This is a genomic window from Xanthobacter autotrophicus (assembly GCF_030015065.1).
Lineage (GTDB): Bacteria > Pseudomonadota > Alphaproteobacteria > Rhizobiales > Xanthobacteraceae > Xanthobacter > Xanthobacter autotrophicus_D.
Genome location: NZ_JAIVFN010000026.1, coordinates 1 through 43,380 on the forward strand (window position 1 = coordinate 1; position 43,380 = coordinate 43,380).

Sequence of the window (43,380 nt, forward strand, 5' to 3'; positions counted from 1 at the left end):
CCCCCACCCTCCCCGCAAGCGGAAGAAGGGGAGCCTTGCGAAGGGAAGGGGACAATCGCGCCCCGTTTCAAACGGCCCCACGCCCGCGACGCTTCCCTTTATGGCGCCCGCCCGGATCATCCGATAAGGTCCCGGCCCGAAACAACAGCGTGCGGCCAGATCCCCATGACGGACCCGAATACGGACCCGACGACGGACCCGAATCGCGAGCCCGGCGCCGGCGAGGCCCGGACCGAGACCCATTTCGGCTTCCGCACGGTTCCGCTCACCGAGAAGCAGTCGCTGGTGGACGACGTGTTCCACAAGGTGGCGCGCCGCTACGACATCATGAACGATTTCATGTCCGGCGGTCTCCACCGGGTGTGGAAGGACGCGCTGGTCTCCAAGGTGCGCCCGCCCCAGGGGGCGCGGCCGTTCGAGCTGCTGGATCTGGCCGGCGGCACCGGCGACGTGTCGTTCCGTGTGGTGAAGGCGGGCGGCGAGGGCACCCGTGCCACCGTGGCCGACATCAACGCCGAGATGCTGGCGGTGGGCCGCGAGCGGGCGGACAAGCGCGGCCTCGGCGACAAGGTCACCTTCACCGAAGCCAATGCCGAGGCGTTGCCCTTCCCCGACCGCTCGTTCGATGCGGTCACCATCGCCTTTGGCATCCGCAATGTGCCGCGCATCCCGCTCGCGCTCACCGAGATGCGGCGGGTGCTGAAGCCCGGCGGCCGCGCCTTCGTGCTGGAATTCTCCAAGGTGGACGTGCCGTTCCTGGACAAGATCTACGAGACCTATTCCTTCAAGGTCATCCCCGAGCTCGGCAAGCGGGTCGCCGGGGATGCGGAACCCTACCAATATCTGGTGGAATCCATCCGCCGCTTCCCCAACGCCGACGTGTTCGCCCGCATGATGCGCGATGCCGGCTTCTCCCGCGTGGACTTCACGCGCATGACCGGTGGCGTGGTGGCCCTGCACTGGGGCTGGCGCATCTGATGGCGCGCGGCATTTGACCATGATCTTCTTCCTCGCCGCCGACGCGACGCGGCTCGCCCGCGCCGGCTACGTGCTCGCCCGCGAGGGCGTGCTCTCCCTCATCTCCCCGGCCGCGGCGCCGCCTCTGGCGCGCCCGCTGCTGCGCATCGCCCGGCTGATCGCCCGCAAGGATGCCGGCAGCCGCCCGGCGCGCTTCTCGGCGGCCCTGTCCCGGCTCGGCCCGTCCTATGTGAAGCTCGGCCAGTTCCTTGCCACCCGGCCCGACGTGGTGGGCGCCTCCGTCGCCCGCGACCTGGAGGTGCTGCAGGACCGCATGCCCATCATCGGGCAGGAGGTGGCGGAGGCCACCGTCGCCGATGCCTTCGAGCGACCGGTGGGCGAGGTCTATGCGGCGTTCGGCCCGGCGGTGGCCGCCGCCTCTATCGCTGAGGTGCACAAGGGGGAGGTGGCGGACAAGGACGGCGCGCGCCATCAGGTGGCGGTGAAGATCCTGCGGCCCGGCGTGGAGCGGCGCTTCTCCTCCGACATGGGCTCGTTCCGCCGCATCGCCCGCTTCGCCGAGCAGAACGTGGCCGAGGCCCGGCGGCTGCGGCTGGAGACGGTGGTGGATACGCTGGCCCGCTCGGTGTCCATGGAGATGGACCTGCGCCTCGAGGCCGCCGCCTATGCGGAGCTGGCGGAGAACACAAGCCAGGACAAGGAGATCCATGTCCCCCGCGTGGACTGGGACCGCTCCGGGCGCGAGGTGCTCACCACCGAATGGATCGACGGCATCAAGCTCTCCGACAAGGAGGCGCTCATCGCGGCCGGGCACGACCTGAAGGAGATCGCCCGCGTCGTCATGCAGTCGTTCCTGAAGCAGGCCATGCGCGACGGCTTCTTCCACGCCGACATGCATCCGGGCAACCTGTTCGTGGACGCGCAGGGCCGCCTCGTCATCGTGGATTGCGGCATCATGGGCCGGCTCGGCCTGAAGGAGCGGCGCTTCCTCGCCGAGATCCTGTACGGCTTCATCACCCGCAACTGGCGGCGCACGGCGGAAGTGCATTTCGAGGCCGGCTACGTGCCGCTGCATCATTCCGTGGACGATTTCGCCCTCGCCATCCGCGCCATCGGCGAGCCCATCCACTCGCGCACCGCCGACCAGATCTCCATGGCGCGCCTGCTCGCCCTGCTGCTGGAGGTGACCGCTTTGTTCGACATGCAGACGCGGCCCGAGCTGCTGCTCTTGCAGAAGACCATGGTGGTGGTGGAGGGCGTAGCCCGCTCCCTCGATCCGCAGCTCGACATGTGGAAGACGGCGCGGCCCGTGGTGGAGGACTGGATCGCCGGCAATCTCGGCCCGGTGGGCCAGCTCCAACGTGCCGGCGGCGGGCTTTCCGAGATGGCCCATTTCGCCACCACCGTGCCGGGGCTCCTCACCCGCACCGCGCGGGTGATGGAGCAGCTCGACGTGGCGACGCGGGACGGGCTGAGCCTGTCGCCCGCGTCCCTGGAGGGCATCGGCCGGGCCGAGGCCAAGCGCGCCTTCTGGGGCAATCTCGCGCTGTGGGTCATCGCCGCCGCATTGCTGGGCATCTGGCTGGGGTAGGGGGCTCGTGCCCGGGCCGACTGACGCGTGAGCGGAAGGAGAGCCGGGCTCCAGCGAGGAGTCCGCCGCAGGCGCTTGTGTCCCATAGGCTCGTCATGCCCCGGCGGTGTGCCCGAAGTCGGCTGTTGCCGACTTCGGTTCCCGGAAGCCGGGACTCGGGAACAGCAGGCTTCCGGGACAAGTCCGGGCAGTCCGGGAGCGTCCCGGAGGGCGCGGCGGCGCTCGGCCGGGAGACCCCGGCCCCGTTCTTGCTATGGCCGCTTCAAACCCTCGTTCGATGCCAGGGGTTGTCACAGCCCGACTGTTTTTGTCGGAACCCGGACATCGTTCGTCACCGTGAGGCGGTCATGAAGCTCATCGTCGAACGTCTGGTCGTCGAATCCCTCGTCGAAGCCTTTCCCGATCAGGCGCACCTTCTGGCCCAGCCGCGCCTTTCGAGCCGCATGGAACTGGGGCTCGACACGCTCAAGCCCGACGAGCTGGCGCATCTGCATGATTTGGTGCTGAAGAATGGCGGCACCGCCGTGCGCGGGCAGGAGGAGCAGCTCGCCAACCTCGTCGGCGTGTTCAAGGACGAGGGCCGGCGCTTCGCGCCGGAGGAGCTGGAAGACCTCGCGGGCGAGCTCGCCCTCTATTTCGTGAATGCCTCCATCCGCGGCTGGCTGTTCCGCATGAATCCCGGCGGCAAGCCGGAGCCCTACCTCATCACCCGGCTCGACTACACGCCCCCCGGCGAGGAAGAGGCCGGCCGCGTCATCATCGAGCTGAAGGCCAACAATCGCGGCAAGATCCATGTGGAGAATTTGCTGATCCGCTCCAAGGACCTGCGCGGCCTCACCATTCCCGGTACGCTGGCGGCCAAGGGCTGGCTGATGGAGGACGAGGGGCTGCTCGCCTCCTTCGACGACCAGATGGTGCGCTATTTCGAGTGGCGCGCGCGCTACGGCCACCAGTTTTCCGCTACCGGCACCGGCATCTTCGCCGAGGACCCCACCGCCAACCGCCGCGACACCGACTGGGCCCGCAAGTCCGTCATCGTCCTGTCCTCCTCGGGCTCCGAGGCGCGCCTCGTGAACGACGAGGAACTGCTGGGCGAGCGCACCCTGGGCAACGAGACCTCGGGCTTCTTTCTCGACAAGATCGTGAAGAAGGCGGACAAGCAGAACCTCTTCCACATGGCGGTGGACGAGGCGCTGAAGGCGGCGCAGGCGAACGTCCGCAAGGGCTCGTTCACCGACATGCCGGTGCATCCCCTGATCCTCATGTTCCACCTGGAGTTGCACCACCACGTCTGGGTGCACGTGGACGACATCCGTCCCTACGAATACCACCCCGAGCTGAAACAGAAGCTGGTGCTGCCCCCCGAGCAGACCGACCTGATCGACATCCTCACCGCCGAGATGAACACGCTCATGGACGACGTGGTGGCGGGCAAGTCCGGCGGCACCACGGTCTTGTGCGCCGGCCCGCCCGGCGTCGGCAAGACGCTGACCGCCGAGGTCTATTCGGAGATCATCCAGCGCCCGCTCTACCGCGTGCATTCCGGCCAGCTCGGCCTCGACGTGGCGCACATGGAGCAGGCGCTGAAGGATGCCCTCACCCGCGCCCAGCGCTGGGGCGCGGTGATGCTCATCGACGAGGCGGACGTCTACATCAAGCGCCGGCAGGACAACCTCACCATGAACGCGGTGGTGGGCGTGTTCCTGCGCGTGCTCGAATACTTCAATGGCCTGCTCTTCCTCACCACCAACCGGGTGGACGACATCGACGAGGCCATCATCTCGCGCTGCATCGCGCTCATCAAATACCATTCGCCTGGCCCGGACGACCGGCGCAAGATCTGGCGGGTGATGGCGGACCAGTTCGGCCTCGCCCTCACCGACGAGCTGATCGGCAAGCTGGTGGTGATGTTCCCGGAGACCTCCGGGCGCGACATCAAGGGCCTCGCCAAGCTGGTGGCGAAATATTGCTCCCAGAAGAACGAGCCGCCCACCATTGACGCGTTCCGTCGCTGCGCCATCTTCCGCGCCCTCGACGTTCCGCCGCTGGAAGCCGCTTGAGCTTTCGGGGGCTCATCCGGCCGGCATCATCCGGCCGGCAATGGAACGCTGGCGCGGATCGGGGCTTCCTGTCCGGGAAGGCTCGTGCGCGTCGCAGGTCCAAGCACGCATGGCAGACGCCCGTCACCCCTCGTCGCAAGGCCGGGCATGACGACGCGCAGGGGAGCGCGGGGCGAATTATCGGCCGCGCTTTTTAGAGCGCGATCAGATCAGATCGCGTGCTCTTGCCGTTGAGCGACAGGCTCGCCGATCAGGCTGACCCAGCCTGATCGGCTCCGGCCCTGGGAAAGGGCGTGCCTGCGCTCAGTTGCGGCGGGCGCCGGTGTGGACGATGGTGCCCACATGCTCGCCGCGCAGGGCAGAGGTGAGCCGGCCCGGTACCAGGCCGTTCACCACCTGCACCCGCTCGATGTGGCGCGCGGTGGCCATCACATCGAGAAGCGCGCGGTCGAAAGGCAGCGTGCCTTCGCCGGTGGCGAGGTCGGCGGCGCTGACCTCGGGCAGGAACTTCGCTGCCGCGCCCTCGGGGCCGTTCGGATCGGCGGAATAGACGCCGTCCACGTCCTCCACGATGGTCAGGCCCGCCGCGCCCATCGCATCGGCCAGCAGGAAGGCGCCGGTATCGGCCCGGTGGACCGGGATGCGCGAGCCCGGGAATTCGTGGTGGTGGTAGGGCGGAAAGGCGCTGCCCACCACGGCGCGGGCGGCGGACAGGTGGATGGCGAGCTGGCTCGCGATGGTCGGGTGCTCCACGTAGGAGACGCCTTCCGGCGCCAGAAGCGAGGCCAGGATATGGCCGTTCTGGCCGGCCTCGCTGGCGGCGAGCGGGGCGAGCGAGCCCACCGGCAGGCCGAGGTCGAGGCCGACGCCATAGAGGTGGCGGGCGCGGATGCCGGCGCCGGTGAGGATGAGCAGGCGGTGCTCCGGCAGCAGCTTGCGGATCTCGTCCACGATGGGGAGGATCGCCTTCGGGCCGCGATCCATGATGGATCGGCCGCCGATCTTCACCACCTGCAGCCAGGGCAGGAGGCGGATCGGACGCACCCCGGCGACGGGGCGGGTGAGCTGGCCGTCGAGGAGGGTCTGGCGCGCGAGGGGCGAGGCGACGTGCTTGATGTCGTTGGTGGTATCAGACATGGCCGTTCTTTTTCAGCTCGCGGTGATGATGGTGCCGACATGCTCGCCGGCGAGCGCGCGGGTCAGATTGCCGGGGATGAGGCCGTTCACGACCTGCACCTCGCGCACATGGCGGGCCTTCTTGAGCAGGTCGAGCATCGGGAACTCGAGGATCGAGTCGGCGAGGCCCCGCGCCAGCATCTCGTCCACCGAGATTTTGGGGATGAAGGTGGCGTTCTTGTCCGTCTTCGGGTTGGCGGTGTAGAGGCCGTCCTCGTCCTTCACGAAGATCATCGCCTTGCAGCCGAACTGCTCGGCCAAAAGGAAGCAGCCGGCGTCGGTGCGGTAGGGCGGGATGACGCCCTCGGCGGCGGGGCGCGTCCACAGCGAGTAGGGTGGCATTCCGCCGAACACGACGGCGTTGACTTCCGCAAGGTAGAGCGGCACCGCCGAGAGCCCGGCGCCGTCCACCTTGGAGATGCCGTGCTTCGCCAGGAGCTGCCCCAGCATCTCGGCGTTCTGGTCGGCCACCGACGCGCCGAGCTGGGCGAGCACGCCCGCCGGCAGGTTCAGCTCCGCCGCGATGGAATAAAGGTGCCGGGCGCGGGTGCCGGCGCCGGTCCCGATCAGCAGCTTGTGGGTCTTGCGGGCGGCGACGATCTCGTCGATGAGCGGGTACACTGCGGCGCGGCCGCGGTCGATGACGCTCTGGCCGCCGATCTTGAGCACCGTCGCGCCCGGTAGGATGCGGAAGTCCGCCGCCGCGTCCGCCGCCGCCAGAAGCTGCGGGTCGGTCAGGGATCGCTGCGAGAGGAGCGTTTCGAGCTCCGCCGTCGTGTTGGCCATGGATCTGCCTTTCGTCGTTTCGGTTTGTTGCTTTTGCTTTGAGCGTCTCGATACGTCCCAGGGAATCGAGCCGCAATATGTGGAGATTGCGCGCCTTTTCCCGGACAGGGAAAAAACGACTGAAAATGCACAGGTAGTATTTCTGGTCGACGACGTTTCGGGGGTGTCGAAGATCAGTCATCGCGGAGTAAAACGGTGGGGATCGTGAGCGGAATGCTGCCGGCGGGCCCTGCCTGTCAGCAGCAATTGTAGCGCACCGTCCCGAAGCCCGAGATGTCGTAGCCACCGAGATCCGCGGCGCGGGCGGCGAAGGCCGGCGCGTGGCAGAAGGTCACGAGCTTCTGGAACGGCGGATCGAAATAGGATTTGCGCCAGACGAGGAGGTCGAACCGCTCCTCCAGCAGCGGCAGGAAGCGTAGATTGTGCAGGCGCGCGGCCGCCTCGATGCCCAGCCCCACGTCCGCCCGCCCGGTTGAGATGGCCAGCGCCAGATCGGTTTCCGTGCGTTCGATGGCCTTCACCGGGCGCAGGTCCGCGCGTTTCATCTTTTCCTCGGACAGGAGGCGGTCCAGCACCAGCTCGCTGCCCGCTTCCGGCTGCCGTGACTGGAAGCGCAGGCCCCGCACGTCCTTCAGGCATGACGGCGGCCTCGCAATGTCCGGCCGGTAGATGAGGCCGCGCACCCGTCGCGCCCACTCGATCAGCACCCATGGCTCGCGGCGGAAGCGGCCTTCCACCGCGCCCACGTTCCAGCCATCGGGCTCGGGCACGTGCAGGCCCACGGCGATGCATTCCCCCCGCTCGGCTCGCTGCAGCCCGTCGAGTGCGCCATCGAAGAAGGCGGCGATGCCGGAGCGTGACTCGCGCAGCGCCCATTCCAGCAGCGGGTCGTGTCCGCCGGCGAGGATCAGGGGCGGCTGCGAATGCTCGCTCGCCGCAGGCGCGTCCTCCGCTGCGCGCGCCTCGCCGGCGCCGCCGATCCAGCTTTCGATTTCCTTGCGCGGAAACAGGAGCTTGCCGGTCACCCGCCGTACCGGAAGGCTGCCCGCGGCAACGAGGTCGTAGACCTTGCGCTCCTTGACGCGAAGCAGCGCCGCCAGCTCGCGGGTGGTTAGGAAGTCCGACATGCTCCGGTGCACCGTCACGGCGAGATCCGTAGAAAAAAGCGTGTTTCACATATATTTGCACGTATACAGTTCTGCGGAAAGAGCAACTCGGTCGCGGCGTGCGCCCCCGACGGGCCGGGAGTGGATGCGGGCTTGCATTTGGGCGCGGGTCGCGCCAGCACAGGTCGATCCTTTTCCGCCGGAACGCACCCCATGGCACCTGCACGCATCGGCATCGTCACCATTTCGGACCGCGCCAGCTCCGGCGGCTATGCGGATCTTTCGGGCCCGGCCATCGAGGCGTGGCTGAGGCATGCCATCACCACCCCTTGGAGCGCCGACGCCCGTATCATCCCGGACGGCTTCGAGAGCGTCCGCGATACCCTGATCGACATGTGCGACACTGCGGGCCTCGATCTCATCTGCACCACCGGCGGCACTGGCCCCGCCCCCCGCGACCTCACCCCGGAGGCCATGGCGGCGGTGATCGAGAAGCCCTTGCCCGGCTTTGGCGAGCAGATGCGCCGCATCAGCCTCCAGGAGGTGCCCACCGCCATCCTGTCGCGGCAGGAGGCGGGCGTGCGCGGCAGGACCCTGATCGTGAACCTGCCGGGCAAGCCGGCATCCATCGCGGTGTGCCTCGCGGCCGTGTTCCCGGCCATCCCCTATTGCCTCGACCTCATCGGCGCCCGGCGCATCGAGACCGACCCGGCGGTGTGCGCCGCGTTCCGCCCCAAGGGGGCGTGATGCCCACGGCCGAGGTCCGGCCGGAAATCACAAAACATGCTCTAGGCGCGACGCGGATTGTTCGCCTACATTGACCATCTCTGCATTCCCTTCCGCAGTCGCTCCCTTGGCGCGGCTTTCCGGGCGGGTGGGAGGAAGAGCGGCGCGCCCCGGCATGAGTCCGGGGAAAGACCGAACGAGGGGGAGGGGGAATGTCCACGGGATCTTCGGCGCCGAAAGGCGTCTTCGGCTTTGCTTGCCTCGCCACGCTGCTGCTGCCGTGGACATCTGTCGCCGCCGATCTTCCGCTGAAGGCGCAGCCGGCCGAGCACGTGAAGGTCTGCGCCGCCTATGGTCCCGGTTTCTACTATATCCCGGGAACCGATACCTGCCTGAGGGTCGGCGGGTGGGCCCGGATGGACACCTACCTGAATGTCGCCGCGATCTTCTCGCAGGGCTCTGCCTTCAGTGGGCCGGGCTATTCGCCCTTCGCGTTTCCGTTTCGGGACAAGCACGACGCCGATTATTTCACCCAGGGGCGCGGCGTCGCGGAAATTGATGCGCGGACGCAGACCGATTACGGCACGCTGCGCTCCTATTTCCGGGGCGGCATGGAATGGGATTCCCAGACCGGTCCGGCGGCGGGTCCCGGCGCAGCTCTTTATGTGGAACGCGCCTTCATTCAGTTCGGGGGGCTCACGTTCGGCTATACCCAGTCGTTCTTCGACACGGGCATCGGCTATTCCATCGCGACATTGTTCGCGGGGTCGAACACCTGGAACACCACGGCGGCCTATACGGCCGAGTTCGGCAACGGGCTATCCGCCTCGCTCGCCCTCGAGGATGCCGCCAACCGCACGACGGGTGTCCAGGCCACGGGCGTGAGGATCACCGGCGTGAGCTCGCCGTCCGACTTCCCGTTCGTGACCGGCGGCACCGGCGCCCCCTTGCTCTATGCCAATTACCAGGGCGGACAGCAGGCGCCGGACGTGGTGGCCAACCTGCGCGCCGAAGGCGCGTGGGGGCTGGTGCAACTGGCTGGAGCCCTGCACGAGGTGATGGCGGTGACGCCCAGCTATCTCGGCGCGGCCATTCCCGGCATCGTGGATACCGGCCAGTGGGGATATGCTCTGGGCGCTTACGCCGAGATCCGGCTGCCCTTCATCGCGGCGGGCGACAGCCTCTATCTTCAGGCCAACTATTCCGACGGCGCCCTCAATTATGCGGGCCTTGCGGCCGGCAACCAGAATCGCCTGCAAGCCATCGGCTATATCCAGCTCAACGGCGCCGGACTGATGAACGGCGCCTATTACCCGCTCGCCGACGCGGTCATGGGATCGAGCGGATCCTATGAGATGGTGGGGGCGTGGGCGGTCCAGGCCCAGTTCCGGCATTTCTGGACGCCAGGGCTGCGTTCGGCCGTGTTCGGCGGCTATGTGAGCGTGGATGTGCCCGACAATATCGTCGGGGCGGAGAGCTTCGCCATGTGGCAGGCTGGCGTGAATACCTTCTGGTCGCCGGTGCGTAATCTCGATATCGGCGTGGAGGCGGTTTACACCGCCGTGGACGGACGCCAGCCCTTGGGGATCGTCAACGCGGTGGCGGCCAATGGCAGCGCCATTCCCACCCTGGTGGGCGGTTCCGCCGATGCCTTGTCCGGAGCGGTGCGTCTCCAGCGCAACTTCTGAGGTATTGAGCCCGCGCGGCGACGGGGCGGAGCCCTGCCGGCATCGGCCAAAGGCCCATCGTTGGTGTTGCAGGGCAATCGCCCTGCGCCCCTACAGGCGGCGCAGGCTCACCTCCGCCACCTCGTGCTCGCCGGTCTTGCGTAGGATGAGGTCGGCGCGCTGGCGGGTGGGCAGCACGTTGTCCATGAGGTTGGGCAGGTTGATGCGGCGCCAGATGGACAAGGCGGTGGCGCGCGCCTCGTCCTCGGTGAGCTGCGAGTAGCGGTGGAAGTAGGACAAAGGGTCCTTGAAGGCGGTGGCGCGCAGCCGCATGAAGCGCTCCACGTACCAGCGCTCGATCACGTCCTCGTCGCCGTCGATATAGACGGAGAAGTCGAAGAAGTCGGAGACGAAGGGGATGGCCTTGCCGTCCTTCGGCGGACGGGTGGTCTGAAGCACGTTGAGGCCTTCGACGATCAGGATGTCCGGCCGGTCGATCTCCACATACTGGTCGGGCATCACGTCGTAGAAGAAGTGGGAGTAGAGCGGCGCGCGCACCGGCCGCCGGCCCGCCTTGATGTCGGTGAGGAAGCGCAGCAGCAGCGGCAGGTCGTAGCTCTCGGGGAAGCCCTTCTTCTCCATCAGCCCCTCGCGCTCCAGGATGGCGTTGGGCAGGAGGAAGCCGTCGGTGGTGACGAGATCCACCTTCGGCGTGTTGGGCCAGCGCGCCAAAAGCGCCTGGAGCACGCGGGCGGTGGTGGACTTGCCCACCGCCACCGAGCCGGCGACGCCGATGATGTAGGGCATCTTGCCATCCCCGTTCGCCTCGCTGTCGCGTTGGTCGAGGAAGTGGCTCATGGCGCGGAAGAGCTTTTGGGTTGCCGCAACGTAAAGTGAAAGCAGGCGGGACAGCGGGAGGTAGATCTCCTCCACCTCCTGCATGGAGAGATGGACGCCGAGGCCCTCCAGCCGGGTGATCTCGTCCGGCCGCAGGGTCATGGGAGTGTCCCGCCTCAGCGCGGCCCATTCGGCGCGCGAGAAGGTGCGGTAGGGCGAGAGGCCTGGGTCGAGCCGGCGATCCATCTTGTGCCTCGTGCTCTGCTCAGCCGTGCTGCCGGGCGGCTTTTTCGGCGAGGCCGGACTGGCCGGTGCGTCGCGCCAGCTCCGCATGGACATCGGCCAGCGGCACCCCGCGCGCCTTCAGCAGCACGAGCAGATGGTAGAGCAGATCGCTGGTTTCCGCGACGAGGTCCTTCTCGTCGCCGGAAAGGGCGGCAATCACCGTCTCCACCGCCTCCTCGCCCAGCTTCTGGGCGCATTTCTCGATGCCCTTGTCGAGCAGCGAGCGGGTATAGGACGCCCCCGCATCCGCCGAGGCGCGCGCCGCGACGATGGCTTCGAGGTCGGCGAGGGTGAAGCTGTCGCTCATCAGGGGTAGCCCGGAAACGGAGGGCGGGGAGGAGGCGTTAAGGCGCGCGGCCTAGACGTCGAGGCGGACCGGCAGCCCCGCTTCCGCAAGGCGTTCCTTGGCCTCGCGGATGGTGAAGGTGCCGAAATGGAAGATGGAGGCCGCCAGCACCGCCGAGGCGCCGCCCTCGCGGATGCCGTCCACCAGATGGTCGAGGGTGCCGACGCCGCCGGAGGCGATCACCGGCACGTGCACCGCGTCCGCCACCGCGCGGGTGAGGGCGCAGTCGAAGCCCTGGCCGGTGCCGTCCCGGTCCATGGAGGTGAGCAGGATCTCGCCGGCGCCGAGATCCACAACTTCGCGGGCGAACTGGATGGCGTCGATGCCGGTGGGGGTACGCCCGCCATGGGTGAAGATCTCCCAGCGGTTCTCCTCGCCCTCTTGGCTCACCTTCTTGGCGTCGATGGCCACCACGATGCACTGCTCGCCGAACTTCTCCGCCGCCTCGCCCACGAAGGCGCGGCGGTTCACGGCGGCGGTGTTGATGGAGACCTTGTCCGCGCCGGCATGGAGCAGGGTGCGCACGTCGTCCACGGTGCGCACGCCGCCGCCGACGGTGAGCGGCATGAAGCACTGCTCGGCGGTGCGGCGCACCACGTCGAGGATGGTGCCCCGGTTCTCGTGGCTGGCGGTGATGTCGAGGAAGGTCAGCTCGTCCGCGCCGGCGAGGTCATAGGCCCGCGCGGCCTCCACCGGATCGCCGGCGTCGCGCAGGTCCACGAACTGGACGCCTTTCACCACGCGGCCGTCCTTCACGTCGAGGCAGGGGATGACGCGGACTTTCAGCATGGCACACCTATCGTCCCGCCACCAGCGCCAGCGCCTCGCGGGCATCGAGCCGGCCGTCATAGAGGGCGCGGCCGGTAATGGCGCCTTCCAGCTTCTGCGCGCGCGGGGTGAGCAGCGCCTCGATGTCGGCGAGCGAGGCGAGGCCCCCGGAGGCGATCACCGGCAGCGCCACCGCCTCGGCCAGCGCCACGGTGGCGTCGAGGTTCAGCCCCTTGAGCAGGCCGTCGCGGGCAATGTCGGTGTAGATGATGGCGGTGACCCCGGCATCCTCGAACCTCCTGGCGATGTCCACGGCGGCGATGTCCGAGGTCTCGGCCCAGCCCTCCACGGCCACGCGGCCGTCGCGGGCGTCGAGGCCCACCACGATGCGGCCGGGATGGGCCTTCGCGGCCGCCTTCACGAAGTCCGGGTCGCGCACCGCGGCGGTGCCGAGGATGACGCGGGTCACCCCCTTCTCCAGCCAGGCTTCGACGGTCCTGAGGTCGCGGATGCCGCCACCGAGCTGCACGGGGATGGAGACGGTCTCCAGGATCCGCTCCACCGCCGCCGCATTGACCGGCTTGCCGGCGAAGGCGCCGTCGAGGTCCACGAGATGGAGATAGCGGAAGCCGAGGGTCTCGAACTCCGCCGCCTGGGCGGCGGGATCGCGGTTGAACACGGTGGCCCGCGCCATGTCGCCCTGTTCGAGGCGCACGGCGAGGCCGTCCTTGAGGTCGATGGCCGGAAAAAGGATCACGGATGCCACTTCAGGAAATTCGCGAGGAGCGCGAGGCCCAGCCTCTGGCTCTTCTCGGGATGGAACTGGGTGCCGGCCACGTTGTCGCGCGCCACCATGGCGGTGATGGTGCTGCCATAGTCCGTGGTGGCGACGAGGTCGATGCCGTCCGCCGGCTTGAGGTGGTAGGAATGCACGAAATAGGCGTGCAGCCCGCTTTCGCCGGTGTGAATGCCGGCGAGCAGCGGGTGTTCGCGCGCGGTCTGGAGGGTGTTCCAGCCCATGTGCGGGATCTTGAGTTCGGGGTCGGCCGGGGCGATGCGCTCCACCTCGCCGCGGATCCAGCCGAGGCCGGCCGTCACGCCGTGCTCCAGCCCGCGCTCGGCCAGCAGCTGGAGGCCGACGCAGATGCCGAGGAAGGGGCGGCCCCGTTCCTTCACGGCCTCGGTCATGGCCTCCACCATGCCGGGGACGGCGTCGAGGCCGGCGCGGCAGTCGGCGAAGGCACCGACGCCCGGCAGCACCACCCGGTCGGCGGTGCGCACCACGTCGGGATCGCTGGTGACGACCACCCGCTCCGCGCCCACATCGAGCGCGGCGCGCTCCATGGCCTTGGCGGCGGAGTGCAGGTTGCCGGAATTATAGTCGATGATCGCGACGCTCATCGCTCAGGTTCCCGGAAAGGCGCCGATGACGCCGGACTGTCCGCCCGCGAAGGCGGGGGGCGCCATGGGGCGGATGGCCGGCAGGTCGGCGCGTGCCAGGGGCGCGGGGCGGGCCCCGGTCCATTCCGCGAAGAAGCGGTGCTCCGCCTCTTCCCGATCGTGGGCGATCACCACGGCGGCCTCCTCGAAGCCCTGCCGCGCGAGCTTGCGCTGGCGCAGGGCCGGCAGCTCGAAGGCGAGGAGGATGTGGAAGCCCGCCATCACCACGTCCCCCACCGGCCGGGCGAGCCCGCCGAAGCTCTCGGCCAGCTGGAGGAGCACCACCACCGCCACATAGGCGATGAGCGGCAGCCACAGGCGAAAGCGCGCCAGCACGAACGGCGCGAGGAACAGCGTCGCCCACGAGAATTTCTCCCGCACGAACACGGTGCGGGCGGCCGCCGCCTCCGCCGTTTCGCCGGGGACGTGCTTGGTCAGGACCGTCCAGATGCCCATCGTCCGGCTCCTCAGGTTCCCAGCGCGCCCTTGGTGGAGGGGATCTCCCCCACCGCCGCCGGGTCCACCGCCACCGCCGCCCGCAGCACCCGGGCAAGGCCCTTGAAGCAGCTTTCCGCGATGTGGTGGGCGTTCACGCCGTACAGCGTCTCCACATGCAGGGTCACCCCGGCGCTGGAGGCGAAGGCCTGGAAGAACTCGCGCACCAGCTCGGTGTCGAACTCGCCGATCTTGGGCACCGCGAATTCGGTGCGGAATACCAGGAACGGGCGGCCCGAAATGTCGAGGGCGACGCGGGTCAGCGTCTCGTCCATGGGCAGCAGCACGTCGGCGTAGCGGGTGATGCCGCGCATGTCGCCGAGCGCCTTCTTGACCGCCTGGCCGAGCACGATGCCCACATCCTCGGTGGTGTGGTGGAAATCCACGTGCAGGTCGCCCGCGGCTTTGATGTCGAGGTCGAAGCGGGCATGCCGGGCCAGAAGGTCCAGCATGTGGTCCAGGAAGCCGATCCCCGTGGAGATGGCAGAGCGGCCCGTTCCGTCGAGATCGACGGTGAGGGCGACGCGGGTCTCCTTGGTTTCGCGGACGATGTCGGCCTTGCGCATGGAACTCCTCCAAGGCCGCGGGTTCTATCAGCAACCTCGCTGCGACGCCATATGGCGAAGAGATGACGTTTTCCGGCGTCCGATCGTCCCCTCGCCGCGCCTGGGCGGATGTGGCATAGCACCGGCGCCAGCACATGGGGGCGCCGATGCCGACGACGCAGAATGACGGGCTCGAACTCGCCTATCAGGTGAGCGGGGAGGGGCCGCCGGTCCTCATCATTTCCGGCCTGTCCGCCGAGCGCTCCTTCTGGGCGCTGGCGCGGCCGCTGCTCGCGGGCTTCACCCTCATCGAGTTCGACAACCGCGACATCGGCAAGAGCGCGCGCGCCAAGGGGCCGTATGACGCCGCCGACATGGCGCGGGACGCCCTCGCCGTGCTCGACGCGGCGGGTATCCCGAAGGCGCACGTCATCGGCCATTCCATGGGCGGCATGATCGCCCAGGAGCTCGCCTTGATGGCGCCCGGGCGGGTGGACCGGCTGGTGCTCTCCAACACCATCGCCCGCAACGACCTCTACACCACGGAAATCCTGCGCCTGCTCAGGGAGCTGCGGCTCCAGCTCGACAATGAGCTGACCTTCGGCGCGGCGCTCACCAGCTTCGTGCTGGGCATGAAGACCCTGAAGAAGATCCCACTCTTTGCTTCAGTGCAGCAATCGCTGGATGCCGGGCTCTACCAGGAGAAGGACGCCTTCCTGCGCCAGCTCGACGTGTGCGCCAAGGTGGACACCATCGCGCGGCTCGGCCGCATCTCGGCCCCGACGCTGGCCATCTATTGCGACGACGACCGCCTGTTCTCGCCTCACATGGTGCGGGAGATCGCGGACGGCATCAACGGCGCGGCGCTGGATGAGATCCTCGACAGCGGCCACTGCCCCATGGTGGAGGCCCCCGCGAACTTCGCGACCACCGTCCGCGCCTTCCTGAAGGGAAGCTGACTGGCGAGAATGGTGCCGCTCGGTTGCGTCCGCGCCGGAACGCCCTAAGTAAGGGCCCGAGCGGAGCGTTTCATGCAGCATTCCCCGGATACCATTTACGGCACCACCATCGTCACTGTCCGCAAGGGCAACCGTGTCGCCATCGCGGGCGACGGACAGGTCACCCTGGGCCAGACCGTCCTCAAGTCCAACGCCCGCAAGGTGCGTCGGCTGGGCCGGGGGGACGTGATCGGCGGCTTCGCCGGCGCGACGGCGGATGCCTTCACCCTGTTCGAGCGCCTGGAAGCCAAGCTGGAGCAATATCCCGGGCAGCTCCAGCGCGCCGCCGTGGAACTCGCCAAGGACTGGCGCACCGACCGCTACCTGCGCCGGCTGGAAGCCATGATGATCGTGGCCGACGCCTCGGTGTCGCTGGTGCTCACCGGGACCGGCGACGTGCTGGAGCCGGAGGCGGGGGTGGCCGGCATCGGTTCGGGCGGCATGTTCGCGCTGGCCGCCGCGCGGGCGCTGCTCGACCGCGAGGAGGATCCGGAGGCCATCGTGCGCCGCTCGCTGGAGATCGCCGCCGACATCTGCGTCTACACCAATCGCAACATCGTGGTGGAAACCATCGGCGCCTGACGCGCCGGCCGCGCTTTCATTGGCGCGACCGACCGCGTCCCCAAGACACCAGCGCCCCCAAAGACACCAGACCCCATGAGCGACCTTTCATGAGCGACTTTTCCCCCCGCGAGATCGTCTCCGAGCTGGACCGCCACATCGTCGGCCAGGCCAAGGCGAAGAGGGCGGTGGCCATCGCCCTGCGCAACCGCTGGCGGCGCCAGCAGCTGGACGACAAGCTGCGCGAGGAGGTGCTGCCCAAGAACATCCTGATGATCGGCCCCACCGGCGTCGGCAAGACCGAGATTTCCCGCCGCCTCGCCCGGCTTGCCGGCGCGCCCTTCCTCAAGGTGGAAGCCACCAAGTTCACGGAAGTGGGCTATGTGGGCCGCGACGTGGAGCAGATCGTGCGCGACCTCGTGGAGGTGGGCATCGGCCTCGTGCGCGAGGCGCGGCGCAAGGACGTGCAGGCGAAGGCCCATCTCGCCGCCGAGGAGCGGGTGCTCGACGCCCTGGTGGGCGCCACCGCTTCGCCCTCTACCCGCGAATCGTTCCGCAAGCGCCTGCGCGCGGGCGAACTCGACGACAAGGAAGTGGAGATCGAGGTTCAGGGCGGCGGCGGACAGGGGATGCCCATGTTCGAGATCCCCGGCATGCCCGGCGCGCAGATGGGCGCCATATCCCTGGGCGACATGCTGGGCAAGGCCTTCGGCGGCCGCTCCAAGCCGCGCCGCGTCACCGTGAAGGAGGCCCATCCCCTCCTCCTCGCGGAGGAGGCGGACAAGCTCATCGACCAGGACGCCATCGTGCAGGATGCCATCCACCAGGTGGAGAACAACGGCATCGTCTTCCTCGACGAGATCGACAAGATCGCCGGCCGCGAGGGCCGCTCGGGCGCCGACGTCTCCCGCGAGGGCGTGCAGCGCGACCTGCTCCCCCTCATCGAGGGCACCACGGTCTCCACCAAGCACGGTTCGGTGAAGACCGACCACATCCTGTTCATCGCCTCCGGCGCCTTCCACGTCTCCAAGCCCTCCGACCTGCTGCCGGAGCTGCAGGGCCGCCTGCCCATCCGCGTGGAGCTGGAGGCGCTGACGCGGGCCGATTTCGTGCGCATCCTCACCGAGACCGAGGCGAGCCTCGTCAAGCAGTCGGTGGCGCTCATGGGCACCGAGGGCGTGACGCTCACCATCACCGCCGACGCGGTGGAGGCCATCGCCGACGCGGCGGTGGAGGTGAATTCCAATGTGGAGAATATCGGCGCCCGGCGGCTCCAGACGGTCATGGAGCGGGTGCTGGACGATCTGTCCTTCTCCGCCCCCGACCGCTCCGGGGAGACGGTGGTGGTGGATGCGGACTACGTGCGCTCGCGCGTCGCCGACCTTGCCCGCAACGCCGACCTGAGCCGCTTCATCCTCTGAGGGGGAGCGGCGCGCCGGTCTCCGGGATCACGAGAGCCGGCGCCGCTCCTGCCAGGCGAGCTTCTTGCGGTAGAGGGTCGAGGGGCTGAGGTCGAGGGCGGCCGCGGCGAGCGGGATGTTGCCGTCGAACGCCGCGATGGCCGCCTCGATCACCCGCCGCTCAATGATGGCGAAGGGCTCGACCTGGCCGATCATGCCCCCATGCCCCGAACCGGACAGCATGGCATGGGCGTGCAGGCTCGGTGCTTCGGCGTGGTGCGTCGGCTCGGGCTCCTCGAACAGTTCCGGTCCCAGCTCGCCGCCGTCGCCGAGAATCACCGCGCGCCGCATCAGGTTCTGAAGTTCCCGGACATTACCGCGGAACGGCCGGGCGCGCAGCACGTCGGCGGCGCCGGGGCCAAGCCGCGAAATGGGCCGCCCTTCCTCGCCGGCGAAGCGGGCGAGGAAGGCTTCCGCCAGCAGGATCACGTCGTCGTCGCGCTCGCGCAGCGGGGGCAGGGACAATGTGAGAACGTTCAGACGGTAGAAAAGGTCCTCGCGCAGGCGCCCGGACGCCACGTCGTCCTGCGGATCGCGGCTGGTGGCGCAGACGAGGCGCACGTCGCTGGTGCGCTCGTCGGTCTCGCCGGCCCGGCGGAAGCGACCTTTCTCCAGGAAGTTCAGCAGCTTGCTCTGGGTGACGGCGTTCAGCTCCGCCACCTCGTCGAGCAGCAGCGTGCCGCCGTGGGCGCGTTCGATGGCGCCGGGGCCGGTCAGGCCGAACACCGCCTGTTCCATATAGCTGGCGGGGATGGCGGAACAGTTGAGGGCATTGAAGGGGCCCTGCTGCCGCGTCGAGGCCATGTGCAGGGCGGCGGCCGCGAGCGCCTTTCCGGTTCCGCTTTCCCCGGTCACGAAGACCGGCGCCCGCGATGCGGCAAGACGCTCGATCTGCGCATAGACCGCCTGCATGGCGCGCGAGCGGCCGAGAAAGCCGCAGAAGTCGCCGTTGCGCGGCAGCTGCGGACGGTCGCGCCGCCGCCGCTCCGGCCGGCGGGCCGGCGTGGCGGCGAGAAGGCGGTCCACCACGTCCTCGGGACCGATGGGCTTGATTACGACGTCGTCGGCTCCGGCGCGCATGGCGGCCACGGCTTCCGTCACCGAGGAGCCTCGCGCCAGCGCCACCACCAGCGTGCCGGCAAAGCCGGACGCGCGCAGCCGGCGGGTCGCGTCCTCGGGATGTTCCGCGGCCAGCAGCGCCGCCGAACACCGCACGGCAAGGGGCATGGCTGCCGCAAGGTCCTCCGCCTCCAGCACGTGCAAAGCATCGCGCCGGGCGAACGCGGCACGCATCATGTTGCGCACGTCCGTTTCCGGATCACAGACCAGAACGCAGGTGCGCCGGTCGGTCTGGGGGGGTGAAGAGAGTCCTGTCATGGCATGCGTTCTAGGTAAAAAGCTAGGGATGGAACGCTCGGGCTTCAACCTAAACCAAGCCGGCGGCGGGGTCTCTAGGCCGTTTTAGGCAAGAGTGGTTACCGATACTGCACGGTCAAGGCAGGCAAACACAAGAATATGCGGTGCTGCCGGGGGGACGGTGCCTAACATTTGGGCGCGCAGGTATCAGGTGCCGCCGGTGGCGTTCCCGCGGGGATCACGGGCGTCGAGTCAAGGCCCGGCTAGCCGCGCGGCGGCTTGCCGGCCACCGCCTCGCGGGAGAGGCCGGCGGTCTCGAGCGCGGCAAGGGCCTTGTCGGCCACCGTCTGCGCCGGCAGCAGGCGATGGACGAGGCGGCGCACGCCTTCCGCGCCGTCGGGCATGCGATGGATCAGGGCGCCCACCACCTCCCGTTCATCGCTGACACGGCCGAGGGTGTTGAGGCAGAGCGCCAGGGCCAGCTTGTTCTCGATGTTGGAATGCAGCGTGAGCTGTGGCAGCAGGGCCTGGGCCGCGAACGCATCCCCCCGCATGAAGGCGGCAAAGCCCAGGAAAGCATCCTGGAGATGTGTGCGGACCGCGCCCTCGCGCCGGGCGCGCAGGAGCAGGGCCTCGCCGTCCTCGACGCGGCCGGCGCCGATGAACACGGTGGCCACCGCCGCCGCCACGTCGAAATCGAGAGGATTGAGCTTCAGCGCCTTCTCCGCGGTGGCGATGGCATCGTTCGGCTCGCCGGCGAAGAGCTGCACCAGGGCGAGGGTGCGCGCCGCATAGGCGCTCGCCGGCGCCAGCTCCGCAGCGCGCTCGGCCTCGTCCAGAACGTCCCCCATTTCCGCGGGGGTGGGGTCGGGGGTGTCATCGTGGAGGGTCGCGTAGAGCTGCGTCGTGGCCCGCACCGCATAGCCGAGGGCGAAATCCGGCTCCTGACGGGTGAGCTCGGCCAGGCAGGCGGCGCCATTGCCGCGCTGGCCCTGGGGATCGCCGCGCAGATAGGCGAAGGCGGAAGCAATGCAGCCGTAGCCGGATTTCGGCGCCTTGGCCAGGGCCTGCGCCCGCGCGCGGACCGGAATGACCCCGTAGCTCTCCATCACGGCGGCTGAAATGTCGTGCACCACGCGTCGCTCGCTTTCCGCAAGGGCGGAGCCCTGCGCTAGGCTGTCGAGGGAGGCCGACCAGACGATGGAGCCGTCGCAGCGGTCCGTCAGTCGCACGATGAGGGAGAAGGTGCCGTCGTTGCGGCCCTCGGCGAGGCCCGCCAGGGAGAAGACGGACCGCGATTGCGGTCCGGCGCAGGCCTCGGCGATCCCCGTGGCGCTCAGGTCGCCGCCGGCGGCCTTCACCTCGACGAAATCGAAGCGGGCGAAGGCGTCCCGCATCTGCTCCTCGATCGCGCGCAGCTCCGTTGGCGGCGGGGCGCCGGCGCCCGAGGCCTCGAACGCGCGCACCTCCACCACCGGCAGGCGGATGCGGTCGGCCATGGCGGTCCCGCGCTCGGGCCGGAACGGGCTGATTTTCGGCGCGAGCGCCGCCAGCCCGGCCACGAGCAGCACCGCCGCGGCCGCGGCGCCGATCCAGGCTCCCGGTCGACGCCAGACGGACCCGGCGCGCGGCGCGCCAGGCGCCGGCGGCATCGCCCGGGGCTCGGGCGGGGCGGCGGCCTCCGGCTCGGCCGGCGCATCGGAGCGCGGCCGGAACTGGGGCACGTAGCCACCCTTGGGGATGTCGATGATCAGCGGGTCGTCGATGCCGGCCGTGGTGTAATACCGCTCCAGCGCCCGCCGGAGCCGCGTCGCCTCCACGCGGACGATGGGGTCGGACTGGGGATCGAAGGATGGCGGGCGGCCCAGGGCTTCCACAGCGATGGTGTAGCCCTTGATCTCGTCGGCGCGCCCCTCAAGGGTCGCTTCCACGACGAAACGCAGGAACGCCGCAAGGCGTGGCGAGGCCGTGAAGTCCGGCGCCGCGAGCACACGCTCCAGCGCGGCGCGAACAAGCTGCGTCGTGTCACCGGCCGGCGGCGCGGTCTCGACACGGGCTGGTGCGTCGAGATCCATGATGGCGTGCAGGTCGCCAGCCGCTGGAGCTTTCTCTACCAAACTACCATCCTTACGCACGGTCAGAGCCTTTGTCGGTCAGAACACATGCGCGTGCAAGAGGGCGGAGCGGGGGTGGTCCGCGGGTGCCGGTGTTCCCAGCGGCCACGAGCGCTGATAGCTTCCCCACCGACGCGGCCGAAGAATGGCAGCCCACGGGATCGAGGCTCACCTAAGGGCCTCACCTGATGTCTGGTCTGGAGCTGCCGGCGCGTGGGAAAGGTCTCATCATGGCTCTGGATGATCTGGTCACCGAAGGCGCGGGCGTGCGGGCGGACGTTGTCCCCAACGATCTTGACGCGTTCTGGATGCCGTTTACCTCCAACCGTTCGTTCAAGAAGCGACCGCGGCTCGTCTCCCGCGCCAAGGACATGCACTATTACACGCCGGAAGGCCGCGCCATTCTCGATGGCTGCGCCGGGCTGTGGTGCGTCAATCCGGGCCATAACCGCGAGCCCATCGTCGAGGCCATCCGGCATGCGGCGACCGATCTGGATTTCGCTCCCACCTTCCAGTACGGCCACCCGCAGGCGTTCCGCCTGGCGAACCGCATCGCCGATCTGGCGCCGGGCGACCTCGACCATGTCTTCTTCTGCAATTCCGGCTCGGAAGCGGTGGACACCGCGCTGAAGATCGCGCTCGCCTACCACCAGACCTGCGGCGCCGGCTCCCGCACCCGCCTCATCGGCCGCGAGCGCGGCTATCACGGGGTGGGCTTCGGCGGCATCTCGGTGGGCGGCATCGTGTCGAACCGCCGCACCTTCGGCACCATGCTCACCGGCGTCGATCACCTGCGCTCCACCTACGATCGGGAGAACCAGGCCTTTACCAAGGGCGAGCCCGATTTCGGCGCGCACTTCGCCGACGAGCTGGAGCGCATCGTCGGCCTGCACGACGCCTCGACCATCGCGGCGGTGATCGTGGAGCCCATGGGCGGGTCCACCGGCGTGCTACCGGCGCCGAAGGGCTATCTCAAGCGGCTGCGCGAGATCTGCGACAAATACGGCATCCTGCTGATCTTCGACGAGGTCATCACCGGCTTCGGCCGCCTCGGCCACGCCTTCGCCGCCGAGCGCTATGGCGTGATCCCGGACATGATCACCTTCGCCAAGGGCGTCACCGCCGGCGCGGTGCCCATGGGCGGCGTGCTGGTGCGCAAGGGCATCTACGATGCCTTCATGAAGGGCCCGGAGCATGTGATCGAGCTGTTCCACGGCTACACCTATTCGGCGCATCCGCTGGCCTGCGCGGCGGCCCTTGCAACCCTCGATCTCTACGCGAAGGAGCACATCTTCACCCATGCCCGTGCGCTGGAGCCCTCCTTCGCCGATGCGATGATGACCCTGAAGGACAAGCCCGGCGTGCTCGATATCCGCACCGTGGGCATCACGGGGGCCGTGGACCTCGCGCCCAAGGACGGCACGCCGGGCCTGAAGGGCTATGAGGCGCTGGAGCGGGCGTTCCACGAGGACGGCCTGATGATGCGCATCTCCGGCGACACGCTGGTGGTGACGCCGCCGCTCATCATCACCAAGGAGCAGGTGGGCGAGCTGGTGGACAAGCTGGGCCGGGTCATCGAGAAGGTGGCGTGAGCCCGATCCGGCGTCGGCCGTGGGCCGGCGCCATCATGCGGTCATGCCCGGGCAGAGCGGGACATGACCGGCGGGGCCGGGCGGGTCAGAGCGGCGCGGTGGCCTGCGCCAGCCAGTCCCGCGACGCCTCGTCGAGGTCGGCGGCAAGCGCCTGCGCCACCAGCAGGTGATAGGCATCCACCTGTGCCCGCTCGGCGCCGTCGAGCAGGCAGAGGTCGATGAGCCGGCGATCGTAGGGCACGAGGGTGAGGGTCGAGAAGCCGAGGCACGGCTTCTCCGCCCCCTCCACGGCGCGCTTTTCGACGAGAATGAGATTCTCGATGCGGATGCCGTAGGCGCTGGTGCGGTAGTAGCCGGGCTCGTTGGAGAGGATCATGCCCTCCGCCAGCGCCAGGTGCCCGAGCTGGGAGATGCGCGCCGGCCCTTCGTGCACCGAGAGCCCCGCGCCCACGCCATGGCCGGTGCCGTGGTCGAAGTCGAGCCCCGCCGCCCACAGGAACTGCCGCGCCAAAGGATCGAGCTGGGCGCCGGTGATGCCATCGGGAAACACCGCGCGGCTCAGCGCCAGATGGCCCTTCAGCACCAGCGTGTAGTGGCGGCGCATCTCGGCCGTGGGCGTGCCTACGGCGAGGGTGCGGGTGATGTCGGTGGTGCCGTCCGGATACTGGGCTCCGGAATCCAGCAGGAACAGTTCGCCGGGATGGATGGCCCGGTTGGTCTTGCGGGTGACGCGATAATGCACGATCGCCCCGTTCTCCCCCGCCCCCGCAATGGTGGGGAAGGAGATGTCGGTGAGGTTTCCGGTGCTGCGCCGGAAGGTTTCCAGCGCCTCCACCGCCTCGATCTCGGTGAGATGGCCTTTCGGCGCCTCGTCGTCGAACCAGGCGAGGAAGCGCACGAGGGCGAGGCCGTCGCGCACATGGGCGGCGCGCATGCCGGCGATCTCGGCCGGGTTCTTGGAGGCCTTCAGCAAGGCGATGGGGTCGGTGCCCTTGTCCACGATGCCGCCAGCCGCCTCCATGAGGGCGGCGAGCCGTACCGGGGCGGTGGCCTGGTCCAGGCGGACCTTACGGTCCTTGGCGAAGGCGGAGAGCACCGTGTCGAGGTCGCCGGTGCCGTGGAGGCGGGCGTGGCCGGCCAGCGCCGCGCGCACCTCGTGGGAGAGCTTCAGCGGCTCAAGGAACAGATCGGGCAGCCCTTCGCGCGGCACGATGCACCAGGCGAGCGGCAGCGGCGTGTGGGCCACGTCGCCGCCGCGCATGTTGAACAGCCAGGCCGCGCCGTGGGGATCGGAGATCAGCGCCCCGTCGAGCTTGTCGGCCGCAAGCTTCTCCTGCACGCGCCTCAGCTTGGCCGCGGTGTCCTCGCCGGCCACGGAGAGGTCGAGCAGGCGCACCGGCGCGCGGGGCGGCTCGGGCCGGTCGGGCCAGATGGCGGTGAAGGGGTCGGCGTCCAGCGGCGCGAGGATGCCGCCGGCCGCCCCCACGGCCTTGGCCAGCTTGTCGCGGCCGTCGATGGTGGTGCGCCAGGGGTCGTAGGCGAGCCGCGCCCCGCGGGGCAGGTTCGCCTCGACCCAGGCATCCGGCCGCATCTGGGAGAGGGGCACCACCGTGAAGGCCCCCGTATCCACCTGGGCCGGGGCCTGGAGGGTGTAGCGCCCGTCCACGAACAGGGCGGCCTTGTCCTGAAGCACCACCACCGTGCCGGCCGAGCCGGTGAAGCCGGTGAGGAAGGCGAGGCGCTCCTCGCAGGGCGGCACATATTCGTTCTGGTGCGCGTCGGCGCGCGGCACCACATAGCCGTCGACGCCGAGCCGGGCGAGTTCGGCCCGCAGCGCGGCGAGCCGCGCGGGTCCGGCGGCGCCGTCGGCGAGGTCGTCGAAGGTCTGGAACACGGCCTTGAAGCCATGGGGGGTCTTGTGGTGCACGGTCATGGCGGGGCGGCCGAAGCTGGGAAAGGGGATGTTTCGCCAACCATAGAGCCGGATCGGCTTCGGTGAAATCACCCGAGCGGTAAATCGGTCTTTCACATGCGGGAAAGGGGATTCCTCGGCCGTTCCCCCCGGCGCGGGCGACGATCCGGCCGGACGTATCGGCGGGCTCCATGGCACATTGGGTACAGATTCGCGGGGGAGCGCCGGCATCCCCGTCCAGACGGTGGGTATTTCGCGCAACGCCCTTGATGGGGGAGGGCGCCTGCGATTATGGTCGCCCGGCGCGCGGGCGTAGTTCAGTGGTAGAACGACAGCTTCCCAAGCTGTATGTCGTGGGTTCGATTCCCATCGCCCGCTCCATCCCCTTCCTTCTCGGCGCTTTCCTTCTCGGCGCCTTGCGATCCTACCGCCCCTCGCGGATGGCGAGTCGCGTCGCTTCCACGCCGCGATAGGCGGAGGCGCGGCAGCTCAGGATCACCACCTGCATGCGGGTCGCCGCCTCGGTGAGGATCTCCATCATGGTGTCGAAGCGGTCGTCGTCGGCGAAGACGAGGGCGTCGTCGAGCACCAGGGAGGCCGGCTTGCCCTTGGCGATCAGCAGGTCCGCGAACGCGATGCGGGTGAGAATGGCGATCTGCTCCTGGGTGCCCTTGCTCAGCAGCTCCGCCGCTTCCTCCCGCCCGCCGCGGCTCAGCGCCTCGGGCCGCAGGGTTTCGCCGAAAGCAAGGCTGGCATTGGGCAGAAGCCGGCGCACATAGGGCTCGATGCGGCGGGTCACAGGTTCCAGATAGCGCCGCGCCGCCTCCTGCTGGGTCTCCCTGAGCACCTTGAGGAGGAGCGCCAGCGTATCCGCCTCCTGCTTCAGGCGCTGGAAGGCGGCCTCGGCGGCCTCGGCTTCTTCGGTCGCGGCGGCGGCGCGGCTGGCGGGGCCTTCGCCACCCAGCGTCTTGGCCTGCTCCTCCAGTCGCGCCACCTCGCCGGCGAGGGCGGGCAACTGGCCCTGCAGGGTCTCGCGGCGCTTGCGGAGCGCATCGCGCTTGCGGACGAGGGATGCCTCGTCCAGCACCTCGGCGGCGCGCTGGGCGGCATTGCGATCCATGAGGGCGCGGCCCTCCGAGGTGCGCGCGGCGTCGAGGGCGGCAGCGAGATCGGCGTCCATGAGGTCGCCGGTTTCGGCGTCGAGGTCGTCGGCGAGCCGGCGCCGGTCGCCCTCCATGCGTTCCAGCGTGGTGGCGAGGGCCATTTCCCGTTGCTGGGCGCTCTTCAGCCCCTCCAGCATGGCCTCGCGCCGCGCCGCCGCCTCGGTCTCGGCGGTGCGCAGGGCGCGGGTGCGGGTTTCGAGGTCGGCAAGGCCGGCCGGGGCTTCCTTCGTTTCCGGCGCGGGGGGCGCGAGGCCGGCCAGCGCCCCGCGCAGCGGGTCCAGCCCGGCCGGGATGCCGAGGGCGGCATCGGCGGGGCATTCGGCCTTCAGCCGGGTGCGCAGACCCAGAAGCTCCGTTTCGTCGTTGGCCCGAACCCGTGCGGCGGCCCGCGCCTCGGCCGCAGTGGCGTGGCCGGACGCGACGAGGAAATCGGCGAGCTTGCGCCGGGCGTCTTCAAGCGCGGCGAGGGCCGGCGCGCCGCTCGCGGGCGGGGTGAGGGTGAAGCTGCCGACGCCGGGAACGGCGAGCACCATGGGGCGGCTGAGGCGCACCGTGCTCCCGTCGACGAGGGGGGCGCCATCCATGAGGATGGCCGGCGCGCCCGGCTCCAGCGCCACCTGCAACGTGGCCGCGCCCGCCTCGACCGCGGCGCGGGCGGCGCCGGCAGTGTCTTCCAGCTGGCGCAGGCGGTTCACCGCCGCCTCGTCCATGCGCTCGGCAGCGATGCGGGCCTCGCGGGTGCGGATCTCGGCGGCGAGGGCCTCGGCCCGCTCCAGCCGGGCGAAGGCGGCGGCGTGGATGCGGCGCCGCTCGGCGGCATCGCGTTCCGTGCGGGCGGCATCGCGCGCATCCTCGGCGGCGCGCAAGTCGGCGCGGGCGCGCTCAAGGGCGGTGGCGGCCTGCTGCTCGGCACTCCGGGCGCGGGCCATGGCCTCGGCGTGGGCGGCGACATCGGCGGCGGCCTTGTGTGCGGCCGCCTCGGCCCTGGCGAGGGCATCGCGCATCTGGGCGCGCGCCGCCGTGCGGGTCTCCAATGCCGAGCGCTCGCCGGAGGCCTTCTGCAGGGCGAGTTCGGCGATACGCAGGGCCTGTCCCGCCGCCTTGGCGCGGTCGATGTCCTCGCCGAGCCGCTTCAGGTCGGCGTCGATCTCCGGGTCTTCCATGTCGCGGACGAGCCGGCGCTGCTCGTTGCGCCTGGCTTCGAGGCGTTCCAGCAGGCCCTCGAACTGGGTCAGCTCGCGCCGGGCGTCCTCGGCCCGGACGCGGGCGGTCTCCGCCGCCTCCTGTGCCTGCCTCAGGCGTCCGGTGGTGCGCCCGGTGGCGGTGTAGAAATCGCCGAGGCTCTTTTCCACCTGCTGGACCACGGCCTTCGCCCGCCGCCCGCCGGTCACCGCGCCCACCTCGCCGGCCAAAGCCTCCTCCAGTGAGCGCCGGGCGGTCTCGGCGGGGGCGCCGAGCTGGAAGGACAGGCCCTGTTCCACCCACAAAAGGCCCAGGGCGCCGCGGCTTTCATCGTCGGCGCCGCGATTGCCGGCGCGGTTGAAGCCGAGCAGCGCCTGGAGCTTTTCCTCCGCCGCGTCCGACGAAAAGCGCCCGTCCGGACCTTCCAGCGTCACCTGCGGCGCGGCCAGGAAGCGCTTGGACAGGTACCATTCCCCGCCGCCCACGTCGAAGGCGAGATCCACCGTCGGCGCCACCTCGTCCCCCTGCGGGCGGAAGGAGCGGATGCGGTCGCTCCTGGCGCTGTGGCGCTCGAACAGGGCGGCGCGCAGGGCGTCGAGCACCGTGGACTTGCCGGTCTCGTTGGGCTCGCAGACGAGGTTGAGCCCGTCGGCAAAGCCGTCCAGCACCACGGGCGCGCGGAACTTGCGGAAATTCTCGATGGTCAGGCGGCGGATGCGCATCAGGCCTCTCCCGGCCGCTGGGCCCGATGATGCTCCACGTAAAGCCGCTCCAGCGCGGCGGCGGCGAGGCGCCCCTCGGCTCCGCCTTCGGCCGCCATGGCGTTGAGGCGCTCGGCGGCGGCGCGCAAATCGCCGAAGGCGTCGATCTCGGCGAGGTCGGTGTCGGTGGGCCGGGTGACGAGGCCGGCGAGGTCGAGGTCCAGCCAGCGCAGCTCGTGGGCGAGGCCATCCTCCAGCCGGCGGCGCACCGCCACCTTGTCACCGAGGGAGACGAGGCCGTTCAAATGCAGGCGCGCCACCACGTTCTGCCGCGCAATCCCGGGGGCAAGGCCCGCCATGAGGGCGTCGAGGTCGGCTGCGGCGGCGAGGCTCCAGTCGGCCTCGATCCAGTGGTGGCGGCCGATGGCAAGGTCGGTGACCTGCGGCGGCGCGCCGGGGCCGGCGATGTCCACCAAAAGGGCAAGGCCGGTGGCCTCGCGGCCGAAATCGTCGGGCTCGGGGGTGCCGCTGTAATGGGTGCGCTCGTCGATGCGCAGCCGCCCGTGCCAGTCGCCCAGCGCCAGATAGGCGAGGCCGGCACGGCGGGCGCGGTCGGGGGCGAGCAGGTTGGTGTCGGGATCGGAGCCGAAAGCCTGCACCGAGCCATGGGCCAGCCCGATGCGCAGCGCGCCGGGCGGCGTCTGCGCCGCATCGAACCACGCCGTAGGATCGGAGAGGCTGCGCTTGTGGGTGAGCGGGGCCGGCAGCAGCACGGCGGTTTCGCCGATGGCGATGGGCTCCGGTGTCGTGGCGGCGATGACGTTGGGCGGCGTCTCGGCCTTGAGGCGGGTCCACAGGCCGTCGGCGCGCAGGGGATCGTGATTGCCGGGCAGCAGCACCCAGGTGACGTTCGCGGCCTCCCGCATGCGCGAGAGCGCCTGCCGGTAGACGCGGTCGCCGGGCTCGGGGCTGTCGAACACGTCGCCGGCCACCAGCACCAGCGGCGCGCTGTGGTCCTGCGCGGCGCGGGCGAGGCTGTCGATGGCGCCGAGGCGGGCCTCCTGCAAAGCCGCGCGGGCGTCTTCCTGCGCGCGCCCGAACGGCTTGCCGAGCTGCCAGTCGGATGTGTGGATGAAACGCATGCGGCCCTCCCCGGCCGGGAGGTTAGACGCCCGCGCCGCCGGCAAGGCAAGGCCGCTGCGGACCGGCGCCGGAAAACCGCCGCTGGCACGGCCGGTTGTGCGAAATGGCGGCGGGGCGGGGTTCCGGCCTCGTGGCGCGGCAGGGGCGGGAATGGCGAATCACCACGGATTGCGCCCCGGTCGAGCGTGAGCCCCGGCCATCAGGAACCCTGCGCCCCCTCACCATGAGGCGCGCGCCGCATCAGGGGACGCGCGGCGTCGCCATCCATGCGGCGCCGCGCGCGGGGGCCCGCCGGTGCGCCCCTCAGGCCGCCTCGGCGTAGCGCGCGACGGAGAGGTCGGCGGTGTCGATGTCGGGGGAGCGGCCGCCGATCAGGTCGGCGAGCACCCGGCCGGAGCCGCAGGCCATGGTCCAGCCCAGGGTGCCGTGGCCGGTATTGGTGAAGAGATTGGCCATCTTCGTCGGGCCGATGATGGGTGTGCCGTCCGGGGTCATGGGCCGCAGCCCGGTCCAGAACGAGGCCTTCGAGATGTCGCCGCCGGCGGGGAACAGGTCGCCCACCGAGAAGGCGAGTGTCGCCCGGCGCGGTTCCCGCAGGCTCAGGTCGAAGCCGGCGAGTTCCGCCGTTCCGCCCACCCGGATGCGCTCGCCGAGGCGGGTGATGGCCACCTTGTAGGTCTCGTCCATCACGGTGGAGCGCGGCGCCGCGTCCGGGTCCACGACGGGCAGGGTGAGGGAATAGCCCTTCACCGGATAGACCGGCAGCCGGATGCCGAGAGGCGCGAGCAGGGCCGGGGTATAGCTGCCCATGGCGGCCACATAGGTGTCGGCGGTGATCACCTCTCCGCCGGCCAGCGTCACGCCGGTGACGCGCCCGCCTTCGTGCCGAAGTCCCTCCACGGTGGTGCCATAGCGGAACGCGACGCCCTGCCGGGCGCAGATCTCGGCTAGGCGCTGGGTGAAGATGTGGGCGTCGCCGGTCTCGTCCCCCGGCAGGCGCAGGCCGCCGACAAACTTGTCCCGCACCCGGGCGAGCGCCGGCTCGGCGCGGATGCAGCCCGCAGGATCGAGCAGCTCGTAGCGCACATTGTGGGCATCCAGCACCTCGGTGTCGGAATGCACGTGGTCGAGCTGCTTCTGGGTGCGGAACAGCTGGAGGGTGCCCAGCATGCGCTCGTCATAGGCGATGCCGGTCTCGGCCCGCAGCGCGTCGAGGGCGTCGCGGCTGTATTCGGCGAGGGCGACCATGCGCGCCTTGTTGCGGCGGTAGGCGGCCTCGGTGCAGTTGGCCAGCAGTTGGGCCAGCCACAGATAGAGCTTGGGGTCGAGGCTCGGCCACAGCACCAGCGGACGGTGGTGCATGAGCAGCCACTTGATGGCCTTCACCGGAACGCCCGGCCCGGCCCAGGGCGCGGAATAGCCGGGGGAGACCTGGCCCGCATTGGCGAAGGAAGTCTCCATGCCCGCCGCGTTCTGGCGGTCAATCACGGTTACTTCATGCCCGGCCTTGGACAGGTAATAGGCCGATGCCGTTCCCACGACTCCGCTGCCCAAAATCAGTATGCGCATGGCGAAGACCCCTCCGGCCCCACCCCTTCCGGTTCGCGCCGGACCGGCCCGGCGCCCCGGAGCGGGGCAGCAAGTAGACATGGTGCGCCGAACCCGGCGCCATCCCGCTCTGTTCAAGCAATTTTTGCGCCTTGTCGGGATCACGATTTCTCGTGCGCCGGTCGGCATGCGACCGCCTGTCGCGCGGGTATCGAGAGGCCATCGCCCAAGGATTGATCGTGATCAAAGAATGATCTTTCGCCGCCTCCTAGCCTTTCTCCGTTGACGGGGCCTTCGGGCATGCCCGGCGGAGCGCGAGGTTTGCGCTTTTCCGGCAGAAGCTCGCACGAGGCCGCAGGGCAGGCGTTTCCCCAGTGTTTTCAAGGGAGCGCGGCCGCATTCCAGGGGCTCCGTCGTGAATTTCTTGATCTCTTCCAGAGGAGACGATGTGATGAGTGCCCTTGCCAAGCGCATTGAGCTGCCGGTTGAATCTCCCGTCCAGAAGGCCGACGACGTGCTGATCCACGTCCGCTTCAACCCCAACGCGGACGTCTTCACCATCGACCGCCTCCCCGAGGGCGTTGCCCCCAAGGCCTGGTTCGAGCGTCTTTACCTGGGCGCCGCCCCCTATTACCGCACGATGGCCAATGGCCGCGGTTTCTTCCGCATTCCGGCCGAGGTCTTCGCGACCATCTGATCGCCGTCTCCCCGGCTTTGCACAGACCGGCGCCGGCCTTCTGGCCGCGCCGGTTTTTTGTTGTCCGGCTCGCGCGCTGCGATGACACCCTCGTGGACTGCGTTTTCCGGGCCTGGTCTTTATTCTCGGATCAGGAAGGTGTTGATATTGGACAATGACGAGGCGCGGAGCCTGTCGAAACTGGCGCCGAACATGCCCATATGAGGCCATAAGAGGGAGAAAGCCATGTCGGACACAGCGGCGTCGAACCAAACCCATTCGAAGCTCGGCGACGAGACCTTCATGACGGCCGACGATCTCAAGGCCTACATGCAGGAGGTCGAGCAGTCGAAGCTGTCGAAGGAACTCGCTGCCATGGACCGCGCCGACAAGGCGCGCGAGGAACTGGTGAAGACCCTGTCGCAGCCGGTGAACCTCACCCCCGAAAGGCTGCACGAGATCAGCACCAACCTCCAGACCAAGATGCGCCTCGCCGCCCAGAGGGGCGAGACTGAGATCATGGTGATGCGTTTCCCCAACACCCTCTGCACGGACAAGGGCCGCGCCATCAACAACGCGGAGGAGGGCTGGCCCGATACCCTCACCGGGCGTCCCCGCCAGGCCTACGAGCTGTGGCGCGACCATCTGCGCCCGGGCCACTATAAGCTGAAGGCCATGGTCATCGACTGGCCGAACGGCATGCCGGGCGACATCGGCTTCTTCCTCAGCTGGGCCTGACGCCAGGCCGGCGCCACCGCAAGCAGAACAACAAACGGGAGGAAGCCATGGGCAATTCGGAGGATGGGGAGAAGGGCGACAAGCAGGAACCGCTCAAGCGCAAGGCGTACGAGAGCGAGCTGAAGGAGCTTCATGCCGAGCTCGTGAAGGTTCAGCTTTGGGCCAAGCATACCGGCGCCAAGGTCTGCGTGATCTTCGAAGGGCGCGATGGCGCCGGCAAGGGAGGCGTCATCAAGGCCATCACCGAGCGGGTGAGCCCGCGCATCTTCCGGGTGATGGCGCTGCCGCCACCCACGGAGCGCGAGAAATCGCAGATGTTCATCCAGCGCTACCTGCCGCTGTTGCCGGCGGCGGGGGAGATCGTGATCTTCGACCGCTCCTGGTACAACCGCGCCGGGGTCGACCGCGTCATGGGCTTCTGCGGGGAGGAGGAGGCGAAGAAGTTTCTTGCCGCTACGCCCTTCGTGGAAAAGGCCATCGTCGAGTCGGGCGTCCTCCTCCTCAAATACTGGCTCGAGGTCTCCGAGGAGGAGCAGACGCGGCGCATGGAAAGCCGCATCGACGATCCGCGCAAGATCTGGAAGCTCTCGCCCATGGACCTCGAATCCTATTCGCGCTGGTATGATTATTCCCGCGCGCGGGACGAGATGTTCGAGGCGACCGACACCCAGTGGGCGCCCTGGTTCGTCGCCCAGTCGGACGACAAGAAGCGGGCGCGCCTCAACATCATTTCGCACCTGCTTTCGCGGATCCCCTACGAGGAGGTGCCGCGGGAGAAGATCAAGCTTCCCAAGCGGCAGAAGCCCCACGGCTATGTCGAGGCGGATTACGCCCGCCACCGGGTGCCGGCCCGGTTCTGAGCCTGCGCCCGGGCGGCGGCGTCCGTGCGCCAGGTCAGGGACGCCCTGCCGCCGGGGCCGCATCGGTCGCGGCGTCGCGCTGCGCCTTCAGGTCCAGGGCGTAGGACAGGACCGCGAGGGCAAGGCCCGCCACGGCGATGGCGGCGCCCATGAAGGGCAGGTCCGCGTAGGGTAGCCCGGCAGTGAGCGCCAGGCCGCCGGCCCAGGCGCCGATGGCGTTGCCGAAGTTGAATGCGCCCTGGTTCAGGGTCGAGGCGAGGTTGGGGGCTTTCGCCGCCTCGGTCACCACCCGCGTCTGGAGCGGTGCGATGAGGGCGAAGGCGAGCACGCCCCAGATGAACAGGGTGAGCGCCGCCGGCACCACCGCGTGGCTCGTCGCGGCGAAGGACGCCAGCAGCGGGACGATCACCGCCATGATGCCGATCACCGACGGCATCAGCCGCCAGTCCGCCAGCCGGCCGCCGAGGAAGTTGCCGCAGGTGAGGCCGACGCCGAACAGGAGCAGCATCAGCGTCACGCCCTGGGTGCTGATGCCGGTCACGTTCTGGAGGATCGGCGTGATGTAGGTGAAGACGCTGAACAGGCTGGCCGACGAGACGATGCTCAAGGCCATGGCAAGCATCACCTGCGGGCTGCCGAGGGATTTGGCCTCCCGCTTGAGGTTCATGGGCGGAACCTCGATGGTGCGCGGCAGGAAGGCGGCCAGCGCCAGCGCGGCGGCGATGCCGATGGCGACCACCACGAAGAAGGGGCTGCGCCAGCCCAGTGCCTCGCCCAGCGCCGTCCCCGCGGGCACGCCGAGCACGTTGGCGAGGGTGAGGCCGGCGAACATCATGGCGATAGCCTGCGCCTTGCGCCCCGGCAGGACGAGGGCGGATGCCACCACCGCGCCGAGGCCGAAGAACGCGCCGTGGCACAGGGCGGTGAGCACCCGCGCCCCCATGAGCAGCCAGTAGGACGGCGCGAGCGCGCACATGAGGTTGCCGAGGATGAAGACGCCCATCAGCACCAGAAGGGCGCGCCGCCGGTCCATGCGCGCCGTCGCCACCGCGAGGAAGGGTGAGCCGAAGGTCACCGAGAGGGCATAGCCCGTCACCAGCAGGCCGGCTTCGGGAATGGTGACGTGAAGGTCGCCGGCCACCTGGGGCAACAGGCCCATGATGACGAACTCGGTGGTGCCGATGCCGAAGGCGGCAGCGCCCAGCGCGAGCAGGGGGAGGCGGGGATTGCCGTGCGCCGGAGCGGGCGACGGTGCGGAAGGCTGTGCGGCCATGACGATCACCGGATGGGGCGGGAGCCGGTTCAGGCGCTGCGCGCCCAATGATGAACGTCAGTTTATGCCGCAGTGCAGCAAAAATCCAAATGCATTTAAGGCTGGAGGGGTGCTCGCCAGATGCATGGGCGCTCTATGGATGGCGCCGCTTGGCGGTGCCCGAATTTGAAGTTCTGCGGCTTCGACCCTGGCACGGCCCCGGAGCCTTCTTCCGCTGGCGTGGGGAGGGCAGTGTGGGGGCTGTCGGTTCTTTTCCATCGCGCCGGCGGTGCCTGTTGGCACGGGGCCGCCCTTTCCAGCCCTCCCCCGCAAGCGGAGGGGGCCGAACGGCACTTCTGGGGCACGGAAAACCCCGCCGGTGGTCGCGTGCCTCAGGCGGGGCGTTTTCCGGCCGGGCCGGGGTCGCACGGATCACATCAGCCGGCGCGGGGCGTCCGGAACCAGCTTCATGGCGTCGGCGAAGGTCTCGAAGGCCACCCAGGCCCGGCGCTGGAGTTCAGGCAGGCGGGCGGCTTCCATCTGGTCGAGCAGCATTTCGGCGTGCTCGCGCACGGGGTGCGAGCGGACAAAGCCGATGGCATCGTCCAGCGAACGCAGGACAATGCAGGAACCATCGACACAGATCTTCAGCGGGCGACGGGCAGCTTCGAACATTGGCGATCCTCCGTGTGAATTGCAGCGCGGTGGCTGCTTCTTCTTGTGTCGGCCAGCGCCGCTCCGCGCGTCCCGCATTCGGGGGAGGCGCCCGTCTTTTAAAGCATGGCCGGAGAGCGGGCACGGAGGCTCCCGGAGCCCGCTCGACCGTCAAAACGCGGGAGCCGCGTCCCGGTTCCCGCCGGGTGCGAATTTTTTTGTGACGCGCCGCGGCGAATATCCGGCGCATCCTCCAAATTCGGGATGTCCGCGCGACAGCTTCCGCTAGAAAGACCCTGCGCAGGCGATGCCCGCTCGGCAAAGCGCGCCAGCCGGACGGCATTCCCCCGCATGCCGTCCGGCTGCCCCATTTCTGGGGTTTTCTTCCGGCTCCACCATCGCACCGGCAACGGAACCGCCAAGCTTCAGCAGAGTTGCATGAAGCGTGGCCTCCCAGGTCCTGCCGAAACGCGACGGTTCAAGGATTGCCGTGCCCTTCTTCCAGATTTCCCGCACTTGCCGCCCGACCCCGCTCCCTCAAGGGAGGTGCCCTCATGCCTGAGCCCGTCACCGCCGGCGATGATCCGCTCTGGTACAAGGATGCGATCATCTACCAGCTCCACGTGAAGTCCTTCTTCGATGCCAATGACGACGGCATCGGCGACTTCCGGGGCCTGATCTCGAAGCTCGACTACATCGCCGATCTCGGCGCCACCGCGGTCTGGCTGCTGCCGTTCTATCCTTCGCCGCGTCGCGACGACGGCTACGACATCTCGCTCTATGAGGGGGTGTCGCCGGACTACGGCACCATGGACGAGGCGCGCCGCTTCATCGCCGAGGCCCATGCGCGTGGCCTGCGCGTCATCACCGAGCTGGTCATCAACCATACCAGCGACCAGCACCCCTGGTTCCAGGCCGCGCGGCGGGCGCCCAAGGGCAGTCCCGAGCGCAATTTCTATGTGTGGGCGGACGACGACAAGGGCTATCCGGGCGTTCCCATCGTGTTCTGCGACGTGGAGAAGTCGAACTGGACCTGGGACGAGGTGGCCGGCCAGTTCTTCTGGCACCGCTTCTATTCCCACCAGCCGGACCTCAATTTCGACAATCCCGAGGTGCTGGAGCACGTGCTCTCCATCATGCGCTTCTGGCTGGATCTCGGCGTGGACGGGCTGCGGCTCGATGCCGTGCCCTATCTGGTGGAGCGGGAGAGCACGGATTGCGGCAACCTGCCGGAGACCCACGCTATCCTCAGGAAGATCCGCGCCCACCTCGACGCCCATTATTCGGGGCGCATGCTGCTGGCCGAGGCCAATTTGTGGCCGGAGGACACGCAGCAATATTTCGGCGAGGCGGCGGACGAATGCCACATGGCGTTCCACTTCCCCATCATGCCGCGCATGTACATGGCCATCGCCAAGGAGGACCGCTTCCCCATCACCGACATCCTGCGGCAGACGCCCGAGATCCCGCCCACCTGCCAGTGGGCCATCTTCCTGCGCAACCACGACGAGCTGACGCTGGAGACGGTGACCGATTCCGAGCGCGATTACCTCTGGAGCGTCTATGCGGCGGACCGGCGGGCGCGCATCAACCTCGGCATCCGCCGCCGCCTCGCGCCGCTGCTGGAGCGCGACCGGCGGCGCATGGAGCTGATGAACTCGCTGCTGCTCACTTTGCCCGGAACGCCGGTGATCTATTACGGCGACGAGATCGGCATGGGCGACAACATCCATCTCGGCGACCGCGACGGCGTGCGCACCCCCATGCAGTGGTCGCCGGACCGCAACGGCGGCTTCTCGAAGGCCGATCCCGAGCGGCTGGTGCTGCCCGTGATCCAGGACCCGCTGTATGGCTACGGCGCGGTGAATGTGGAGGCGCAGTCGCGCGACGCCCACTCGCTGCTGAACTGGACGCGGCGCTTCCTTGCCGTGCGCCGGCAGAACGCGGCCTTCGGGCGCGGCACCTTCCGCCTGCTGTTCCCGCGCAACAGGCGCGTCCTCGCCTATCTGCGCGAGTTGGGGGACGAGGTGGTGCTGTGCGTGGCGAATCTCGCCCATACGCTCCAGGCGGTGGAACTGGACCTTGCGGAGTTCGAGCGCCGGGTGCCGGTGGACCTCGTCAGCGGCACAACCCTGGCTGCGCTCGGACGCGCGTCGTTCGTGCTTACCCTGCCGCCCTACGGCTTCTATGCCTTCAGCCTGTCGCGGACGGCGTCGGAGCCGTCCTGGCGTGATCCGGCGCCCGAGGCGCTGCCCGAGTTTGCCACCCTCGTGGTGCGCGACGGGCTCATGGGCGCGCTCGCCGAGCAGCATCGGGCGGTGATCGAGCGGGAGGCGCTCCCCGGCTATCTCGCGCGCCGCCGCTGGTTCGCGGGGGGCGTGGATGACCTCGCCACCACGCGCCTCGGCTGGGCCATGCGCCTGCCCGGCACCGGGCGCGAGGTGGTGCTGGCGGAGATCGAGGCGGAGATCGCCGAGGCCACCGAACGCTACCTGATGCCATTGTGCATCGCGTGGGAAGACCAGCACCCGCCGGCCATTGCCGAGCAACTGGCGCTGACCCGCGTCCGGCAGGGGCGCCGCGTGGGCTTCCTCACGGATGCGTCGGTGCTCGACGGGCTGGCGGCCGGCGTGGTGCGCGCCCTCCGGGAGGAGGCGCCGGTGCCACTGCCGGACGGAGGCGCCATCGTCTTCTCGCGCACCGAGCGTTTCGACGGCGTCGCCGTGGAGCGCGGCGCGCCGGCGGACCTCGTCGATGCGGACGAGCCGGCGGCGAACCTCGTGGTCACCGACCAGGTGGCGGTGAAGCTGTTCCGCCACATGACGTTCGGCCACACGGCGGAAGAGGAGATGGCCCGCCACCTCGCCACCCTCGATTTGCCGCAGGTTCCGCCTCTGCTGGGGGCGGTCTCCCGCACCGATCCGGCCGGCGCCCGCGCCCCCGTCGCCCTCGTCTTCGGCCATGTGCGCCACCAGGGCAACGCCGCGGACTGGACCATGACCCAGCTCCAGCGCGCCCTCGACACGGCGGCATCGACGGTGGACGGCGCCCATCAGCACTTCGAGGAAGAAACCACCGGCATGATGGCGCTGCTGCGCAACATGGGCCGGCGCCTCGGCGAACTGCACGCAGCCCTGTCCGCTCCCGCCGCGGCGGCCGATTTCACACCGCGGGAGGCGGGCGCGGACGCCCGGGCCATGTGGTGCGGGCGGGTGGAGGCGGTCTTCGCCGACGCCCTCGCCGCGATCGCGCGGCTGCCGGTCCCCGACGGGGGGCAGCCGCCACGCCTGCCGGAGCTTCAGGAGGCCCGCGCAGCCCTGAGGGAGCGGCTCGCCACGTTGTTTTCCGGCACTCCATTGCCCCTCATCCGCATCCATGGCCGCTGCGACCTGGAGCATGTGCTGGTGGCCGGGGGCGATGCGCTGATCGTCGGCGCCTTCGGCGGCCTCGAAGGCGCGCCGGAAGGCATCCGGGCGCTCCAGAGCCCGTGGCGCGACGTGGCCGCGCTCCTGGCCGCGCTGGAGCGGGTGTGCGCCCGCATCGCCAGCAGCGGGGCGGCCGCCGCCCGCGATGTTCCGGAGCTCCGGGTCGAGCTGGTCGCGGGCTTTCTCGCGCGGGCGGAACGCGCCGTGCTCGGCGCCTATCTGGAGCGCGCGCCCATGGCCGCGACGGCGGCGCGTCCCCTCGCCGACGCCTTCATCCTGGAGGCGCTGGCACGGACGGTGGTGGCCGAGCAGGGAACGCCCCGGTGCGTCCATGCGCTCGTCGCCGGCCTCAGCCGCCAGACCGCGCGTCTCCTCAAGACGAGCGAGGAGGGGGAGGCACCCGCTCCCGCCCGCAGCGTGTCCTGAGGCCGGAAGGCGAACGAGCTGTGGCGGGGCGGAACGGACAGCGGCTGTTGCGCGTTGATTTCCAAATGTGGGAGGGGGCTCCGCGAGCTGGAGGATCTTATCGTGAACAACAGGCCATCCGTGACGCCGGCCAAAGCCGGCGAGGCCCAGTCCCGTCAGGTCGACGACCGCCTCGACGAGGCGCTGGAGGAGAGCTTCCCGGCCAGCGATCCGCCGGCCATCTCGCGCCCCCGACCCGCGTCCGCGCCGGTGGACGAGGCGGCCCGCGCCGCCGCATGCGAGCACAAGGCTCATGATTCCGGGACGCTCGACGAGGCGCTCGACGAGAGCTTCCCGGCGAGCGATCCCCCCGCCATCGTGCAGCCGCACGGCGCGGACGACAGCGACGAGGCTGCCGAAAGCTGTCCGATGCCGTGACCCGGCGGTTGCCGTTGCGTGCAACGGGTCAGGGGCGCGGGGCCTGTGCGCGCGGCCGGCCGGCACCATCCTCGGGGGCGGGGATGAACTCGTCGTGATCGGTGGGGATGAGGTCGAAGCGCCCTTCCCGCCAGGCCGCCTTGGCGGCGTCGAGCCGATCGAGGCTCGACGACACGAAATTCCACCAGATGTAGCGGGGGCCCTCCAGCGGCTCGCCGCCCATGAGCATGAGCCGCGCCGTCGTCACCGCCCGGGCGCTGGTGGCGAGCCCCCTGCGGATGACCAGCATGCGCCCCGGCTCGAAGGCCACGCCGTCCACTTCCACCTCTCCCTCCAGCGTGAACACCGCCCGGTCCTCGTGGGTGGGGTCGATGGGCAGCCGCGCGCCGGGCGCGAGCCGGATCTCGGCATAGGTGGCGGGCGAGGCCAGCGCCACCGGTGACGACGCCCCGAAGGCGCTGCCGAGGATGATCCGGGCTGTGAGCCCGCCGTCGCTCACCACGGGAAGCGTTTCGGCGTCCGCGTGCAGAAAGGCCGGGCTGTCCTCCTCCCGTGCCTTGGGCAGGGCGATCCAGCTCTGGATGCCGAACAGCGGCCCGCCGCGCGCCTTCACCGTGGCGTCGTGCCGCTCGGAATGGACGATGCCGCGCCCGGCGGTCATCAGGTTCACCGCGCCGGGCTCGATCACCCGCTCGGAGCCGAGGCTGTCGCGGTGGATCATGCTGCCGTCGAACAGATAGGTGACGGTGGCGAGCCCGATATGGGGATGGGGCCGCACATCCTGGGCCTGCCGGGCGGAAAAGCGCACCGGCCCCATCCGGTCGAAGAAGATGAATGGCCCGATCATCTGCCCCTGAGCCGAAGGCAGCACCCGGGCCACCTCCATGCCGCCGATGTCGTGGGCGCGAGGGACGATCACCGTCTCCACCGCGTCGCAGCTGCGGGTGTCGCCGGGAGTCGGGTCGGGGCAGGGGGCAAAGCTCATGGGGTCCTCCTCACCGAAGACTGCCCCCATGGCGGGGCGTGGTCAAAGCCCATTCCGGGCGCGTCCCGCGCCGGCCGCACGGGAGGGGAGCGTTAACCCTCAGAGCAGCCGGCTCCCCCATCGGAGCCGCCTCGGGAGCGTTCTTTACTTCCCTGCAAGGGGCCGACCCTAGCGTCGGTTCCACCGCGGCACGTCGGCCCGGCGCATCGGATTTTCAAGCCATGAAGCTATTGTTCTGGCGCTTCATCAGGGAGGAAGAGGGCTCCACCGCCCTCGAATACGGGCTCATCGCCGCGGGCCTCTCCATCGCCATCGTCACCGTGCTGGTCCAGATCGCCTCCACCTTCGCCCGGCTCCAGGCCTCCTCGGCGGCGGCCGGGAACTGACGGGCAGCGGGCCGATGCACGCCGCCGAACTCCTCCTTCTCGGGCTCTATCCGGTGGCCCTGTGCGTGTGCATCGGAACCGACATCGCCCGACGCATCATTCCCAATGTCGTGATTGCGGCCCTGCTCTTCGGATTTGCCGTCCTCGCCGTCCTGAGCCCGCTGCCCGATCTGCCCCTGCGCCTCCTGCTGGCGGGGGTGGTCACGGCATTCGGCTTCTCGCTGTTCGCCGAGAACGTGGTCGGGGCCGGCGACGCCAAGCTCGCCGGTGTGCTCATGCTGTGGGTGGACCCGGTGCAGGTGCCGCTGTTCGTGCTCGCCTGCGGTCTCCTCGGCGCGCTCCTTACCCTCGTCGCCGTCGCCGGGCGGCGCCGGAACGGGCTTCATCCGGGCGTGGCCGCCGCAGCGCGCGCCCGCACGCTGCCTTATGGTGTCGCCCTGGCGGGCGCCGGGCTGCTCCTGCATCCCTTTTCCAGCCTGCTCGGCCACGGCTGACCGGTCCTTGCCACCGCGTCGGCGATGACGGACGGGCGCAGCGCATGTTAGGCAATGGACCAACGGTCCTTTCGCGTGCCGCGCCGCCGCATCACCCCGGCTGGCGGCGGCGCGCAGGAGTTCATTCATGCTCGATTGCATTGCGCCTGCCTCGTCCCTGAGCCTCCCCGTCTGGTGCGTCACGAAGGAAACCTTCGCGTCCGCTGCCCTGCCGGAAGCGGCCCGCCGCTTCGCCGAGGCCGCGGGCTTCGGCGGCGAGGCAGGAAAGCTGCTGCTGGTGCCGGCCGCCGAGGGGGGGCTTGCCGGCGCACTGTTCGGCATCGCTGCGGGCGCTCGTGCGGATGCCTTTGCCGCCGGGGCGCTGCCGGGGCTTCTGCCCGAAGGCGCGTGGCGGCTGGACGGCGAGGTGGCGAGCCCGCGCCTCGCCGCGCTGGCCTTCGCGCTGGGCACCTACCGCTTCACCCGCTACAAGGCCGTGCCCCGCCGCGACGTGCGTCTCGTGCTCCCCGAAGGCGTCGATGCAGACGCCCTGGCCCGCACCGTCGAGGCGGTGACCCTCACCCGCGACCTCGTGAACACGCCGGCCAACGACCTTGGCCCGCCCGAGCTGGAAGATGCCGCCCGCGCGCTGGCGGCGCGCCACGGCGCCGCCTTCCGCTCGGTGACCGGCGAGCGGCTGCTGGCGGAGAACTTCCCCATGATCCATGCGGTGGGCCGCGCCGCCGACCGTGCGCCGCGCCTCATCGAGATCCGAACCGGAGATCCCGCCCACCCCAAGGTGACGCTGGTAGGCAAGGGCGTGGCATTCGACACCGGCGGGCTCGACATCAAGCCCTCCTCGGCCATGCTGCTGATGAAGAAGGACATGGGCGGCGCGGCGAACGCGCTGGGCCTCGCCCATCTCCTGCTGTCGCGCGGCGCCAAGGTGAACCTGCGGGTGCTGATTCCCGCGGTGGAAAATTCGGTCTCGGCCTCGGCCTTCCGGCCGGGCGACATCCTGAAGAGCCGCAAGGGCCTCTCCGTGGAGGTGGGCAATACCGACGCGGAGGGCCGGCTTGTGCTCGCCGACGCCCTCGCCCTCGCCGACGAGGAGGGCCCCGACCTCGTCATTGATTTCGCCACCCTTACCGGCGCGGCGCGGGTGGCGCTGGGCCCGCAGCTGCCGGCGGCCTTCACCCAGGACGAGGACCTTGCCGCCGACCTCGCCCGCCACGCCATGGTGGAGGCCGACCCGCTGTGGCGGCTGCCGCTGTGGGCGCCCTACCAGGGCATGCTCGACTCCAAGATCGCCGATACCAACAACGTCTCGTCCGGGGGCTTCGCCGGAGCCATCACCGCCGCCTTGTTCCTGGAGAAGTTCGTGGGCGCCGCCCGCTCCTGGCTGCATCTCGACATCTTCGCCTGGAACCCCGGCGCCCGTCCGGGCCGGCCCGAAGGCGGCGAGGCCCAGACCATCCGCGCCCTCGATGCCCTCATTGCCGAGCGCTACGGCTGAGCTTTGCAATGTCCCAGAACTCCCCTTTCGACAACCGCCTCGATGCGCGCCTGACGCCGGCCCGCCCCGACCTCGCCGCTGCCGCCCTGAAGGGGCAGGTGGAGGCCGCGCGCTACGTGGACGGCGAGATGCGTCGCGTGGCGATGCCGGTGGCGCCGCTGCGGCGCCGGCCCGCCGGCGATGCCCCGCTGGATACGCAGGCGCTGTTCGGCGAGACCGTGCGGGTGTTCGAGGACGATGCGGAGGGCTGGTCCTGGGTCCAGCTGGAGGCCGACCGCTATGTGGGCTACGTGCCCACGGACGCGCTCGCCGCGCCGGGCCCGGAGCCCACCCATAAGGTGCGCGCGCTGCGAACCTTCGTGTTCCCCGGCCCGGACATCAAGCTGCCGCCGCGCGAGGCGCTGGTGCTCGGCAGCAGGGTGGCGGTGACGGACATCCGTGGCGGTTTCGCCGTGACGCCGGATGGCTTCCTGCCCGCGGTGCATCTGGCCGAGCGCGCGGAGCGGGAGGGCGACTTCGTTGCCGTGGCGGGGCGTTTCCTGGGCGTGCCCTATCTCTGGGGCGGCCGTTCCAGCCTGGGTCTCGACTGCTCCGGGCTGGTGCAGACCGCGCTGGCGGCGACCGGCTTCTGCGCCCCGCGCGACAGCGACATGCAGGAGGCGGCCCTCGGCGCCCCGGTGGCGCTCGATGCAACGCCGCGGCGGGGCGACCTCTTCTTCTGGCCCGGCCACGTGGCCGTCGCCGAATCCGAGGATAGCCTCCTTCACGCCAACGCCTTCCACATGGCGGTGGCGCGCGAGCCCATCTCCGAGGCGCTGTCACGCATCGCTGCCGCGGGCCTGGCCCTGCGCAGCATCCGCCGGTTTGCCTGAGGCCTCCCGCCGGGGCTCTCCTTCTTGAATCGCCCTCTAGGCAGTGTGGACGGATTTGATGAGGATGAAGCTCAAGGCGAGGGCGACGATGGCAGCGAAGCCGCATTCGGTCTTCTCGCAGCGCAGGGCGACGCGCTTGAACCGCTTCAGTTTTCCGAAGCACT

37 protein-coding genes and 1 tRNA gene are annotated in these 43,380 nt (G+C 69.7%); 19 read left to right on the forward strand and 19 right to left on the reverse strand.

Translation table 11 applies throughout. The annotated features are described in order from the left end of the window. Nucleotides 1-165 precede the first annotated feature (165 nt). From ubiE to K9U40_RS07690, 3 genes are all read left to right on the forward strand, one after another. Nucleotides 166-978 carry a bifunctional demethylmenaquinone methyltransferase/2-methoxy-6-polyprenyl-1,4-benzoquinol methylase UbiE gene (gene ubiE, locus K9U40_RS07680; RefSeq protein WP_282889626.1) on the forward strand — a complete coding sequence of 271 codons (813 nt, stop codon included), beginning with the start codon at nucleotides 166-168 and terminating at the stop codon, nucleotides 976-978. 19 nt (nucleotides 979-997) lie between these two features. Next, entirely contained in the window at nucleotides 998-2,569 is a 1,572-nt protein-coding gene (ubiB, locus tag K9U40_RS07685; RefSeq protein WP_282889662.1) for a 2-polyprenylphenol 6-hydroxylase, read from the forward strand. A 347-nt stretch (nucleotides 2,570-2,916) separates the two neighbouring features. After that, nucleotides 2,917-4,629, forward strand: a complete 1,713-nt coding sequence (locus tag K9U40_RS07690) for an AAA family ATPase (protein WP_282889627.1) — start codon at nucleotides 2,917-2,919, stop codon at nucleotides 4,627-4,629. A 303-nt stretch (nucleotides 4,630-4,932) separates the two neighbouring features. Here the strand turns inward: K9U40_RS07690 and K9U40_RS07695 are convergent, their stop codons facing one another. The 3 genes from K9U40_RS07695 to K9U40_RS07705 all read right to left on the reverse strand — a co-directional run bounded on the left by K9U40_RS07695 (nucleotide 4,933) and on the right by K9U40_RS07705 (nucleotide 7,718). Continuing rightward, nucleotides 4,933-5,766 carry a molybdenum storage protein subunit alpha gene (locus K9U40_RS07695; protein ID WP_282889628.1) on the reverse strand — a complete coding sequence of 278 codons (834 nt, stop codon included), beginning with the start codon at nucleotides 5,764-5,766 and terminating at the stop codon, nucleotides 4,933-4,935. A 12-nt stretch (nucleotides 5,767-5,778) separates the two neighbouring features. Beyond that, nucleotides 5,779-6,591 (reverse strand): uridine kinase, encoded by an 813-nt coding sequence (locus tag K9U40_RS07700; RefSeq protein ID WP_282889629.1) that lies wholly within the window; start codon nucleotides 6,589-6,591, stop codon nucleotides 5,779-5,781. A 236-nt stretch (nucleotides 6,592-6,827) separates the two neighbouring features. Beyond that, entirely contained in the window at nucleotides 6,828-7,718 is an 891-nt protein-coding gene (locus tag K9U40_RS07705) for a helix-turn-helix transcriptional regulator (protein ID WP_282889630.1), read from the reverse strand. Between the two features lie 192 nt (nucleotides 7,719-7,910). Here K9U40_RS07705 and mog point away from each other — a divergent pair, with 192 nt between their 5' ends. Together mog and K9U40_RS07715 are read left to right on the forward strand one after the other, a co-directional pair. After that, nucleotides 7,911-8,444, forward strand: a complete 534-nt coding sequence (gene mog, locus K9U40_RS07710; protein WP_282889631.1) for a molybdopterin adenylyltransferase — start codon at nucleotides 7,911-7,913, stop codon at nucleotides 8,442-8,444. A 191-nt stretch (nucleotides 8,445-8,635) separates the two neighbouring features. After that, nucleotides 8,636-10,111, forward strand: coding sequence for a porin (locus K9U40_RS07715; RefSeq protein ID WP_282889632.1), 1,476 nt, complete (start codon nucleotides 8,636-8,638; stop codon nucleotides 10,109-10,111). A 90-nt stretch (nucleotides 10,112-10,201) separates the two neighbouring features. On the opposite strand, the gene coaA is transcribed toward K9U40_RS07715, so the two are convergent. From coaA to hisB, 7 genes are read right to left on the reverse strand one after another with little or no spacing between them, the layout of a single operon-like run. Continuing rightward, entirely contained in the window at nucleotides 10,202-11,173 is a 972-nt protein-coding gene (gene coaA, locus K9U40_RS07720; RefSeq protein ID WP_282889633.1) for a type I pantothenate kinase, read from the reverse strand. Between the two features lie 19 nt (nucleotides 11,174-11,192). Continuing rightward, nucleotides 11,193-11,519, reverse strand: coding sequence for a phosphoribosyl-ATP diphosphatase (locus tag K9U40_RS07725; protein ID WP_282889634.1), 327 nt, complete (start codon nucleotides 11,517-11,519; stop codon nucleotides 11,193-11,195). Between the two features lie 51 nt (nucleotides 11,520-11,570). Further along, nucleotides 11,571-12,347 carry an imidazole glycerol phosphate synthase subunit HisF gene (gene hisF, locus K9U40_RS07730; RefSeq protein ID WP_282889635.1) on the reverse strand — a complete coding sequence of 259 codons (777 nt, stop codon included), beginning with the start codon at nucleotides 12,345-12,347 and terminating at the stop codon, nucleotides 11,571-11,573. Nucleotides 12,348-12,354: 7 nt separating this feature from the next. Continuing rightward, complete coding sequence (gene hisA / locus K9U40_RS07735) at nucleotides 12,355-13,092, reverse strand: 1-(5-phosphoribosyl)-5-[(5-phosphoribosylamino)methylideneamino]imidazole-4-carboxamide isomerase (RefSeq protein ID WP_282889636.1); 738 nt, start codon at nucleotides 13,090-13,092, stop codon at nucleotides 12,355-12,357. Next, the gene (gene hisH, locus K9U40_RS07740) at nucleotides 13,080-13,727 is read right to left on the reverse strand and encodes an imidazole glycerol phosphate synthase subunit HisH (protein ID WP_282889637.1); all 648 of its coding nucleotides are present in this window, start codon (nucleotides 13,725-13,727) and stop codon (nucleotides 13,080-13,082) included. Before hisH ends, hisA begins: the two co-directional genes overlap by 13 nt. A gap of 3 nt (nucleotides 13,728-13,730) precedes the next feature. Next, entirely contained in the window at nucleotides 13,731-14,222 is a 492-nt protein-coding gene (locus tag K9U40_RS07745; RefSeq protein ID WP_282889638.1) for a DUF2628 domain-containing protein, read from the reverse strand. A gap of 11 nt (nucleotides 14,223-14,233) precedes the next feature. Beyond that, the gene (gene hisB / locus K9U40_RS07750) at nucleotides 14,234-14,827 is read right to left on the reverse strand and encodes an imidazoleglycerol-phosphate dehydratase HisB (protein ID WP_282889639.1); all 594 of its coding nucleotides are present in this window, start codon (nucleotides 14,825-14,827) and stop codon (nucleotides 14,234-14,236) included. Between the two features lie 146 nt (nucleotides 14,828-14,973). Here hisB and K9U40_RS07755 point away from each other — a divergent pair, with 146 nt between their 5' ends. The 3 genes from K9U40_RS07755 to hslU all read left to right on the forward strand — a co-directional run bounded on the left by K9U40_RS07755 (nucleotide 14,974) and on the right by hslU (nucleotide 17,786). Next, nucleotides 14,974-15,765 carry an alpha/beta fold hydrolase gene (locus tag K9U40_RS07755; RefSeq protein WP_282889640.1) on the forward strand — a complete coding sequence of 264 codons (792 nt, stop codon included), beginning with the start codon at nucleotides 14,974-14,976 and terminating at the stop codon, nucleotides 15,763-15,765. A gap of 72 nt (nucleotides 15,766-15,837) precedes the next feature. Further along, a complete protein-coding gene (gene hslV / locus K9U40_RS07760) occupies nucleotides 15,838-16,386 on the forward strand; it encodes an ATP-dependent protease subunit HslV (RefSeq protein ID WP_282889641.1) in 549 nt (182 codons plus the stop codon). 89 nt (nucleotides 16,387-16,475) lie between these two features. Continuing rightward, entirely contained in the window at nucleotides 16,476-17,786 is a 1,311-nt protein-coding gene (gene hslU / locus K9U40_RS07765; RefSeq protein ID WP_282889642.1) for an ATP-dependent protease ATPase subunit HslU, read from the forward strand. Between the two features lie 27 nt (nucleotides 17,787-17,813). Here hslU and K9U40_RS07770 read toward each other — a convergent pair whose 3' ends face one another. Continuing rightward, nucleotides 17,814-19,202 (reverse strand): sigma-54-dependent transcriptional regulator, encoded by a 1,389-nt coding sequence (locus K9U40_RS07770; protein ID WP_282889643.1) that lies wholly within the window; start codon nucleotides 19,200-19,202, stop codon nucleotides 17,814-17,816. 242 nt (nucleotides 19,203-19,444) lie between these two features. After that, entirely contained in the window at nucleotides 19,445-21,298 is a 1,854-nt protein-coding gene (locus tag K9U40_RS07775; RefSeq protein ID WP_282889644.1) for a hypothetical protein, read from the reverse strand. A gap of 227 nt (nucleotides 21,299-21,525) precedes the next feature. Here K9U40_RS07775 and K9U40_RS07780 point away from each other — a divergent pair, with 227 nt between their 5' ends. Further along, entirely contained in the window at nucleotides 21,526-22,887 is a 1,362-nt protein-coding gene (locus K9U40_RS07780; RefSeq protein ID WP_282889645.1) for an aspartate aminotransferase family protein, read from the forward strand. Between the two features lie 85 nt (nucleotides 22,888-22,972). Here the strand turns inward: K9U40_RS07780 and K9U40_RS07785 are convergent, their stop codons facing one another. Beyond that, on the reverse strand, nucleotides 22,973-24,820 hold the full coding sequence (locus tag K9U40_RS07785; protein ID WP_282889646.1) for an aminopeptidase P family protein: 1,848 nt from the start codon (nucleotides 24,818-24,820) through the stop codon (nucleotides 22,973-22,975). A gap of 285 nt (nucleotides 24,821-25,105) precedes the next feature. Here K9U40_RS07785 and K9U40_RS07790 point away from each other — a divergent pair. Then, nucleotides 25,106-25,180 (forward strand) — tRNA-Gly (locus K9U40_RS07790). Between the two features lie 43 nt (nucleotides 25,181-25,223). On the opposite strand, the gene K9U40_RS07795 is transcribed toward K9U40_RS07790, so the two are convergent. The 3 genes from K9U40_RS07795 to K9U40_RS07805 all read right to left on the reverse strand — a co-directional run bounded on the left by K9U40_RS07795 (nucleotide 25,224) and on the right by K9U40_RS07805 (nucleotide 30,557). Continuing rightward, the gene (locus tag K9U40_RS07795) at nucleotides 25,224-27,866 is read right to left on the reverse strand and encodes an AAA family ATPase (protein WP_282889647.1); all 2,643 of its coding nucleotides are present in this window, start codon (nucleotides 27,864-27,866) and stop codon (nucleotides 25,224-25,226) included. Then, nucleotides 27,866-28,987: a metallophosphoesterase family protein gene (locus K9U40_RS07800; RefSeq protein ID WP_282889649.1), complete on the reverse strand. Its 1,122-nt coding sequence runs from the start codon at nucleotides 28,985-28,987 to the stop codon at nucleotides 27,866-27,868. The genes K9U40_RS07795 and K9U40_RS07800 overlap by 1 nt, the downstream gene beginning before the upstream one ends. Nucleotides 28,988-29,291: 304 nt before the next feature. Next, entirely contained in the window at nucleotides 29,292-30,557 is a 1,266-nt protein-coding gene (locus tag K9U40_RS07805; protein WP_282889650.1) for a D-amino acid dehydrogenase, read from the reverse strand. A 430-nt stretch (nucleotides 30,558-30,987) separates the two neighbouring features. On the opposite strand from K9U40_RS07805, the gene K9U40_RS07810 reads away from it, so the two are divergent. The 3 genes from K9U40_RS07810 (at nucleotide 30,988) to ppk2 (ending at nucleotide 32,810) form a co-directional block, all read left to right on the forward strand. Then, nucleotides 30,988-31,233 (forward strand): hypothetical protein, encoded by a 246-nt coding sequence (locus K9U40_RS07810; protein ID WP_282889651.1) that lies wholly within the window; start codon nucleotides 30,988-30,990, stop codon nucleotides 31,231-31,233. Between the two features lie 225 nt (nucleotides 31,234-31,458). Further along, nucleotides 31,459-31,950, forward strand: coding sequence for a hypothetical protein (locus K9U40_RS07815; protein ID WP_282889652.1), 492 nt, complete (start codon nucleotides 31,459-31,461; stop codon nucleotides 31,948-31,950). Nucleotides 31,951-31,997: 47 nt separating this feature from the next. After that, the gene (gene ppk2 / locus K9U40_RS07820) at nucleotides 31,998-32,810 is read left to right on the forward strand and encodes a polyphosphate kinase 2 (RefSeq protein ID WP_282889653.1); all 813 of its coding nucleotides are present in this window, start codon (nucleotides 31,998-32,000) and stop codon (nucleotides 32,808-32,810) included. A gap of 34 nt (nucleotides 32,811-32,844) precedes the next feature. Here ppk2 and K9U40_RS07825 read toward each other — a convergent pair whose 3' ends face one another. Together K9U40_RS07825 and K9U40_RS07830 are read right to left on the reverse strand one after the other, a co-directional pair. After that, on the reverse strand, nucleotides 32,845-34,083 hold the full coding sequence (locus tag K9U40_RS07825) for an MFS transporter (RefSeq protein ID WP_282889654.1): 1,239 nt from the start codon (nucleotides 34,081-34,083) through the stop codon (nucleotides 32,845-32,847). A 411-nt stretch (nucleotides 34,084-34,494) separates the two neighbouring features. Then, the gene (locus K9U40_RS07830; protein ID WP_012114329.1) at nucleotides 34,495-34,737 is read right to left on the reverse strand and encodes a hypothetical protein; all 243 of its coding nucleotides are present in this window, start codon (nucleotides 34,735-34,737) and stop codon (nucleotides 34,495-34,497) included. A gap of 533 nt (nucleotides 34,738-35,270) precedes the next feature. Here K9U40_RS07830 and treS point away from each other — a divergent pair. Next, a complete protein-coding gene (treS, locus tag K9U40_RS07835) occupies nucleotides 35,271-38,567 on the forward strand; it encodes a maltose alpha-D-glucosyltransferase (RefSeq protein ID WP_282889655.1) in 3,297 nt (1,098 codons plus the stop codon). Between the two features lie 102 nt (nucleotides 38,568-38,669). Then, nucleotides 38,670-38,984, forward strand: a complete 315-nt coding sequence (locus tag K9U40_RS07840; RefSeq protein WP_282889656.1) for a hypothetical protein — start codon at nucleotides 38,670-38,672, stop codon at nucleotides 38,982-38,984. 28 nt (nucleotides 38,985-39,012) lie between these two features. On the opposite strand, the gene K9U40_RS07845 is transcribed toward K9U40_RS07840, so the two are convergent. Beyond that, entirely contained in the window at nucleotides 39,013-39,969 is a 957-nt protein-coding gene (locus tag K9U40_RS07845; protein ID WP_282889657.1) for a pirin family protein, read from the reverse strand. Between the two features lie 221 nt (nucleotides 39,970-40,190). Between K9U40_RS07845 and K9U40_RS07850 the strand changes: the two genes are divergently transcribed. The 4 genes from K9U40_RS07850 to K9U40_RS07865 all read left to right on the forward strand — a co-directional run bounded on the left by K9U40_RS07850 (nucleotide 40,191) and on the right by K9U40_RS07865 (nucleotide 43,216). Continuing rightward, nucleotides 40,191-40,355, forward strand: coding sequence for a Flp family type IVb pilin (locus K9U40_RS07850; protein WP_282889658.1), 165 nt, complete (start codon nucleotides 40,191-40,193; stop codon nucleotides 40,353-40,355). Nucleotides 40,356-40,369: 14 nt separating this feature from the next. Next, nucleotides 40,370-40,849 (forward strand): A24 family peptidase, encoded by a 480-nt coding sequence (locus K9U40_RS07855; protein WP_282889659.1) that lies wholly within the window; start codon nucleotides 40,370-40,372, stop codon nucleotides 40,847-40,849. Between the two features lie 127 nt (nucleotides 40,850-40,976). After that, nucleotides 40,977-42,344, forward strand: a complete 1,368-nt coding sequence (locus tag K9U40_RS07860) for a leucyl aminopeptidase family protein (protein ID WP_282889660.1) — start codon at nucleotides 40,977-40,979, stop codon at nucleotides 42,342-42,344. An 8-nt stretch (nucleotides 42,345-42,352) separates the two neighbouring features. Further along, a complete protein-coding gene (locus tag K9U40_RS07865) occupies nucleotides 42,353-43,216 on the forward strand; it encodes a C40 family peptidase (RefSeq protein WP_282889661.1) in 864 nt (287 codons plus the stop codon). Nucleotides 43,217-43,380 lie beyond the last annotated feature (164 nt).

Excerpts from the sequence above, each read along its gene's own strand:
- K9U40_RS07700 (WP_282889629.1), bottom strand. The coding sequence starts at position 6,591 with ATGGCCAACACGACGGCGGAGCTCGAAACGCTCCTCTCGCAGCGATCC.
- hisF (WP_282889635.1), bottom strand. The coding sequence starts at position 12,347 with ATGCTGAAAGTCCGCGTCATCCCCTGCCTCGACGTGAAGGACGGCCGC.
- hslV (WP_282889641.1), top strand. The coding sequence starts at position 15,838 with ATGCAGCATTCCCCGGATACCATTTACGGCACCACCATCGTCACTGTC.
- K9U40_RS07745 (WP_282889638.1), bottom strand. The coding sequence starts at position 14,222 with ATGGGCATCTGGACGGTCCTGACCAAGCACGTCCCCGGCGAAACGGCG.
- K9U40_RS07805 (WP_282889650.1), bottom strand. The coding sequence starts at position 30,557 with ATGCGCATACTGATTTTGGGCAGCGGAGTCGTGGGAACGGCATCGGCC.
- hisB (WP_282889639.1), bottom strand. The coding sequence starts at position 14,827 with ATGCGCAAGGCCGACATCGTCCGCGAAACCAAGGAGACCCGCGTCGCC.
- K9U40_RS07715 (WP_282889632.1), top strand. The coding sequence starts at position 8,636 with ATGTCCACGGGATCTTCGGCGCCGAAAGGCGTCTTCGGCTTTGCTTGC.
- ubiB (WP_282889662.1), top strand. The coding sequence starts at position 998 with ATGATCTTCTTCCTCGCCGCCGACGCGACGCGGCTCGCCCGCGCCGGC.
- K9U40_RS07780 (WP_282889645.1), top strand. The coding sequence starts at position 21,526 with ATGGCTCTGGATGATCTGGTCACCGAAGGCGCGGGCGTGCGGGCGGAC.
- K9U40_RS07810 (WP_282889651.1), top strand. The coding sequence starts at position 30,988 with ATGAGTGCCCTTGCCAAGCGCATTGAGCTGCCGGTTGAATCTCCCGTC.
- K9U40_RS07825 (WP_282889654.1), bottom strand. The coding sequence starts at position 34,083 with ATGGCCGCACAGCCTTCCGCACCGTCGCCCGCTCCGGCGCACGGCAAT.
- hisH (WP_282889637.1), bottom strand. The coding sequence starts at position 13,727 with ATGAGCGTCGCGATCATCGACTATAATTCCGGCAACCTGCACTCCGCC.
- K9U40_RS07815 (WP_282889652.1), top strand. The coding sequence starts at position 31,459 with ATGTCGGACACAGCGGCGTCGAACCAAACCCATTCGAAGCTCGGCGAC.
- K9U40_RS07850 (WP_282889658.1), top strand. The coding sequence starts at position 40,191 with ATGAAGCTATTGTTCTGGCGCTTCATCAGGGAGGAAGAGGGCTCCACC.
- K9U40_RS07860 (WP_282889660.1), top strand. The coding sequence starts at position 40,977 with ATGCTCGATTGCATTGCGCCTGCCTCGTCCCTGAGCCTCCCCGTCTGG.
- K9U40_RS07755 (WP_282889640.1), top strand. The coding sequence starts at position 14,974 with ATGCCGACGACGCAGAATGACGGGCTCGAACTCGCCTATCAGGTGAGC.
- coaA (WP_282889633.1), bottom strand. The coding sequence starts at position 11,173 with ATGGATCGCCGGCTCGACCCAGGCCTCTCGCCCTACCGCACCTTCTCG.
- hslU (WP_282889642.1), top strand. The coding sequence starts at position 16,476 with ATGAGCGACTTTTCCCCCCGCGAGATCGTCTCCGAGCTGGACCGCCAC.
- K9U40_RS07855 (WP_282889659.1), top strand. The coding sequence starts at position 40,370 with ATGCACGCCGCCGAACTCCTCCTTCTCGGGCTCTATCCGGTGGCCCTG.
- K9U40_RS07690 (WP_282889627.1), top strand. The coding sequence starts at position 2,917 with ATGAAGCTCATCGTCGAACGTCTGGTCGTCGAATCCCTCGTCGAAGCC.
- K9U40_RS07770 (WP_282889643.1), bottom strand. The coding sequence starts at position 19,202 with ATGACAGGACTCTCTTCACCCCCCCAGACCGACCGGCGCACCTGCGTT.
- K9U40_RS07795 (WP_282889647.1), bottom strand. The coding sequence starts at position 27,866 with ATGCGCATCCGCCGCCTGACCATCGAGAATTTCCGCAAGTTCCGCGCG.
- ubiE (WP_282889626.1), top strand. The coding sequence starts at position 166 with ATGACGGACCCGAATACGGACCCGACGACGGACCCGAATCGCGAGCCC.
- treS (WP_282889655.1), top strand. The coding sequence starts at position 35,271 with ATGCCTGAGCCCGTCACCGCCGGCGATGATCCGCTCTGGTACAAGGAT.
- K9U40_RS07705 (WP_282889630.1), bottom strand. The coding sequence starts at position 7,718 with ATGTCGGACTTCCTAACCACCCGCGAGCTGGCGGCGCTGCTTCGCGTC.
- K9U40_RS07865 (WP_282889661.1), top strand. The coding sequence starts at position 42,353 with ATGTCCCAGAACTCCCCTTTCGACAACCGCCTCGATGCGCGCCTGACG.
- mog (WP_282889631.1), top strand. The coding sequence starts at position 7,911 with ATGGCACCTGCACGCATCGGCATCGTCACCATTTCGGACCGCGCCAGC.
- K9U40_RS07845 (WP_282889657.1), bottom strand. The coding sequence starts at position 39,969 with ATGAGCTTTGCCCCCTGCCCCGACCCGACTCCCGGCGACACCCGCAGC.
- K9U40_RS07785 (WP_282889646.1), bottom strand. The coding sequence starts at position 24,820 with ATGACCGTGCACCACAAGACCCCCCATGGCTTCAAGGCCGTGTTCCAG.
- K9U40_RS07800 (WP_282889649.1), bottom strand. The coding sequence starts at position 28,987 with ATGCGTTTCATCCACACATCCGACTGGCAGCTCGGCAAGCCGTTCGGG.
- ppk2 (WP_282889653.1), top strand. The coding sequence starts at position 31,998 with ATGGGCAATTCGGAGGATGGGGAGAAGGGCGACAAGCAGGAACCGCTC.
- K9U40_RS07725 (WP_282889634.1), bottom strand. The coding sequence starts at position 11,519 with ATGAGCGACAGCTTCACCCTCGCCGACCTCGAAGCCATCGTCGCGGCG.
- K9U40_RS07830 (WP_012114329.1), bottom strand. The coding sequence starts at position 34,737 with ATGTTCGAAGCTGCCCGTCGCCCGCTGAAGATCTGTGTCGATGGTTCC.
- K9U40_RS07695 (WP_282889628.1), bottom strand. The coding sequence starts at position 5,766 with ATGTCTGATACCACCAACGACATCAAGCACGTCGCCTCGCCCCTCGCG.